The sequence below is a fragment of the Corynebacterium nasorum genome (assembly GCF_032821635.1).
In the GTDB taxonomy this organism is placed as follows: Bacteria; Actinomycetota; Actinomycetes; order Mycobacteriales; family Mycobacteriaceae; genus Corynebacterium; species Corynebacterium kefirresidentii.
Window position 1 is genome coordinate 1 of record NZ_JAVBIE010000002.1, and the last position, 56806, is coordinate 56806.

52 protein-coding genes and 1 pseudogene (1 of these 53 cut by a window edge) are annotated in these 56806 nt (G+C 58.4%); 33 read left to right on the plus strand and 20 right to left on the minus strand.

Going from position 1 to position 56806, the window contains the following annotated elements:
- The 7 genes and pseudogenes from RAE07_RS01825 to RAE07_RS01855 form a co-directional block, all read left to right on the plus strand.
- A pseudogene (locus RAE07_RS01825) lies at positions 1 to 746 on the plus strand (IS30-like element IS1513 family transposase); the annotation flags it as partial.
- Between the two features lie 36 nt (positions 747 to 782).
- The gene (locus RAE07_RS01830; protein WP_239208495.1) at positions 783 to 1424 is read left to right on the plus strand and encodes an ABC transporter permease; all 642 of its coding nucleotides are present in this window, start codon (positions 783 to 785) and stop codon (positions 1422 to 1424) included.
- Positions 1421 to 2623 (plus strand): ABC transporter ATP-binding protein, encoded by a 1203-nt coding sequence (locus tag RAE07_RS01835; RefSeq protein WP_317001212.1) that lies wholly within the window; start codon positions 1421 to 1423, stop codon positions 2621 to 2623. Before RAE07_RS01830 ends, RAE07_RS01835 begins: the two co-directional genes overlap by 4 nt.
- Positions 2610 to 3362, plus strand: coding sequence for an ABC transporter permease (locus RAE07_RS01840; protein WP_200288104.1), 753 nt, complete (start codon positions 2610 to 2612; stop codon positions 3360 to 3362). Before RAE07_RS01835 ends, RAE07_RS01840 begins: the two co-directional genes overlap by 14 nt.
- Positions 3359 to 4315 (plus strand): glycine betaine ABC transporter substrate-binding protein, encoded by a 957-nt coding sequence (locus RAE07_RS01845; protein ID WP_200288106.1) that lies wholly within the window; start codon positions 3359 to 3361, stop codon positions 4313 to 4315. Before RAE07_RS01840 ends, RAE07_RS01845 begins: the two co-directional genes overlap by 4 nt.
- Before the next feature lie 161 nt (positions 4316 to 4476).
- On the plus strand, positions 4477 to 5796 hold the full coding sequence (locus RAE07_RS01850; RefSeq protein WP_200288108.1) for an amino acid permease: 1320 nt from the start codon (positions 4477 to 4479) through the stop codon (positions 5794 to 5796).
- A gap of 57 nt (positions 5797 to 5853) precedes the next feature.
- Positions 5854 to 6144 (plus strand): YrhK family protein, encoded by a 291-nt coding sequence (locus tag RAE07_RS01855; protein WP_234288124.1) that lies wholly within the window; start codon positions 5854 to 5856, stop codon positions 6142 to 6144.
- 260 nt (positions 6145 to 6404) lie between these two features.
- Here RAE07_RS01855 and RAE07_RS01860 read toward each other — a convergent pair whose 3' ends face one another.
- From RAE07_RS01860 to RAE07_RS01870, 3 genes are all read right to left on the minus strand, one after another.
- On the minus strand, positions 6405 to 7724 hold the full coding sequence (locus tag RAE07_RS01860; protein ID WP_284835957.1) for an MFS transporter: 1320 nt from the start codon (positions 7722 to 7724) through the stop codon (positions 6405 to 6407).
- 398 nt (positions 7725 to 8122) lie between these two features.
- Positions 8123 to 9397: a threonine/serine exporter family protein gene (locus tag RAE07_RS01865; RefSeq protein WP_284835983.1), complete on the minus strand. Its 1275-nt coding sequence runs from the start codon at positions 9395 to 9397 to the stop codon at positions 8123 to 8125.
- Positions 9398 to 9945: 548 nt separating this feature from the next.
- Complete coding sequence (locus RAE07_RS01870; RefSeq protein ID WP_200288114.1) at positions 9946 to 11163, minus strand: amidohydrolase; 1218 nt, start codon at positions 11161 to 11163, stop codon at positions 9946 to 9948.
- A gap of 307 nt (positions 11164 to 11470) precedes the next feature.
- On the opposite strand from RAE07_RS01870, the gene RAE07_RS01875 reads away from it, so the two are divergent.
- The 5 genes from RAE07_RS01875 to RAE07_RS01895 all read left to right on the plus strand — a co-directional run bounded on the left by RAE07_RS01875 (position 11471) and on the right by RAE07_RS01895 (position 17468).
- Positions 11471 to 12403 (plus strand): carbohydrate ABC transporter permease, encoded by a 933-nt coding sequence (locus tag RAE07_RS01875; RefSeq protein WP_200289061.1) that lies wholly within the window; start codon positions 11471 to 11473, stop codon positions 12401 to 12403.
- 27 nt (positions 12404 to 12430) lie between these two features.
- Positions 12431 to 13276: a carbohydrate ABC transporter permease gene (locus RAE07_RS01880; RefSeq protein WP_200289062.1), complete on the plus strand. Its 846-nt coding sequence runs from the start codon at positions 12431 to 12433 to the stop codon at positions 13274 to 13276.
- An 80-nt stretch (positions 13277 to 13356) separates the two neighbouring features.
- Positions 13357 to 14679: an ABC transporter substrate-binding protein gene (locus tag RAE07_RS01885; protein WP_049359450.1), complete on the plus strand. Its 1323-nt coding sequence runs from the start codon at positions 13357 to 13359 to the stop codon at positions 14677 to 14679.
- A 47-nt stretch (positions 14680 to 14726) separates the two neighbouring features.
- Positions 14727 to 15848, plus strand: coding sequence for an ABC transporter ATP-binding protein (locus RAE07_RS01890; protein ID WP_259824909.1), 1122 nt, complete (start codon positions 14727 to 14729; stop codon positions 15846 to 15848).
- Between the two features lie 225 nt (positions 15849 to 16073).
- Positions 16074 to 17468 carry a GntP family permease gene (locus RAE07_RS01895; protein ID WP_259824910.1) on the plus strand — a complete coding sequence of 465 codons (1395 nt, stop codon included), beginning with the start codon at positions 16074 to 16076 and terminating at the stop codon, positions 17466 to 17468.
- Between the two features lie 8 nt (positions 17469 to 17476).
- On the opposite strand, the gene RAE07_RS01900 is transcribed toward RAE07_RS01895, so the two are convergent.
- The 3 genes from RAE07_RS01900 to uriT all read right to left on the minus strand — a co-directional run bounded on the left by RAE07_RS01900 (position 17477) and on the right by uriT (position 20713).
- Complete coding sequence (locus RAE07_RS01900) at positions 17477 to 17986, minus strand: gluconokinase (protein ID WP_259824911.1); 510 nt, start codon at positions 17984 to 17986, stop codon at positions 17477 to 17479.
- A 351-nt stretch (positions 17987 to 18337) separates the two neighbouring features.
- A complete protein-coding gene (uriH, locus tag RAE07_RS01905) occupies positions 18338 to 19279 on the minus strand; it encodes a uridine-preferring nucleoside hydrolase UriH (protein WP_317001214.1) in 942 nt (313 codons plus the stop codon).
- Between the two features lie 9 nt (positions 19280 to 19288).
- Positions 19289 to 20713, minus strand: a complete 1425-nt coding sequence (gene uriT / locus RAE07_RS01910; protein ID WP_259824913.1) for a uridine transporter UriT — start codon at positions 20711 to 20713, stop codon at positions 19289 to 19291.
- A gap of 66 nt (positions 20714 to 20779) precedes the next feature.
- On the opposite strand from uriT, the gene RAE07_RS01915 reads away from it, so the two are divergent.
- The 4 genes from RAE07_RS01915 to RAE07_RS01930 all read left to right on the plus strand — a co-directional run bounded on the left by RAE07_RS01915 (position 20780) and on the right by RAE07_RS01930 (position 25276).
- Complete coding sequence (locus RAE07_RS01915) at positions 20780 to 21388, plus strand: hypothetical protein (RefSeq protein ID WP_259824914.1); 609 nt, start codon at positions 20780 to 20782, stop codon at positions 21386 to 21388.
- 81 nt (positions 21389 to 21469) lie between these two features.
- Entirely contained in the window at positions 21470 to 23020 is a 1551-nt protein-coding gene (locus RAE07_RS01920) for an alkaline phosphatase D family protein (protein WP_259824916.1), read from the plus strand.
- Positions 23021 to 23041: 21 nt separating this feature from the next.
- Positions 23042 to 23947 (plus strand): polysaccharide lyase family protein, encoded by a 906-nt coding sequence (locus tag RAE07_RS01925; protein ID WP_200288127.1) that lies wholly within the window; start codon positions 23042 to 23044, stop codon positions 23945 to 23947.
- A 135-nt stretch (positions 23948 to 24082) separates the two neighbouring features.
- Positions 24083 to 25276, plus strand: a complete 1194-nt coding sequence (locus RAE07_RS01930; RefSeq protein WP_200288128.1) for an amidase — start codon at positions 24083 to 24085, stop codon at positions 25274 to 25276.
- Here RAE07_RS01930 and RAE07_RS01935 read toward each other — a convergent pair.
- The gene (locus RAE07_RS01935) at positions 25273 to 25782 is read right to left on the minus strand and encodes a 2'-5' RNA ligase family protein (protein WP_200288129.1); all 510 of its coding nucleotides are present in this window, start codon (positions 25780 to 25782) and stop codon (positions 25273 to 25275) included. The two genes, RAE07_RS01930 and RAE07_RS01935, sit on opposite strands and share 4 nt — an antisense overlap.
- 103 nt (positions 25783 to 25885) lie before the next feature.
- Between RAE07_RS01935 and RAE07_RS01940 the strand changes: the two genes are divergently transcribed.
- The 6 genes from RAE07_RS01940 (at position 25886) to RAE07_RS01965 (ending at position 33915) form a co-directional block, all read left to right on the plus strand.
- Complete coding sequence (locus tag RAE07_RS01940; protein WP_200288130.1) at positions 25886 to 27784, plus strand: fructose-specific PTS transporter subunit EIIC; 1899 nt, start codon at positions 25886 to 25888, stop codon at positions 27782 to 27784.
- Positions 27785 to 28345: 561 nt separating this feature from the next.
- Positions 28346 to 28909, plus strand: a complete 564-nt coding sequence (locus tag RAE07_RS01945) for a CAP domain-containing protein (protein ID WP_259824920.1) — start codon at positions 28346 to 28348, stop codon at positions 28907 to 28909.
- A gap of 211 nt (positions 28910 to 29120) precedes the next feature.
- On the plus strand, positions 29121 to 29882 hold the full coding sequence (locus RAE07_RS01950) for a LamB/YcsF family protein (RefSeq protein ID WP_259824921.1): 762 nt from the start codon (positions 29121 to 29123) through the stop codon (positions 29880 to 29882).
- Positions 29882 to 31456: a 5-oxoprolinase subunit B/C family protein gene (locus RAE07_RS01955; RefSeq protein WP_248099722.1), complete on the plus strand. Its 1575-nt coding sequence runs from the start codon at positions 29882 to 29884 to the stop codon at positions 31454 to 31456. The genes RAE07_RS01950 and RAE07_RS01955 overlap by 1 nt, the downstream gene beginning before the upstream one ends.
- A complete protein-coding gene (locus RAE07_RS01960) occupies positions 31446 to 33227 on the plus strand; it encodes an acetyl/propionyl/methylcrotonyl-CoA carboxylase subunit alpha (protein ID WP_317001215.1) in 1782 nt (593 codons plus the stop codon). Before RAE07_RS01955 ends, RAE07_RS01960 begins: the two co-directional genes overlap by 11 nt.
- Before the next feature lie 67 nt (positions 33228 to 33294).
- The gene (locus RAE07_RS01965) at positions 33295 to 33915 is read left to right on the plus strand and encodes a GntR family transcriptional regulator (RefSeq protein ID WP_317001216.1); all 621 of its coding nucleotides are present in this window, start codon (positions 33295 to 33297) and stop codon (positions 33913 to 33915) included.
- On the opposite strand, the gene RAE07_RS01970 is transcribed toward RAE07_RS01965, so the two are convergent.
- The 3 genes from RAE07_RS01970 to RAE07_RS01980 all read right to left on the minus strand — a co-directional run bounded on the left by RAE07_RS01970 (position 33912) and on the right by RAE07_RS01980 (position 36935).
- The gene (locus RAE07_RS01970) at positions 33912 to 34691 is read right to left on the minus strand and encodes a putative hydro-lyase (protein ID WP_198010446.1); all 780 of its coding nucleotides are present in this window, start codon (positions 34689 to 34691) and stop codon (positions 33912 to 33914) included. The two genes, RAE07_RS01965 and RAE07_RS01970, sit on opposite strands and share 4 nt — an antisense overlap.
- Complete coding sequence (locus tag RAE07_RS01975) at positions 34682 to 35845, minus strand: NRAMP family divalent metal transporter (RefSeq protein WP_034656254.1); 1164 nt, start codon at positions 35843 to 35845, stop codon at positions 34682 to 34684. Before RAE07_RS01975 ends, RAE07_RS01970 begins: the two co-directional genes overlap by 10 nt.
- A 187-nt stretch (positions 35846 to 36032) precedes the next feature.
- Complete coding sequence (locus tag RAE07_RS01980; protein ID WP_248099727.1) at positions 36033 to 36935, minus strand: endonuclease domain-containing protein; 903 nt, start codon at positions 36933 to 36935, stop codon at positions 36033 to 36035.
- Between the two features lie 252 nt (positions 36936 to 37187).
- Here RAE07_RS01980 and RAE07_RS01985 point away from each other — a divergent pair, with 252 nt between their 5' ends.
- Positions 37188 to 38231: an RNase H family protein gene (locus tag RAE07_RS01985; protein WP_023020726.1), complete on the plus strand. Its 1044-nt coding sequence runs from the start codon at positions 37188 to 37190 to the stop codon at positions 38229 to 38231.
- A gap of 160 nt (positions 38232 to 38391) precedes the next feature.
- On the opposite strand, the gene galK is transcribed toward RAE07_RS01985, so the two are convergent.
- From galK to RAE07_RS02015, 6 genes are all read right to left on the minus strand, one after another.
- Complete coding sequence (gene galK, locus RAE07_RS01990) at positions 38392 to 39591, minus strand: galactokinase (protein ID WP_317001217.1); 1200 nt, start codon at positions 39589 to 39591, stop codon at positions 38392 to 38394.
- Positions 39584 to 40678 (minus strand): galactose-1-phosphate uridylyltransferase, encoded by a 1095-nt coding sequence (gene galT / locus RAE07_RS01995; protein ID WP_259824926.1) that lies wholly within the window; start codon positions 40676 to 40678, stop codon positions 39584 to 39586. The genes galK and galT overlap by 8 nt, the downstream gene beginning before the upstream one ends.
- On the minus strand, positions 40678 to 40920 hold the full coding sequence (locus RAE07_RS02000) for a hypothetical protein (protein ID WP_023020723.1): 243 nt from the start codon (positions 40918 to 40920) through the stop codon (positions 40678 to 40680). The genes galT and RAE07_RS02000 overlap by 1 nt, the downstream gene beginning before the upstream one ends.
- Positions 40921 to 40930: 10 nt before the next feature.
- Complete coding sequence (locus RAE07_RS02005) at positions 40931 to 42580, minus strand: sodium:solute symporter family protein (protein ID WP_200288142.1); 1650 nt, start codon at positions 42578 to 42580, stop codon at positions 40931 to 40933.
- An 11-nt stretch (positions 42581 to 42591) separates the two neighbouring features.
- Positions 42592 to 43491: an aldose 1-epimerase family protein gene (locus RAE07_RS02010; RefSeq protein ID WP_317001218.1), complete on the minus strand. Its 900-nt coding sequence runs from the start codon at positions 43489 to 43491 to the stop codon at positions 42592 to 42594.
- Between the two features lie 200 nt (positions 43492 to 43691).
- A complete protein-coding gene (locus tag RAE07_RS02015; RefSeq protein ID WP_198010445.1) occupies positions 43692 to 44135 on the minus strand; it encodes a YdcF family protein in 444 nt (147 codons plus the stop codon).
- Positions 44136 to 44268: 133 nt separating this feature from the next.
- Between RAE07_RS02015 and RAE07_RS02020 the strand changes: the two genes are divergently transcribed.
- Genes RAE07_RS02020 through rbsD form a run of 6 tightly spaced genes read left to right on the plus strand, consistent with a single transcriptional unit; the run spans position 44269 to position 49936 of the window.
- Complete coding sequence (locus RAE07_RS02020; protein WP_200288146.1) at positions 44269 to 45258, plus strand: LacI family DNA-binding transcriptional regulator; 990 nt, start codon at positions 44269 to 44271, stop codon at positions 45256 to 45258.
- On the plus strand, positions 45255 to 46799 hold the full coding sequence (locus tag RAE07_RS02025; protein ID WP_317001219.1) for a sugar ABC transporter ATP-binding protein: 1545 nt from the start codon (positions 45255 to 45257) through the stop codon (positions 46797 to 46799). Before RAE07_RS02020 ends, RAE07_RS02025 begins: the two co-directional genes overlap by 4 nt.
- On the plus strand, positions 46796 to 47737 hold the full coding sequence (locus tag RAE07_RS02030) for an ABC transporter permease (protein ID WP_317001220.1): 942 nt from the start codon (positions 46796 to 46798) through the stop codon (positions 47735 to 47737). Before RAE07_RS02025 ends, RAE07_RS02030 begins: the two co-directional genes overlap by 4 nt.
- Before the next feature lie 12 nt (positions 47738 to 47749).
- On the plus strand, positions 47750 to 48664 hold the full coding sequence (locus tag RAE07_RS02035; protein ID WP_259824932.1) for a substrate-binding domain-containing protein: 915 nt from the start codon (positions 47750 to 47752) through the stop codon (positions 48662 to 48664).
- A complete protein-coding gene (locus RAE07_RS02040) occupies positions 48661 to 49569 on the plus strand; it encodes a ribokinase (RefSeq protein ID WP_239206247.1) in 909 nt (302 codons plus the stop codon). Before RAE07_RS02035 ends, RAE07_RS02040 begins: the two co-directional genes overlap by 4 nt.
- Complete coding sequence (gene rbsD / locus RAE07_RS02045) at positions 49562 to 49936, plus strand: D-ribose pyranase (protein ID WP_239206245.1); 375 nt, start codon at positions 49562 to 49564, stop codon at positions 49934 to 49936. The genes RAE07_RS02040 and rbsD overlap by 8 nt, the downstream gene beginning before the upstream one ends.
- Before the next feature lie 99 nt (positions 49937 to 50035).
- Here the strand turns inward: rbsD and purE are convergent, their stop codons facing one another.
- Positions 50036 to 50536, minus strand: a complete 501-nt coding sequence (gene purE / locus RAE07_RS02050) for a 5-(carboxyamino)imidazole ribonucleotide mutase (protein ID WP_317001221.1) — start codon at positions 50534 to 50536, stop codon at positions 50036 to 50038.
- Positions 50537 to 50560: 24 nt separating this feature from the next.
- On the minus strand, positions 50561 to 51676 hold the full coding sequence (locus tag RAE07_RS02055) for a 5-(carboxyamino)imidazole ribonucleotide synthase (protein WP_317001340.1): 1116 nt from the start codon (positions 51674 to 51676) through the stop codon (positions 50561 to 50563).
- A 79-nt stretch (positions 51677 to 51755) separates the two neighbouring features.
- On the opposite strand from RAE07_RS02055, the gene budA reads away from it, so the two are divergent.
- Positions 51756 to 52487 carry an acetolactate decarboxylase gene (budA, locus tag RAE07_RS02060; RefSeq protein WP_023020711.1) on the plus strand — a complete coding sequence of 244 codons (732 nt, stop codon included), beginning with the start codon at positions 51756 to 51758 and terminating at the stop codon, positions 52485 to 52487.
- On the opposite strand, the gene RAE07_RS02065 is transcribed toward budA, so the two are convergent.
- The gene (locus RAE07_RS02065; protein ID WP_023020710.1) at positions 52465 to 52905 is read right to left on the minus strand and encodes a hypothetical protein; all 441 of its coding nucleotides are present in this window, start codon (positions 52903 to 52905) and stop codon (positions 52465 to 52467) included. The genes budA and RAE07_RS02065 overlap by 23 nt on opposite strands.
- Positions 52906 to 52941: 36 nt before the next feature.
- Entirely contained in the window at positions 52942 to 53826 is an 885-nt protein-coding gene (locus tag RAE07_RS02070; protein WP_317001223.1) for a biotin--[acetyl-CoA-carboxylase] ligase, read from the minus strand.
- Between the two features lie 44 nt (positions 53827 to 53870).
- On the opposite strand from RAE07_RS02070, the gene RAE07_RS02075 reads away from it, so the two are divergent.
- From RAE07_RS02075 to RAE07_RS02085, 3 genes are all read left to right on the plus strand, one after another.
- Positions 53871 to 54863 carry an ABC transporter ATP-binding protein gene (locus RAE07_RS02075; protein ID WP_200288156.1) on the plus strand — a complete coding sequence of 331 codons (993 nt, stop codon included), beginning with the start codon at positions 53871 to 53873 and terminating at the stop codon, positions 54861 to 54863.
- 161 nt (positions 54864 to 55024) lie between these two features.
- Positions 55025 to 56275: an ABC transporter substrate-binding protein gene (locus tag RAE07_RS02080; RefSeq protein WP_248099741.1), complete on the plus strand. Its 1251-nt coding sequence runs from the start codon at positions 55025 to 55027 to the stop codon at positions 56273 to 56275.
- 122 nt (positions 56276 to 56397) lie between these two features.
- A protein-coding gene (locus tag RAE07_RS02085; protein ID WP_023020706.1) for a carbohydrate ABC transporter permease crosses the window boundary here: on the plus strand, positions 56398 to 56806 show its 5' portion. The gene runs 596 nt beyond the window's last position; 409 of the gene's 1005 nt are visible here — the first part of the coding sequence; its start codon is at positions 56398 to 56400; its stop codon lies beyond the right edge, outside the window.

Genomic DNA, 56806 nt, shown 5'->3' on the forward strand with positions numbered 1-56806 from the left:
GCATTAGTGCATGGCTTGAGCATGCTTTCAGCGATGATGAAAGCATGCGTATTTCCCACGAAGCGATCTACAGTGCCTTATACATTCAAGGCAAAGGCAGCCTGCGAGCCGAGCTTGAAGAAGTCATGAAGACTAAAGACGTACTTATCCGCGGCGGCTCAACACGCAAGCGTCGTGCCCGAAACGCTGGCGTGTTAACCGGTCGCCCTTGGATCAAAGGTGCTGAGATCACCCACCGCAGCCCGGAAGCTGATGACAGGGCTATTCCCGGGCACTGGGAGGGCGACCTTGTTATTGGTAAAGGTGGCAAAAGCGCGCTGATTACCCTAGTAGAGCGCACCAGCCGTTACACCCTGCTTGGACACCTTCCCGATGAGCACAGTTCACACACCGTGGTCGCAACCCTGCAGGACATGGTCAAAGACCTCAACACCGAGCAGCTAAAGACCATCACATGGGACCAAGGCGCAGAAATGGCTGTCACAGCACAAGTCCAGATTAAAGACGGCTGCCAGGTGTTTTTCTGTGAACCGCACTCACCGTGGCAGAGACCAACCAACGAGAACACCAACGGCGAGATCAGGCGCAGGTTCTACAAAAAGGGCACCGACTTTGCCACCGTCACACCCGAACATGTCGCGTGGGTGCAAAATGAGCTCAACGAAACACCCCGACAAATCCTCGGCGGCGCAACCCCACGTGAAATACTTAACGAACTATTCAAGCGTGGCGCATCCACCGCTTGATTCCGCCCCCTCTCCTTCTTTCTTTAAGGTGATGAAATGACAGATTTTATTGCTGCGCGTTGGCAGGACATCCTCTTCCGCAGCTATCAGCACACCAGCTTGGTCATCCAATCCGTGGCCGTAGCACTAATAATCGCTCTCGTGATAGCTATTTTTGCGGCTCAACGCCCACGCGGAGCGGCCCTAGCCAATGCCCTATCCTCCATTGGCCTAACGCTTCCCTCACTCGCCCTTCTCGGCCTCGCCATTCCCCTCTTTGGAATCGGCACAGTGCCCTCCGTAGTTCTCGTAGTCTTTTATGCAGTTTTGCCAATTCTGCGCAATGCAATTGTCGGACTACATACGGTGGACCCCAGCATTATTGAATCTGCTCGCGGACAAGGCATGAGCAAAGCGGCGATTCTTTTTCGCATCCGCTTGCCACTGGCATGGCCCATCATCATGACTGGCATCCGAGTGGCAACCCAGATGTCTATGGGCGTGGCCGCCATCGCGGCCTATGCACTTGGACCAGGCCTCGGCGGCTATATCTATTCCGGCCTTAGCCAAATTGGCGGCACCAACGCGCTGAATTACACGCTAGTCGGCACACTCGGCGTCGTGGTAATCGCTCTCATCGTGGATGCAATTCTTGCCGGCATCCAGAAACTGACCACCCCGAAAGGCATTTCCGCATGACACAAAACAAGCAATCAAGTCCGGTTTCAGCTAGCGAGACCAGCGGTGCTGAAATCGTCTTTGACCACGTGACCAAGTCTTACCCAGGACAGAAATCACCTGCGGTAAAAGAGTTGTCTTTCCGCATCCCCGCCGGAGAGCTCGTGGCATTTGTGGGACCTTCCGGCTGTGGTAAGACCACTTCGCTTAAAATGATTAACCGCCTGGTCGAACCCACCAGCGGCGAAATCCGGATTAACGGTGAAGACGTAACCAAGAAGAATTCCACCCAGCTGCGCCGAGACATCGGATATGTTATTCAAGGCGGCGGCCTCATTCCCCACATGTCCGTCGCAGACAATATTGCACTCGTGCCAAAGCTCAAGAAATGGAATAACAACAAAATCTCACAGCGCACCGATGAGCTCTTGGACATGGTGGGCTTGGATCCCTCGATCTACCGGGACCGCTTCCCCCGAGAACTTTCGGGCGGACAACAGCAGCGTGTGGGTGTAGCGCGTGGTCTCGCGGCCGATCCCCCAGTGGTGCTTATGGATGAGCCTTTCGGCGCAGTGGACCCGATTACGCGCACGCACCTGCAGGATGAACTGGTAAACATCCAATCGGAGCTAAAGAAGACCGTTGTGTGCGTAACGCACGATATCGATGAGGCGATCAAGCTGGGCCACCGTATCCTCATTTTTGAACCCGGCGCGCAGATTAGCCAGTACGATACGCCGGAAAATATTCTGGCCGCACCAGCGAATGATTTTGTGGAAGACTTCATCGGTTCGGTCTCTGCCCTCAAGCAGCTAAATTTGCGGCGCGCGGATGAACTTGAGCTTTGGTCGCCACCCATAGGGCGCATCGGCGAGAAGACTGCAGACGTTCTCGAGCGTTTAGATACCGCCGGAGAAGGGACTGTCGTTATCCTGGACGAGCACGATCACCCGCGCGAATGGATCACCAAACGCCAGCTCAGCCGCTTTGAGTTCATTCCTGATCCGACTATAGAGTTGTCCTCTGTGGTGGAAGCTCGTTCTACGCTTAGCGACGCCATGTCGGCCATGCTTGCTTCCTCCCACGGCGGCGCCATGGTTACCCGCCGCGGAAAATTCCAAGGCGTGCTCCTTTATGACACGGTCAATGACTACATCCGTCAGATCAACTCCGATGCCCACTCTCCTCGCGGTGAAGGAGGTAGCAGTGGAAAAGCTTAAACGCCTCGGAGGAGAGAACCGGCTCCTCATTTTCGGTATTCCAGTTCTAGTCATCGCGGCAGTTGTCGGATGGCTCATTTGGCACGCCACCGCGGATCTTGATGAAATTGAGGCTCGCACCTTGGAGCTCAATTCCGTCGCGGCTTTGGCGTGGGAGCACCTCGTGCTCGTGCTTATTTCCGCACTCTTGGTTATCGCTGCCGCAATCCCCTTAGGGATTCTGCTCACGAGACAGTCCACGCAATTTCTTGCCCCCGTGGTCACGGGTATCGCCAATATTGGTCAGGCAGCTCCGGTCGTTGGCGTCATTGTACTCCTGGCCATTTGGCTCGGCTTCGGCACTCCGGTTGCCATCCTCGGGTTGTGGTTTTATGCCTTCTTGCCGGTGCTGGCCAATGTCATTGCGGGTTTAAGGGGCGTCGACAAGCAGCTCATTGAGGCAGCGCACGGGCTAAGCATGTCCCCCATGCAGGTTCTCGCCAAGGTAGAGCTTCCGCTTGCGCTGCCGGTCATCATGACCGGTGTCCGCACGTCTTTGGTGCTTCTCGTAGGCGCAGGTGCGTTTGCCACGTTTATCGATGCCGGTGGGCTTGGCGGACTCATCACCTCTGGAATCAACCTTTATCGCACGCCGATCCTTGTTTCGGGCGCGGTACTTATCGCAGCCTTAGCGCTCACCGTGGAATGGGTGGGCCGACTATTGGAACTCGCTTTTACGCCGAAGGGGATGATCAAATGAAACGCCTGATGGCAACACTCACCGCGGTAGGCACCCTTTTTCTGGCGGGCTGTGGCCTTGGTACTGCAGGTGGTTTGATTCCCCGCGGCGAACTGCAAGGCGATCTCGCCGGCATTGATCTGAGAGGCGAGACCATTTCCATCGGGTCAAAGAACTTCACCGAGCAGATCATTTTGGGAAAAATTGGAGCCATTTTGCTGCAGTCAGCGGGTGCCAACGTCAAGGATCTCACCAATATTCCGGGATCTACTTCGGCCCGCCAAGCCCTCCAAGTAGGCGATATGGACACGATGTTTGAGTACACCGGTACCGCATGGATTACCTATTTGGGCCATGATGATCCCGTTCCTGGTTCACGGGAACAATACGCAGCCGTGGAAAAGGCTGATAAGGAAAATGGCTTAACGTGGCTGCCGCCAGCGCCAATGAACAATACCTACGCCTTGGCTACAAGTGAGAAGACGCACCAAGAATCGGACGTAGAGACGCTCGCGGATATTAAGGAGCTTCCTCCCGAGCAGCAAACCTTCTGCACCGATGCCGAATTCCTCGCCCGCAATGATGGACTCCTTCCCATGCTCAAGAGTTATGGGGTGAAAGAGCCTCCACGCAGCCGCATTAAGGAAATGGATTCCGGCGCGGTCTATGCCGCCTTAGACAAGGGAGAATGCACCTTTGGCTCCGTTTTCGCCACCGATGGCCGCATTAAAGCCCTCCAACTGCAGGTGTTGACGGACCCTGATCTGTTCTTCCCTAAGTACAACCTTGCCCCGGTTATCCGCACCGAGGTTTTAGATGAACACCCAGAAATTAAAGAGCTCTTCGCTCCCCTGTCACAGCTGCTTACCGACGAAAAGATGCAGGAACTCAATGCCCGCGTCGACGTCGACGGTGAGGACTACACCACCGTGGCACTCGATTTTTTGAAGGAAGAAAACCTGATCGCGGACTAGCTGCCAAGCCTTAGCAAGATTCCCAAAGACCGTTGCACCACCCTCGGTGCGGCGGTCTTTAGCTTTTATTTAATCTAGATCACACATTTGCTTTCGTTTGCCAAAACCTTCATATAGATTGTTTATGTTAGCTCATTCACACGTACTGAAGGATAAATTCTATGTCTCACACGACTGCGAATGCGCCTGCTTCACCGGCTAGTTCACCCACTACCGGCGGCGCAGACACCCCAAGCGGCAGCCAGGTAGCTACCAATAAGGCCGTCAATAGCCAGTGGACCATCACGCTCTTCGGCACTGCCGTGGGCGCAGGTATCCTCTTCTTGCCGATTTCCGCCGGCAGTTTCGGCTTCGTCCCGCTACTGGTAGCCACCCTGCTCATCTTCCCGATGACCTACCTGGCCCACCGTGCTTTCTCCTGGATCATTAGCTATTCGCCGCTGCATGGCGAAGACGTCCTTGCAGTACTCACTCACTTCTTTGGCCGGGGCAACGGCATCATCCTCGCGATTATCTACTGGTTCACCATCTTCCCGGTGGTGCTCATTTACGGCGTATCTATTACCAATACAGTCGATAGTTTCATCGTCAACCAGCTAGGCGGGCCGGAAATTTCCCGCTACATCTTGGCACCGCTGTGCGTAGGTCTGATGACGCTGGCACTTGCCTTTGGCAATGCCATCATGTTGAAGATTGCTCAGTTCGTGGTTTACCCGCTCATCGTGGCGCTGGCAGCAGTATCGCTCTACCTCATTCCACAATGGGACCTCGGGTCCTTCATGGAGGCCGGCGATCACACCGCTGGCGGCGTTATCAAGGCCATTATCCTTATCCTTCCCGTCTTGGTGTTCTCCTTCTCCTTCGTTGCTGCGATCTCCCAATTCTCGCTGGGCATGGAAAAGGAATACGGCGCGGACCACCACGCACAATCCGATAAGGTTATCCGCAATTCCGCCATCTTGCTAACCGTCTTCACCATGTTCTTTGTCTGGTCCTGCGCGCTGGCCATGGGTGCAGACGGCATGCAGGAGGCAAATGACAAGAACCTGCCGGTACTTTCCTACTTCGCCAACGAGACCGGCACCCCATTTATGGCCTACATGGCACCCATCGTGGTTATTTGTGCAGTGGCTTCTTCCTATTTCGGCCATGCCCTTGGCACCATCGAGGGCACCCAGTACCTCTTCAACCTGGCCGCCCCGAAAGCCACAAAGAAGATGTCTGCCCGCACGCTCGACCTATGGACCTACCTCTTCATCTTCATCGCCACGTCACTGGTAGGAATTTTCAACCCCTCCATCCTGGACATGATTTCTGTCGTGGGCGGCGTCTTCTTCGCCTTCATGACCTACCTGCTTCCCATCTGGGTCATTTACCGAGTGGACGCCCTAGCCCGCTTCCGCGGCAAAAAGACCAACTATTTCGTGGCGGTCATGGGCTTTATCGTGCTCTTTGCCACTATCTGGGGAATGTTCCAATAATCCCACAAAAACGTGGTTCGACAAGCACTTTTCCTGTCTGGCAAGGTGGGAGGCATCATGTCAGAACAGGAAAAGGACCCCGACCTAAAAATCAAGCTCGGGCAGAATAACGAAATCAAAATTAAAAACAAATACGAGACGTTTTCCATCGCCAATGATATCGCCATCTCCGTGGTGTTTATCCTCGGCTCGGTGCTAACGCTTGCCGGCTTGTCGATGGTCGCTACCGTCTTCTACCTCCTGGGCAGCCTCGGCATGGCAGCCCGCCCGGCCATCCGCTTAAAGCGCCGCACACACCTGCAACGCATTGGCGCGGATGCAAATACTGCCGAAAGTTATGACTACTAAGTCACAAATGGGCTAGCAGTAAACTTTCAGCAACTAGCAGGGACCTATCAGGCACAATCCATTGTGGTAGCAGCCCCGTGCCCCATACTTTAATCATGCGTTTGAGAGAGCGCATACGAGAGAGATAGAGAGAACCCCTCAGTTTCCAGAGGGCGGCTTAGGCCGATACATGGAAACACCTTGTAGAGAGAGACGCCTGCGGCCCTCGGTTCCTTCCGGTTCCGAGGGCCGCAGGCGTTTTATCCTGTTATAGCGAAACGCTACTGGTGCAGCTTATTCTTTTTCGACGCGAATAGCACCGCGGTTCCAGTCACCAGCGCCGCAGCCACCAAATAAAAAGCAGGGGCAAGCTGCAGTCCTGTGACATCAATAAGCCAGGTGGCAATCATCGGAGCGGTACCGCCAAAGACAGCATTGGCCGTATTAAATGTCAGCGCGAAGCCGGATAGACGCACGTGCGTGGGGAACTGCTCGGAAAGGAAGGAGGGCAGGACGCCGTCGTTAAGCGCCAGCACGCCACCCAAGCAAACCTGAATGATAATGACGAGGAGGATTCCGGCGCCGTTGAGAAGCATAAAGGCTGGAATGATAGTCACGCCCATAAAAGCTGCCGCGCACAGCATGGTTGTGCGGCGGCCCAGGCGGTCCGAAAGCATGCCGGTGAGCAAGGCAAAGCCCACATAAAATGCGGAGGCAACAGAGGACGCTATAAACGCCGGGGTTGCGGCCATACCCAACTCTTCTGAGAGGTAGGTGGGCAGGTAGGTCAAGATGACGTAGAAACCAATGGCGTTGAGCACCGCACCAGCAAAAGCAATGGCTAAGGACTTGGGGTATTTGAGCACCTCACGCAGTGGGGATTCTTCCGGTTCATCCTGATCCTCAAAGTGGGAGGACTCCTCCGTATGACGGCGAATCCACAGGCCATACATGCCCAAAGGCAGCGCAATCAAGAAAGGCACACGCCAGCCCCAGGAATCCAAGGCAGCATCGTCGAGCACGCCCGTCAGCAACGCCGCAATGAGCGAGCCCAGCAACAAGCCGGAAGCCGTAGCGGACGGTACCACCGCGGAATATATGCCGCGCTTGCCGGCCGGAGCGATCTCGGCCAAGTGCGTGGCCGCGCCTGCATACTCACCGGCTGCCGAAAAGCCCTGCACCATGCGGCACAGCAGCAGCAAAAGGGACGCGGCGAAGCCGATGGTGGCATAGCCAGGAAGGAAACCGATGCACGCGGTAGCCAGGGACATCATCACAATGGAGACCGTTAGGGTCTGGATGCGTCCGTGTTTATCACCGAAGTGACCCCATACGATGCCACCCAAAGGCCGCACCAAGAATGACAGCGCAAAGAGCGCAAACGTCATAATCAGGGCACGGCGGCCTTCCATCTCCGGGAAAAAGACTCGGGAGATAATCGCGGACATATAGATATAGGCTGCGTAATCGAACCACTCAATGAAGGTGCCTATAAACGCTGCCTTTATGGCCGAGCGATGCTGGCGTTTTGTTTCTTCTGTATCTTCCACCTGTGCCGGCACGGCATCATTGGCTGGGGGTTGGGAAGTGAGAGGAGACATGCTCCTCACCTCAATTCTGTAGCTATACAAGCAGTTGAAAACGGCGCAGGCCCGGTGCGCGCATGCCCTCAACCCTACAGAAACAACTTATGGTGTACGTCACTTTTATGCGCCAATATTGCACTCCCCCACAATTGTTACGCTTGTCAGTGCCTTATCCATCCCCTCCCAGCCATTAACAGCCACCCAACAGCCGAGCCTCATGGACACTACAGCACAGTGCCCCATACTGAGATCGTGCGTTTGAGAGAGCGCATACGAGAGAGATAGAGAGAACCCCCTGCAGTTTCCACAGGGCGGCACATGCCGATATATGGAAACAGTGAGAGAGACGCCTGTGGCCCCCAGTTCCGAAAGGAAGTGGGGCCACAGGCGTTTTCCCAGCTAAAACCCTAACTTCATGCTGTAGAGGGCTTCTGCGGAATCTTTTTATCAAAATCAATAAGTCGGCCCAATGCCCAATCCTTATCAGTTAGCAGGCGAGAAAACACCAATCCGGCACCAATGGAGCCAACCACCATCATTCCTGTCGCAACGTTTGCCAAAGCTTGATCCATTTGACCGTCATTCAAATAAAACACTGCTCGGAACATTGTCACCCCCGGAATCATGATTACTGCAGCCGGAACGGTCGTTGTAATACGAGGAAGGCGCGCCTTTTTAGAAGCGACCGCACCTAGCAGCCCAATCAATAGTCCTCCCACGAATGCCGCAAAGAAAATAGTTGTACCTGCGTGAATGAGGATCAAACGGAGCTCGTTTGCCACCGTTCCGACACACGCTGCGACCAAAACCATGCGGCGGGAAGAGTTGAATAGAAAGGCAAAGCCAGCAATTCCCAGAAAACTTGCGACCGGCGCCAACAAAAACCACTTCATATCCTGTGCAGGGGCGGGTGGATCAGGGGTAAGTTGTGTCAACCAGCTAACCATCGAGACAGTGAAAGTCGCTGTAAATATAACAGTGAAGGCGTACCCTAACCTGACTATTCCTGCATCCAAATCAAAACGCGCAATGTCGATCAAAGCAGAGAAAAGAGGAAACCCGGGGATCAAGAATAAAACCGCTGCTACCACGCCCGAGGACAATTCACTCGGATCCACTGAGCCTATCGCACCAAAAAATTCCGTTAAAAGGAAGAAAACGATACTTGCCGTTGCCCCGCCAGCAATTACTCCCCCGATTTGATGGACGTGCCGGTGGAGAACCGTGTACCGCACAAACTGGCCTGCAAACGCCGCTAGAGCCACCAACCCCACCGCTTCTAGCGGGAAAAAGTTAAGATACGCAAACGCCGCGCACGCGATCGCGGCGGCAAAAGAAAGAACTAAACCGCTCCAGCGTTTTTTGACTCCAAACTCAATAACATCCAGCTTTGCCGCCAATTCTTGGGCAGTAATCCCCGCATAGAGCCGATTATGGGTCAGGTCTTCTAAGGCTTCTATCCGCGAAGCATCAACCGCAGGAGAATGTTGCCGGGCAATCACTGTCCTGAAATATTCCCCGCGGTGGAACGTACAAGTAATCTGCGTCAAACCCACTGTGGCATCTAAGTGGTCAAACCCCAAAGCACGCGCACTGCGTTTCATCCCCCTTAAAACACGGTAACCAGAAGTGCCGGCACCCATTAGGAGCATTCCCACCCGCAAGACAACATCCGCTTCCACGCCCATTTGCCGGTGCAATTCTGGATCAAATTGTTGCGACACATCTCCTCCTCTGACACGGTTTTAGCGCCTATTTAAAGGCTTCTCGACCCCAACCGAAGCCCGAGAACACACTTTTAGTTTTACCTAGAATCCTACGCAGAACCGCACCCCTATGAATAGTTCTTCATCGGCCTAGAGGTCGCCGCCCTTTACACCGTGGGCAGGTTTGCGCGTCTATTAGCCGATTTCCACCCCATTACCACAATACTCACAGGTAAAACGCAGGCCTGTAGCAGGCTAGAAAGTTATCTTAAGTTCATGCGTTTGAGAGAACGCAAGAGAGATAGAGAGAACCAGTTCCAGCGCCCTGCGGCCCCAAGTGAGGCCCGGGCGTTGGAGCTGTTTTAGGGGTCTGCCGGTTAAATGCACTAAGAAACGGTGGACGCAGGAAAACCTTGCATAGAGAAAACTCACCAGACCTGGCGGCTATGAACTACTCCCCCACAGCCCGGATGCCAGCAGCAATGGCCACACACCTTTTAAAAGCCGTGCGGCCATGTACAGTTTCCCGCTTAGTCGTTGCCCAGATAGCTCAATGCAGCGGCAGCAAGTGCTTCGGTGCCAGTGCGCAATGTGGGTTGGAGCAGTGGGGCGAAGTGCGGGCTGTGGTTGGGAACATCTTTTCCTTCTTCGCGGCCGGAAAATACCCAGAAGCAATAGGGAACCCCAAAGGCACGCGCAATGGTGGAGAAATCCTCACTGGCTGTGAGGGGTTCTGCGGTAAGAACGCGGTCGGCGCCGAAGTAGGATGTGAAGGCTTTCTGGAGCCGCGCCGTGGTCTCGTCATCATTGCTGGTAAGCGGGTAGGCATCGTGATAGTTAAATTCAGCAGGCTGAGGGCTACCGGCAGCCTGGCACTCAGCGTTGACGATGCGCTCGATGGCGCCGGAGATTTTATCGCGTACTTGCTCGCTATAGGCACGCACGTTGATCTTCAGGTTAGCCTCAAAAGGAATGATATTTGCCTTCGAACCGGCATTGATAGCACCCACGGTCAACACGCCAAACTCGGAAGGGCTTAGTTCGCGGGAAATGACTGTCTGAAGGCGCGTCACAATGGAGCTGGCCAGCACCACTGGATCGACGCTGAGGTGTGGCATGGAACCGTGCGAGCCTTGGCCATAAACCTTGACATCCAGACTTACCGCGGTGGACATAAAGGGTCCTGCGGCAAGAGCAACGGTGCCAGCAGGAAATTGGCTAGCAAAAACATGTTGGCCTAGGACAACATCGGGAGTTGCTACCTTATCTACCAGACCGTCATCCACCATGGACTGGGCACCGGCAGCGATTTCCTCGCCCGGTTGGAAAATTAGTTGCAGGGTGCCGGACCACTGGTCGGTGGCCTGCGCCATGAGCGCACCCATGCCCAGCAGGCTGGCCACGTGCGAATCGTGACCGCAGGCGTGCATGACGGAAATGGGGTTTCCATCCGAGTCAAGGGCGGTATCGGTGGAGGCATAATCCAGGCCAGTGTCCTCCTTGACTGGTAGGCCATCAAAATCCGCGCGCAGCAAGACAGTTGGCCCGGCACCATTTTCTAAGATGCCAACCACGCCACCGCCTACATCCACTTGTTCAAACCCGAGGTCAGCAAGCTTGCCCTTGATGATGCCAAGCGTGCGCTCCTCCTGCATTGATAACTCCGGGTGCTGATGCAGGTCCTTATAAAGTGGCTCCTGCCAAACTTTGACGGAGTCATAGTTGCTGCAGACAGTGCGGACAGACATTGCTTCCTCCTTGTGGAATCGCGGTGGAATATGGGTGCCAGTGTAGAAGGGCGGGAGAAAGGTGGGCGTCGGCAAGCAAGGCATTTTTGTAATGCCAGCCATAGTTTTATGGCAAAGAGACAGGCGCCATGGCACTCTGAGCTGGAGTTTTCAGAAAGTTCGATGACGTATCCACCTTTAACCCATCGGACATTTATAATTCACCGATTATTTGTTTTCCATGTATCTGGGCTTCACCCATCCGCCCTAGATTGACCGAGTGACCTTTCAGGAAGACTCTCTCAGTGGCGGCAACTCAGGCACTACCATCGCCCGTCCCGCCCACACGGAAAACCCCAGTGATTCTGCGGCGCTGCTACGCAAAGCAGCGCGCAATCGCCACAAGGAATGGCTGCTGGCCGCAGCGCTTTTAGCGCCGAACCTGATCCTGCTGGCTGTATTTACTTACCGGCCGCTGCTAGATAATATCCGGCTATCCTTTTTCAATTGGAATATTTCCAGCCCTACCTCCACCTTTGTAGGCTTGGACAATTATGTGGAGTGGTTTAGCCGCGAGGATACGAAGACCATCGTGCTCAACACTGTGGTATTTACATTCTTTGCGGTCATTGGCTCAATGGTCATTGGTCTAGCGCTGGCATTACTGCTCAACCAGAACATTAAGGGCCGCAACTTTGCACGCTCGGTGGTCTTCGCGCCCTATGCCATCTCTGGCGCGGCCATTGGTATCGCCTTCCAATTCGTCTTTGACCCGAACTTTGGCCTCATCCAGGACATGCTGGGCTGGTTCGGCATCGACTCCCCGAATTTCTATGCCGTGCCAGGCTGGGCGATGTTTATGGTGACGTTCACCTTCGTGTGGAAAAACTTGGGCTATACCTTCGTCATCTACTTGGCAGCACTACAGGGCCTAGACAAGGAACTGGATGAAGCCGCCGCTATCGACGGCACCGGACGCTGGCGCAAATTCTGGCGTGTGACCATGCCGCAGCTGCGCAATACGACCTTCTTCCTTTCCATCACGGTGCTTCTTAACTCCGTGCAGGTCTTCGACATCATCAACGTCATGACCCGTGGCGGCCCACAGGGCAATGGCACGCAGACGTTGGTCTTCCAGATTTATAACGAGACCTTCGTCAACTTCCGCGCCGGCTACGGTGCGACTGCCGCCACCATCTTGTTCCTGATCCTGCTCATCATCACCCTGATCCAGGTACGCATCATGGATAAGCGAGGTTAACCCACTATGGCTACTTCAACCCTTCACATGGTCACGGATGAATCCCCCACCACCCGTCGCGCCAAGCTCGTAGGCGGCTATTTGGGCATCCTCGCGGTACTGCTCCTTATTGGTCTCCCGCTCTTTTGGATCCTCATGACCTCTTTCAAGGCCAAGGGCGATATTTATACAGATCCGATCAACTGGCTGCCGCCGGTATGGGAGACTGAGAATTACTCCGATGCCACCACTCGCGTGCCTTTCTGGACCTACCTGCGCAACTCGGTAGTAATTACCGCGGTGCTGTCCATCATCAAGATTGTGCTTGGTGTCATCTCTGCCTATGCGCTGGCCATCCTGCGCTTCCCAGGCCGCCATCTGGTGTTCTTGTTGGTCATTTCCTCACTCATGGTGCCCAGCGAAATCACCGTCATTTCTAACTACGCCTTGGTCAATTCCTTGGGCTGGCGCAATACCTTCGTGGGCATCATCGTGCCGCTGGCCGGCGTGGCTTTCGGCACCTTCCTCATGCGCAACCACTTTTTATCCCTGCCCTATGAGCTGGTGGAAGCCGCCCGTATGGACGGCGCCGGCCCCATCCGCCTGCTTACCAAGGTGCTCCTGCCGGTCTCTTGGCCAACGCTGACCGCGTTTTCCGTCATCACCATGGTCAATGAATGGAATACCTACCTGTGGCCATTCCTCATGGCCGATACTGAGGACGTTGCCCCACTGCAGGTGGGTCTGACCATGCTGCAAAACAACGATGGCGTGACCAACTGGGGTCCGGTTATGGCCGCCACCATCCTCACCATCATCCCGATGGTGATCATCTTCCTAGCCTTGCAAAAGTACATGATTCAAGGCCTGACCACTGGCGCCGTCAAGGGATAGAAGGACTTCTACCCCACCCACGCTCGCCGTTTCCACATACTTTATTTCCCCCCTTAACCAGGATTTTTCAGGAGAACTACATGCTACGCCGCACATTCCTCGCCCTTGCTACCACAGCCGCATCTGCCACCACTCTCGCCGCTTGCGCCGGCACCTCTTCTACTAACCCACAAGGCGGTAAAGACAAAGGCGGCGATGGTGAAGTCACCGAACTGACCTGGTGGTCCAACCACCCGGGCACGTCTAAGGACATTGAGAAGGAAATCATCTCCCGCTTTGAAAAGGAGAATCCTGATATCAAGGTCAACCTCGTTGATGCCGGCAAGAACTACGAAGAGGCTGCACAGAAATTCAACGCCGCGCTCACCGGCCAAGATCTACCGGACATCGTGGTGCTTTCCGACGTCTGGTGGTACAACTTTGCCATCAACGGCCAGATCGCCAACGTGGATGACCTGGCGAAAGAAGCCGGCATCGACCTGTCTACCTATGTGCAGCCACTCTACGAGGATTACAACTACGACGGCGGCCACTTTGCGCTTCCTTTCGCTCGTTCCACGCCGTTGTTCTACTACAACAAGGACGCGTGGAAGAAGGCCGGTCTGCCAGACCGCGGTCCGAAATCCTGGGATGAGATGGACGAGTGGTCCAAGAAGCTCGCCGCGGCCGATTCCAAGATGAAGCCATTTGGCTGGGGCGATGCCGTGGACTACCTGGGCTGGATCTTCCAAGGCCCACTGTGGTCCAAGGGCGGTGCCTACTCCGATGAGTGGGACTTGAAGTTCACCGATGACAAGACCATCAAGGCCGTCGAGTGGCTCAAAGACATCACCGATGAAAAGAAGGGCTACTCCTACGTGGGCAATGACATGGCCATGGAGTTCGGCACCGGCCGCGCAGCCGCGACTGTGCTGTCCACCGGTGACCTGGCAGGCCTGACCGATACCGCTAAATTCGAGCTCGGTACTGCATTCCTGCCTAACCCTACTGGCGATGGCGCCTGCCCTACCGGTGGTGCTGGCCTTGCCATCCCAGCTGGCATCAGCAAGAACCGCCAGTTGGCTGCAATTAAGCTCATCGACTTCATCACCAATGAGGAAAACACCTGCTACTGGTCCCAGAACGTGGGCTATATGCCGGTGCGCTCCACCGCGGTAGACAACAAGGACCAGAAGAAGTTCATGGAAGAAAACCCGAACTTCGAAACCGCCATCAAGCAACTTCCGGAGACTCGCCCGCAGGATAATGCCCGTGTCTTCCTGCCCGGCGCGGACCAGGAGATTGGTGGTGCTTTCGAAAAGATTGTCACCAACCGCGATGACGTCACCAAGGTGCTTACAGACCTGCAAAAGACCCTGCAGTCCATTTATGACAACCAGGTCAAGACCGTCATCAATAAGTAGGCTCCCCCAGGCGCCCTCCTCCCCTCACTACATTCTGAAAGGTAACCATGGCTACTGTCACCTTCGATGGCGCAAGCCGCATCTACTCCAAGGATGCTAAACGCCCCGCCGTTGACCGCCTCAACCTCGATATTGCTGATGGCGAATTCTTGGTCCTTGTCGGCCCCTCCGGCTGCGGTAAGTCCACCAGCCTGCGCATGCTCGCCGGCCTCGAACCCACCGACCGCGGCTCCATTCGCATCGGCGGTAAGGACGTCACCGGCGTGAGCCCCTCGGACCGCGACGTAGCCATGGTCTTTCAAAACTATGCGCTCTACCCCAATATGTCCGTAGCGCAGAATATGTCTTTCGCACTGGAAAACCGCAAGGTCCCTAAAAGCGAGATTAAGTCTCGCGTGCAAGAGGCCGCGAAAATCCTGCAGATGGAAGATCTGCTGGACCGCAAGCCCGCCAATCTTTCCGGCGGCCAGCGCCAGCGCGTGGCCATGGGACGCGCCATCGTGCGTGAGCCGGCCGTATTCTGCATGGACGAGCCCTTGTCCAACTTGGATGCCAAACTGCGCGTATCCACCCGCGCGCAGATCTCTAACCTGCAGCGCCGTCTTGGCACCACCACCGTCTACGTCACCCATGACCAGACGGAGGCGATGACCATGGGTGACCGCGTCGCAGTTCTCAACGCCGGCGTCCTACAGCAGGTGGATACCACCCGTACCATTTATGACCGCCCGCAGAACGTCTTTGTCGCCGGTTTCATTGGCTCCCCGGCGATGAATATCTACGACCTATCCCATAACTCCTCGGAGCTGCGTATCGGCTCTACCCGCATCAACTTGGCCAATTACAACTTCGATGGCGTTGAGACTGTCACCGTGGGCATCCGCCCTGAAGACTGGCAGTTAAGCGATACCGGCAACGGTGGGGCAAAGTTTACTGTCGCGCATATCGAGGAACTGGGTAACCAGACCTACGTTTATGGCGACCTTAACGGCGCCGCGGGCAGCCGCTCCGCCGATGGCATCCTTAAGTCCTCTACCCGCATGGGCGGTCAGACAGGAATCCTAGTCAATGCCCGCAGCCGCTATGCGGTGGGCGATACTTTCTATGTTTCTCCCAGCCCAGACCATGTGCATCTGTTCAGCACCACCACTGGTGAACGTCTAAACTAAATGCCGCCGTCAGTTAAAATCCGTTTTCCTGCCACGTAAACCCGCAGGATGCAGTATCCAACACTAAACCCTGGGGCCAGTTCATTGGCTCCCAGGGAATTTTTATATGCCAACCCCAGCAGGGGTGTCGGGTTGGTCGCATTTAGGGGAAGGGGGCGTCGGTAAGCAGAGCTGCTGCTAACGTTGCTGTTATTCAAAGGTTTGCATTAGAAAAGGAGTCCGCCCATGGATACGTGGGAACCCACCCTGTCGACCGGCCCGCTGCTGGGCATTGCGGTGGCCGCCATCGCCGTAATTTTGGTGTTGGTCATCTATTTCAAGCTTCACGCCTTCCTCACACTATTGGTGGTCTCGGCACTCACGGCGCTGGCTGCGGGCATTCCCCTCGACGGAATCGTGCCCACCATGACAGAGAGCTTTAGCTCCACCCTAGGTTCGGTGGCACTGCTCGTAGGCTTGGGCGCCATGATCGGCCGACTGGTGGAGGCTTCCGGTGGCGCTAAATCGCTTGCCGACGCCATGGTCCGCCGCTTCGGCGAATCCAAAGCACCCCTTGCGCTCGGCCTCGCTTCACTCATTATGGGCTTTCCCATTTTCTTCGATGCCGGCCTGATTGTGATGCTGCCAGTCATCTTCGCCGTCGCTCGCCGCTTGAATGGCCCTGTCCTTGCCTTCGGTCTGCCGGCAGCTGGCGCATTCTCCGTTATGCACGTCTACCTGCCGCCGCACCCGGGCCCTGTTGCAGCCAGCGAATTCTACGGCGCCGATATGGGTCTCGTTCTTTTAGTCGGCCTCATCCTTGCCCTGCCCACCTGGTATATCTCCGGCTACCGCTTTGGCCTGCTCTCCGGTAAGAAATTCCCCATCAAGGTAACCGATGCCATCGCCGGTCCCCTCCTCGCGGAGGACGAGCAACCTCACAAACCCGCCTCTGCCGCCACGGTAATCTCCATCCTGCTTATCCCCATGGTGCTCATCTTCTTTAACACCGGTCTCAATGCTTTGGCGTCCTACGGCACCATCGACGCCGACGCCGCGTGGGGACGGTTCTTTGTCATGCTGGGCCAGACCCCCATTGCCCTGCTGATTACCGTCCTCGTCGCGCTCGTGGTCTTGGGCCTGCGCCGTGGCGTAGAAAAGACCGCGTTGGAAAAGCTTGTCGATTCCTCCCTCGGCCCCATCTGCTCGGTCGTGCTTATCACCGGTGCCGGCGGTATGTTCGGTGGCGTGTTGCGTACCTCCGGGATTGGCGATGCGCTTGCTGATTCCCTTTCCGGCCTCGGCATCCCCGTCATCCTGGCGTGCTACCTCATCGCCGTGGCACTGCGCCTGGCCCAGGGCTCGGCGACCGTTGCGCTAACTACGGCCGCCGCCCTCATGGTCCCAGCCGTGGAAGCTGGTGGCTTCAACGAACTACAGCTCGCTCTTATCGTTGTTGCAACCGCTGCCGGTTCCGTCTTTGGCTCCCATGTCAATGACTCCGGATTCTGGCTCGTCGGCCGCCTCATGGGCATGGACACCATGACCACGCTTAAGACCTGGACTGTCAACCAGGTGCTCATCTCTGTTATCGGCTTCGCCCTAGTACTGGTCATGTACGGCGCCGCAGCTGCTTTCTAGCGCCGACTTTAAGCTCCCGTCTTAATCCATGCTGCGGCATCGCCCGCAATTTCCGACGCCGGCCGTGTCACATCAAAGACCCGGCCGGTTTCGTCATCTTCCAGCGGCTCCAAGGTATCGAATTGCGATTGCAAAAGCGATGCCGGCATGAAATGCCCCGGCCGATGCTGCATGCGTTCATACAGCACATCAAAATCCCCGTGCACGTGGACAAACACCACGCCCGGGCAATACTCGCGAATCAGATCCCGGTATTTCCGCTTCAACGCACTACACCCCACCATCGCACCATCCGGCCTATCCGCCAACCACTGACCAATCTGCTTCAGCCACGGTTCCCGGTCCGCATCATCGAGCGGTATCCCCGCCGCCATCTTGTCGATATTGGCCTGCGGGTGCATATCATCGCCATCGCGATACTCCAGCCCAACCAGCGGCGAGAGCGCCTCCCCCACCGTTGTCTTGCCCGAGCCTGATACTCCCATGACAACGACGTGGCGGAAAGCGTGCTGCTTCATGGTGGCTCCTAGGGTTGGGGTTTTACCTTCGAGTTTAGGCTGAACCCCAGCGCTGACCTATTTTGCGCCGTTCTCATCCCTGGCACAACCGGTGCGATCTGTGTCATTGCGACCAAGGCCTAGATGTTTGGACGAAGCACATCAAGGTAACCACGAATCTCGGCAGAAATAACTTCCACCAGAAAATTAAGGATGGCTCAATAGCTGAATTGGTTCAGCGACTACATGATTTCGCATAAATCATCCGTTGGGAGCCTCTGCCAAGGAAAGCAGCCACGCTATGCCCCCCAATTGAGGGTTAAGGGGCGATAACGTGGCTGAAAGTTGGCTGGCTCGCGGGGTGAAGGTGGCCTAGGCGAGGTTTTTGAGGGCGTCGGTAACCAGCCGCCAGAAGCCGGCGTGGTCGAGGGTGGTGGCGACTTGGGTGTGGCAGGAGGCGTCGGCAGGCTCGCGGAGATCGGTGACGGTCATGCCAGTGGTAAGGGCGCCGGCAAGCTCGACGTGGACAGGTGCCTTGCGGGTCTGGACGATATCCGGATCGATGAGATAGGCGATAGTGCACGGATCATGGACCGGTGGGTTATCAAAGCCTTGGTTGGCCTGGTAAGCCTTGCGGAAGAAGCCGAAAAGGCCGACGACGAACTCCGAGACTGGGGTCTCCAAAGCCTTGATTTCGGCTTCCACCTCCGGGGTGGCCAGTGCTTGGTGCGTGAGGTCGAGGCCCACCATGGTCACAGGCCAAGGCTCTTCAAAGACGATGTGGGCGGCCTCGGGGTCGATCTTGATATTGAACTCGGCGACTGGGGACCAATTGCCCTCGTGGTAGCCGCCGCCCATGAGGACTACTTCCTTGACGCGCTCGACTATGCGCGGCTCCTTGCGCGCGGCCATCGCGATATTGGTGAGCGGACCAGTGGGCACCAGGGTGATGGTGTCGGGCTCATGGGACATGATGGTGTCGATGATGAAGTCGATGGCGTGGGCGTCGGCAAGCGCGGCGCTTGGCTCCGGAAGTTGGACACCTTCCACGTCCATGCCGGTGGAGCCGTGGATGGCCTCGGCAACCTCGACGGGGCGCACGAGTGGGCGGTCGCAGCCGGCATAAACGGGAATCTCCGGGTGACCAGCGATTTCCTTGACCACCAGGGCATTATGGGAGACCTTATCCAAGGTCTGGTTGCCGCCCACGGTGGTAATTCCCAGCAGCTCGATGGTGGGGTTGCCCATGGCTAGAAGCAGGGCCACCGCGTCATCGTGGCCGGGGTCGCAGTCCAGAATGATTTTTCGCGTCATGCCACGAGCCTACTTTCGGGCGTTGACGGCCGCCACGGTGTCACCGATGGACTCCGGTCGTGGAATGCGGAAGGACAAAGCTAGGGCTGCAAGCAGAATGATGACGCCGGCAATCATGCCCGCGCGGTAACCATGCTCGAAAGACCCGGAAACCGCGAACAGCACTGCAAAGGACAGGCCCGCGCCCAGGTTGAAGGCGCCGGCGTTCATACCGGGCAGATAGCCCTGGTTATCGGCCGGCGAGAGCACAATTCCTAAGCCATTGAGCATGATATTGGCAATGCCCGCGTAGGTCACGCCCAGGAAAATAGAGACGAGAAGCAGGGCCCACGCGTTCGGAGCACCCACTACGAAAATAGAGATAATCAGGCCGACGACGGTGCCTACGAGGCCGGTTTGCAGGACGTACTTATAGCCCAACTTGGAGGCCATCCAGCCGGCAATCGGGCCGAAGACTAAGCCGGCGAGGGCGTACGGGGTAAGTGTGACCCAAGAAATGGTGCTGGCAGAAATTCCGGCGCCGGCGTCTGCATCCTGGCCAAGGTTAGGGATAAGGCCATTCATCACGGCAAAGACACCGGTCATGGTGAGCAGCGTGGTAGAAAGCAGTGCCCACGTGCGGCGTTGTTTGAGGTAGGCCACCGGTACGAGCGGATCGGCGACCTTCTTCTCCACATTCCAGAAGGCCCAGAAGCCGGCGGCACCGATGAGGAGAAGGATGATGACGAGGAACCAATTGGCCTCAGCAAGCTTGCCGGCTTCGTTGAACGCAGTGAGAACGCAACCCAGCGCCACCGCCAGAGGTAGAACTCCTGCCCAATCCATGCGCGGGGTTTCGGCGGCCGTGGACTCCTTGGTAAATACCTGCACCGCTACTACTGCAATGGCGCACAGAACTGCCATGGTCCAAAAGACCGAGCGGTAGCCAAAGTTGCCTGCCAGCCAGCCGCCGGCCAGCGCATCCACGCCGGCAATACCACCGTTTACCGAGGTCACAATTCCCAGCAACAGGGCGTACTGCTGTTCATTGAGTACCTGCTGGCGCAGCATAATCAGGCACAGTGGGACCGTAGGACCTGCCACGCCTTGAATGATGCGGCCAATAAGCAACACAGCGACGTTCGGCGCAATAGCTGATACCACGCACCCCAGCGCAGCTACCGCCATCATGCCAACGAGGATCTTCCTGCGTCCGATGAGGTCACCCCAGCGCGGCAGAAACAACGAAAATAGTGCCGCGGCCGTAAAGAATGCCGTTTGTGTCAGGCCGATCTGCGCGGTGGTGGCGCCTAGCTCGTCTTCCATCGTCGCCAAGGCTGGCGAAAGCATCGATGCATTGAGCTGGAAGGCAAACACCGCCGTAAGCAGTGCGAACATCAACGGGATATAGGAGCTGGGCTGGAGCTTTGGGGGCTCGGAGGTGATGGAAGTCATGGCTTTAAATGTAGTTGATGAATCCTGCGCTCCAGATATTTTCTCATTGTCTACTATCCATAGATTATGAAAACTCTCTCCTACTTCGTCGCTTTCATAACGGTGATGCTTTCTTTGGCTTCCTGTTCCTCTCCGGATTCGCAGCCGGCAGGAGCAACCGCAACTAGTTCCTCCAGCACGGCCAATAGTTCAACTATCAACTCTAGTTCCACAAGCTCTGCGCCCGAGCCGTCCTCTTCGGAGCCGCAACCGACAGCGGAAGCTGAGCCTTCGCTTGCCGACGCTCCCCTAGCGAACACCACCGAATCCACCTCAGAACCCACCCTGACCGAGTGCGTTTATGGCGGCGGTAGTTGGACCACCAACGGTTTGTACAGCGATGGAACTATCCGCTGGGCGCAAGAATGCCAAAACCTCCGCGACGAGCAAATGGCAAAATACCCCTACCGGTGCCCACAAACAGATCATTACGTCTCCGATCCGTCTCAGTGCTCCTCCCCGGTAGGCAACGGGACTGGCGGCTCAGATTCGGATTATGATCCCAGCATCCCGGCTTATATGACACGTTCCGCTGAGGTTGAGCAGATGCGCGCTGAAAACCAGAAGTGGTGGTTTAACTGCCAGGCAGAACATTCGGCTGAGTACTGCCGCGAGAACGATCCTTGGAGTCCATAGATTTCATGCTGATTTAACCAGCGATTCACCACGGCTACTTAGGCTCGAAAAGTTCCTTTTAAACCTTTTGTGGAGCTTTGTATGCCTTATTCAAATAGTCGTTCTTCTTTCAATCGTCGCAACTTCCTGCAGATTGCAGGCGTGTCGGCCGTGGCGGTGGCTGCGGGTATTAGTGCACCGGCAAAGGCGGGTGCGCAGTCGAGCCTGAGCTCATGGGGATCGTCACGAGGTGGTGATCTGCCGCAGGATTCGGAGCTTTTTGGCCTAGGCGTAGCGGCGGGTACGCCGCGGCACGATTCGATGATCTTGTGGACCCGCCTAGCCCCAGAACCGCTGGCCGAGGATGGTCACGGCGGCATGACCGGTGGCGATGTCCGCGTGGGTTGGGAAGTTGCGAAGGATGAGGGGTTTGGGGACGTCGTCAAGCAGGGCGAGGCCTTAGCCCAACGCGAGCTGGCACACTCGGTACATCCGCAGGTCACTGGACTGGAGCCGGCAACTGAGTATTTTTATCGCTTCCGCGTGGATGGCAAGGTAAGCCCAGTAGGTCGGTTTAAAACTCTGCCCGCACCCGGCGCGAAGGTGGATGATTTCACCTTCACCGTAGCTTCGTGTCAAGCGTGGTATCACGGCTATTTCACCCCGTGGAAGCATATTGCGCAGGAGCCGGATCTGGATATGACCATTTTCGTGGGCGACTATATCTACGAATACGGCATTGTGGAAGGAGATAATTTGTGGCGCCAGGGCGCAAGCGTGCCCGATGTTTTCAAGGCAAAGGTGGAGACTCTGGAGCAATATCGCCTGCGCTACTCGCTCTTCAAATCTGATGAGCACCTGCAGGCCGCGCATGCGCGCGCCGCGATGGCGATTGTGTGGGATGACCATGAAGTAGAAAATAACTACGCCGGCAATTGGTCCGAGATTGGCACCAAGGCCGAGCACTTCCTCTACCAGCGCGCAGCTGCCTACCGTGCCTTTTATGAGAATCTTCCGGTCGCCCCGCCCGCGCTTCCCGAAGGCCCCAATAACCGCATTTATGATTCCTTCGACGTGGGCAGGCTAATGCGTTTCAACCTGGTCGATACCCGCCAATACCGCGAGGAATCCGCGGAGGATGCCAGCATCTTGGGCGCGGAACAGGAGCAGTGGCTCAACGATAAGCTCGCCACCTCCCCGGCACAGTGGAACGTGGTGGTCAATAGCGTGGTCGTCGTACCAATCGCCGATAGCACCGACCAATGGGACGGCTTCCCAACAGCGCGCCGCCGCCTTATCGAGTCCCTATCTAAGGTAAGCGATCCCGTTGTCTTTACCGGCGATATTCACCAACACTGCGCTGCCGAGATTCAATCCGAATCGGGCCAGCCCGTCGGCGTGGAATTGGTCGCCACCTCCATTGCTTCCGATGGCGATGGCTTTGCCGGTTCCAAGAGCACCGAGTGGTTGGAAAAGCCATATGTGAAGGCCATGGATAAGCGCCGTGGCTACATCAAAGTGCACGCTACCCGCGAGCACCTCGATTCCGAATTCGTCGTCGTGCCCTGGATTGAGCGCGATGATACCGCCCCGCGCGAGACTGCTTTCTCCTTCCGTACCAATGCCGGCGAGCACACGCTGCGCTCCCTCTAAACCCCGAAAGGACAATTCATCATGGGACTTTTTAGCTCGCTTTCCTCTTCTTCCTCTCGCCACGGTTCTTCCCGCAAACATTCCTCTGACCAAGGGTCCTCTACCCCAGCTCCTACCGCGAGTGCTGCTCCACCGGCCGTAGCTAACATTCAGGCAGAACCGCAGCTCATGGAAAATTACGTCACTTGGGAGCCTGTTTCCTGGGACGTCGTCTTGGATCACTACCGTGTCATCGGCACCGATCCCAATGGTGTAGACGTGCTGTTGGGCAAGACCATCTTCCCCTTTTTCCACCACTCCCGGCGCGACGTCGCCGGTGAAAAGTGGTCCTACTACGTCAAGGTAGTAGATGCTTCCGGTACCGAGTCCGCTCCTTCTGGCAAGGCAACGTCTACCTCCCTGCCTTCGGTTACTGCTGGCCAAGCGCTAGCCACGATTGGTTCCTTTGATCGAAAAGGCACAGAGTTCCAGTACTCGCCAAAGGACTACAAGAAGATCGTCACTGCGCACCCAGACCAGACGATCACCGTTGGACCGGATGCTACGCCTGCCGACGTCCCTTATCTCCTCCCCGGTCCCGGCGATAAATGGGCCGGCAGCAAATCCTACACGCTGAAGTGGACGGTGAAATTGGATAAGCCTGCCTCAAAGGCGGCACTGGCACTGTGGCTCATTGATACCACCAAGCTCGGCGGTGTTCTCGACGTCACGATTAATGACTTTCATAAACAAATAGAGCTCCCGCAAGGCGCAACGCAAGGTTCGCGCCAAGGCGATGCCAGCGGGGAACCGACCCCGCTGCGACCGGCAGCAATCGAGTTTGCTCTCGCCGAAGATACCCTGAAGGAAGGAGAGAACCAGCTCGTCTTCACCCTCCGCGAAGGAGGCTGGCTGGTATGGGATGCACTGGGGATTTTTGCTGGGTAACACCATGCAAGCGGTGCTTTGCCTAGAAACGGGAGATTGTTCACCGATTCCTGATGTACGGTAGTAACATCTGCATTCTTCTAATACATAGTAAACAGCAGAGGACGCCGACGTTGAAAGGACTTAGCTTCCGTTATGGCTACACTTTCTGATCGCCTGCACCGAGCCCAGCAGGATTTTAACGCGGTGATTACCGTCATCCCGTTTGATGAGCACGCGGTGGATGAATCACCCACGCTCATGGGGCAACCGGTGGCGTTCAAGGACATCGTGGATGTGGCATGCGTAGCTACTACCTGCGGCACCAAGGTCAAAGTTGGGCGCGCACCGGTTAAGGATGCACCAGTGGTGCAGCGTTTGACGGCGAAGGGTGCGCTGCCGGTAGCGAAGGCGAACCTGCAGGAGTTTTCCTATGGCATTTTGGGCGATGCCTCGGCCTACGGTCGCGTTATCAACCCACGCGATCCCGAAATCTGCGGCGGCGGTTCGAGCTCTGGTTCTGCCGCTTTGGTGGCTTGCGGCGCGCTGCAGCTTACGGTGGGCTCTGATAGCGCCGGCTCGGTGCGAGTGCCTGCTGCTTGCCAGGGCGTGCTGGGGTTCAAACCCACCTTCGGGCTCATTCCAGTAGAAGGTGTCTTCCCCTTCGCCCCGAGCTTTGATTGCATTGGATTCTTTGCCAGCTCAATTGACCTCATTGAGCAGGCCTTTATTGCTACCGCAGATGAGAAACCGGCCGCGGCGCAGGATGTTTCTGCTCTTGATGTCACGGCACTCAAGGCCAAGGGAGAGCGCTTCGCAGATCTTTTGGCGGCGCTAGAGCACTCGGACTTTAAGCTCGCCGAGGGAGTGGACTTGGAAGACACCATCGCCGCCACGGCCGAGCTCTACGAGCCGATGCGCTTGAAAGAGGTCTATGATGTCCACCGGCCGTTGCTGGACCAGCGCGAAAGGTACCAGGATGTCATTTTGCAGCGAGTGCTGGGCGGAGAAAATATCAGCCAAGAAGATTATGACGCGGCCGCACAGGGCGTGAAAGAGCTGCGCGAAAAGGCTCTTGCCCTGCTTGGCGATGCCCCCATTATTCTTACCCCTACCCTCGATTCCGGCCCCCTCAAGTGGTCCGATATCACCCCGGAGAATACCGCGGAATCGGCCGCGAGCCTGCGACGCTGGACCGAGCCTTTCAATGTGCTTGGATGGCCGGCGATTACGGTGCCGCTGCGCGGCGAAGAGGAAAAAGGCGTGGGTGATGCGGTGCAGGTCGTCGGCAAGCCGGGCGAGGACCTGACCGTGCTGCGCGTTGCCCGTGCTCTACAAGCCCTGCTCTAGGCCTCGGCCAGTACTGTCTTTTCCTGCGTGCGCGGCCGCCAATAGGCGGCTTCTACAGCGCTAAGCTCCTTGAAATGCGCTGAGGTGAGCTCATCCATTGCGTGGATATAGCCAGGAACCTCCTCGCGCGGCAGGCGCAATCCCATGGTCAGATGCGGGGTCCACCGCGGCCCGCGGCCGTCCGGATTGGCGGCACTGATTTTTCGCGCGGCAATTTCTAGCTCGTCGGTCGTTTCTAGTAGCCAAGCCACCGTCTGCTTGCGCTTGGTGCCGAAAATGACGTTTCCTACCCGCCGGAAATCTGCCGGTATGACAGGCGGCAGCAGCTGCGCCGCTAAATCCACGACCTCTGGCTGCATGTGCGGTGAAAAGGTCACAGTAATGTGCGGGCGTTGATGTTGGACGGGAAAGCCGCGCTGGGCAAGGCCGGCAAAGATTTCGCGTACTTGGTCTTCCTGCTTTTGCGGCAGGTAGAGCAAGATATTATCCGGCGATGCTTTACTCACGGCGTGGCGTCCTTTTCTGCGGTCGGGTGCTTCCAGCGTACCGGCGCATTAGATGACAATCCCCTATTGTGCCAACGCAAACGTTTGCCGTTTAATAAGACTCATGAGCACTTCAGAATCATCGCCCCTCATCCTCGCCATCACGGCGTGTCCGACGGGCATCGCGCATACCTATATGGCGGCCGAGAACCTTGAGGCCGCAGCCCAAGAACTGGGCTACCGCATCAAGATTGAAACTCACGGTTCTATCGGCGTCGAAGGAACCTTTAGCAAGCAAGATATCGAAGACGCCGATGCCATTGTCATTGGTGCCGATACTGTAATTTCCAAAGACCGCTTCCATGGCAAACGCCTCGAGGCCACCGGCGTGGACGAGGCCATCAAACACCCAAAGGAACTATTAAGCAGGTCCTTAAGTGCTGCGCGCTGGGAAGGCTCCGCAGACAACAAGGAAGAAGAAGCGCCCCGCAAAAAGAGTATTGGCCAGACCTTGTACAAAGCGCTGATGAACGGCGTCTCGCACATGATCCCGTTCGTGGTTACCGGCGGTTTGCTCATTGCGGTAGCCCTCTCTATCGGTGGCACCCCAACGCCTGAGGGCATGGCGATTCCAGAAGATAGCTTCTGGAACACGGTCAATGAACTCGGCTCTCTGGCGTTTTCACTGATGGTTCCAGTTCTCTCCGGTTACATCGCTGTGGGCATCGCGGACCGACCGGGCCTTGCGCCTGGCCTAATCACTGGCCTCATCGCCACCACCGGATCACTATATGGGTCTGAAACGGGTGCCGGCTTCTTGGGCGGCATTGTCACCGGTATCTTGTCGGGTTATGTGGCCCTGGCCATTAAGAAGATTCCAGTGCACAAATTCATTGCACCGATCTGGCCCATCATTGTCATCCCGATTTTCACCACCCTCATCGTGGGGCTTATCTTTATCTTGCTCATTGGCGCACCGGTCTCGGCTGCGTTCGAAACAATGACTGAGTACCTCGCCGGCATGCAGGGATCCTCCGTCATCGTGTTGGGCCTCATCCTTGGCGCCATGATTGCCTTCGACATGGGTGGTCCCTTCAATAAGACAGCCTTCCTCTTTGGCGGCGGCATGATCGCGGCTGGCAACGCGGCGCCGATGGGCATGGCGGCCTGCGCCATTGCTGTGCCACCTCTTGCCGTGGGCGTAGCGACGCTTCTGCGTCGCCGCTGGTTTAACAAAGCGGAAAATGATGCCGGCATCGCGGCATTGTTCATGGGATTCTTCGGCATTACTGAGGGCGCTATTCCGCTCGCTGCCGCACGCCCATTGCAAGTTATTCCCGCCAATGTTGCTGGTGGTGCCGTAGCCGGTGCACTTGCCGGAGCATTTGGCGCGCAAGACCACGTAATGCACGGCGGGCCAATCGTCGCGGTGCTCGGCGCCGTAGACAATGTCGTAGGTTTCTTTATCGCCATGCTCGCCGGCATCGCGGTCTGCGCGGGCCTTATCCTTCTGCTAGTGGGGTTGACGCAGCGCAAGGATAAACCGCTGGTAGCCGTGGACACGATCAGTCTGGATAAGGACTTGGGCTCTTCCAGCGAAGAGGTCATTCGTTCCCTAGTGAAGCTCACCTCTCCGCGAATGTCCGATGCGGAAGCGGTCGCTAGCGCCGCATTGCAGCGCGAATCTACCCGTTCCACCGGTGTGGGACACGGCGTAGCCATTCCTCACGCGCGGTCTGCCGGGGTAAAGGTACCCACCCTTGCCTTCGCCCGCCTACCCCAAGGTGTCACGTGGGCCGAGGGCGAGGACCCAACCACCCTCGCCTTCCTTATCGCCGTTCCCGACGATGCCGGAAAGCAGCATCTCAAGCTATTATCCAAGCTCGCACGCAACATCATGAAGGAAGACTTCCGCGCCCAACTCCACGGAGCACGGAACCGGAAGGAAGCCGCCGACATCATTTCCTCGGCCCTTTCGCCCGCCCCCTCTACTAACAAGGCGGCCGCGACCAGCCAGGCTTAAAAAGCCTTACTTTTGCGAGCGCTCAGCGATTTCTCCGCTGAGCGCTCTTTTTATGCCTAAACAGCGCGAAGATACCGCGATTCTGCTGCCCCCTACGGACGGGGCAATGCGCCTAAAAGGCTCCGGCGAGACTATGTGCCGACATGGTGGAATCTCATAACTCTTATGACAACCAGAAACCACAAGGTTCTTCATAGGCTCTAGCAAGAAACCGGCCAGTTTCGCCGGTGGCTGGCTTAAAACTAGGCCCATATACCTTAAATCAACCTCATTTCTCCGGGAACCTGAGATATGGATTGGAAATTACCCCCGTGGGGCGAGGCGTTCAACGCCGTCACTGAGGGAATTTAGGGGTTTCCTAGCTCAAATCGAGAAATAACTAAGAAGTAATTAGTTTTCCGGCAAATCACCTTTAGGAATCCTAATAATTGCTGGTCAGCTGGCTTTTACCCCGTGGTAATTGATTAAATTTTAAGTGAGGAGGAACGGAAATTCGCCGTGAACACCCCGCGATTCCCACCCTTGTGATACCCGCTAGGTTCCAGCAGAAAGGCACCGCTTATGTTTACCCCCAAAGTTCACTTCTCTGCCAAGAAATTCGTCGCTCCTGCGCTTGCAGCAGCCGTCGCCCTCAGCGTTGGCGTAGCTCCTGCAGAGGCATCGAGCTCCTTGAGCAGCTTCGGTGGCGTGAACCTTCCGGTACCTTCCGCCAATCTGCCCGTTGCTCCGGCTGCCGCTGCAAAACCGGTCGCTCCAGCTTCCAGCCGCGTCCAGAACATCATCAACTACACCAACGACTACCGCAAGGCACACGGCTTGCGTCCGGTTCGCGCCAATGGTGCGCTCAATGGCCTGGCTCAGGATTGGGCCAATCAGCTGGTTCGCGCCGATAAGCTCAGCCACCGCCCGCAGCACTGGAATTACTACCCGGCCAATATCCCGGCCGGCGGTGAAAACGTGCTGCAGGCATGGGGCGACTACTCCGATGCGCTGCTAGTAAAGCTCTGGTACGAGTCCCCGGGCCACCGCAAGATCATGCTGGACCCACGTGCCAAGACCATCGGCGTTGGCGTTGCCATCAACGCTGAAGGCAAGCTCTACGCCGTCCAGAACTACGGACGCTAAAGATTTATAAAGCTAGAGCCTAGGGACTCTTGGACTCTAGCGAGCTATGCCGCCCCGTCTCGGTTCCCTTCTCCGAGACGGGGCGGTTTCCCGTATACGGGTGGGGGTGTACACGCGGGTAACGCAAACGTAATCAGCTTCACAAATGGCAGTGTCGAGGGTTACACTTAAGCCCATTCGAATTGTTCAACAATCTTAAGGACGGTGTTGAATGTCCGCGCTCCATATCGATCTTAATGCGGATTTGGGAGAGACCACTGCAGGCAACCCAGTCGCAGATGACGCGGCGATGCTGGAGATGGTGTCCTCAGCAAACGTGGCCACCGGGTTCCATGCGGGTGACCCACACTCTATTGCCGGCACGCTTAAGGCAGCCGCAGAGGCCGGCGTGACCGTAGGCGCGCACGTGGGTTATAACGACGCCGCAGGCTTCGGTCGCCGCTTTATTGATTACAACCCGAACGAACTCGCCAATGAGGTGACTTACCAAATCGGCGCACTTGATGCTTTAGCGCGCGCTAATGGCACCACGGTCTCTTATGTGAAGCCGCACGGCGCAATGTATAACGCGATCGTGAAGGATAAGGCGCAGGCAGAGGGCGTCATCAAGGGCATTAAGGCCTTTGGTGACTTGCCGGTAATGTTGCTACCTGGGGGCGTAGCAGTGGACGTCGCCAAGCAGAGCGGGCTCACCGTTATCCGTGAGGCTTTTGCGGACCGCAATTACAACCCCGATGGCACGCTCGTCTCACGCAAGGAAGCCAATGCGGTGCTGGGTAGCGCCGATGAGGTGGTACAGCGAGTGCTCGAGGTAGCACAAACCGGTTCGATTACCGCCGTGGATGGCACGAAGCTCGAGGTAGATGCGCAATCCGTATGTACCCACGGTGATTCCTCCGGCGCGGTGAAGCTGCTACGCGGCGTAGTGGAGCGCTTGCGGGCTGAGGGTATCGAGATTCGGAGCTTCATCTAATGAACATTAATTTTGTGGGCACTCGCGCATTGCTCATTGACTTGGAGGGATTAAACCAAGTCATGGACTGGCATGCTGCGCTGTCTGCCAAGCCTTTGAAGAATCAGGTGGACTGCATCGCGGCCGCCACTACCCTGCTGCTGACCTTTGAGGCACCCGATTCGGCGCGCGATGCGGCGGAATTTTTGCAACACTTTTCCCCTGCCACAGCCGCGACCGCAGAGGCGCGCACGGTAGAAATCGATGTGCTCTATGACGGAGAGGATGTCGATGAGGCCGCAGACCTACTTGGCCTCTCGCGCGAGGCACTCATCAACTGGCATACCTCCACCGAGTGGACTGCCGCCTTCGGCGGCTTTGCCCCAGGGTTTACGTACTGCGCGCCTTCGGATCCGTCCTTGGCCCGCGCCGTGCCACGCCGCTCCAACCCCCGTACCGCAGTACCGGCCGGTGCCGTAGGCATTGCAGGCGAGTTTTCCGCGGTTTACCCACGCGTCTCCCCAGGTGGCTGGCAGCTGCTGGGCACCACCAATACGCCAATGTGGGATTCCAATGCCAACCCACCAGCCTTGGTGCAGCCGGGCGACCGCGTGCGCTACCGCAGCGTGGAGAAGCTACCGGAGCTAGTCGATCACTCTGCGCGCTCTAAACGCGCTCCTGCCCGCCTGCCGCGCATGGAGGTAATCGATGCCGGCCTACTCACTCTCTACCAAGACTTGGGGCGCCCAGGCGTGGGCGACCTCGGCGTGACCCCATCGGGTGCCGCGGACCGCGCCGCCGCCGCGACCGCCAATGTGGCCGTGGGCAACCCGCGCGGAGCAACCGTGCTGGAAAATATTGGCGGCATCAAGCTCCACGCGCTTACCGATACCGTCATTTGCGTCACCGGCGCGACCGCCCGTGTGCGCCTCGGTGAGATGCCGGTTCACCTCGCCCGCCCCGTGCTGGTCACGGCCGGGCAAACCGTCACGGTGGATCCCGCAACGGTAGGCATGCGCAATTACGTGGCTATCCGCGGCGGCATCATCGCCGAATCCGAGCTTGGCTCCGCAGCCACCGACGTCCTGTCGGGCCTCGGCCCAGACCCAGTGACCACCGGCGATGTCATCGGCGTGCTGCCTCGCTCTACCGGCATGACCGATGCCCAGCTTTCTAACCCATTGCGGGTGCGTGAAAGCTCCGATGGCAAGACCCGCGCTACCTTGCGCTGCGTGCTCGGTCCCCGCGATGACTGGTTTGGCGATAATGTCTCCGCCTTCCTCGCAGCCGAATGGACCGTTACCTCGGATTCCAACCGCGTGGGCCTGCGCCTCGATGGCGATGAGCCGATTGAGCGCGTTAAAGACGGCGAACTTCCGTCCGAGGGCATGGTCGCCGGATCCATCCAAATCCCGCCCAATGGCAAACCCGTAGTCTTCCTGCGCGATCACGCTGTGACCGGCGGTTACCCCGTCATCGCCACCGTTTTGGAAGAAGATATTGATATTGCCGCGCAGCTGCCGCCCGGCGCACGCGTGAACTTTGAACTCGTAGCACCTCAAGCCTTGAACACTGGAGATAAAAATGCAGATTAAAACCGTCCTCATCGCTAACCGCGGCGAAATTGCCGTGCGTATCGCCCGCGTCGCCCGCGACCTAGGCATTAAGTCCATCGCCATTTACTCCGAAGCAGATGCGGGTGCTTTGCATACCCAGGTAGCAGATGAAGCTTATGCGCTGCCGGGCAATACGGCTGCCGATACCTACATGAACGTACCCGCGCTGCTTGATATCGCGGTGCGTGCCGGTGCAGATGCTATTCACCCAGGCTATGGCTTTTTGTCCGAAAACGCCGACTTTGCCCGCACGGTGACTGAAGCCGGAATGATTTGGATTGGCCCTTCGCCCGAGCATATTGAGTTACTCGGTGACAAGATTGCTGCCCGCCGCGTGGCCGAAGAGGTCGGCGCACCACTGGCACCTGGTACTTCTGATCCCATCGATGATTGGCAAGAAGCCCGCACCTTTGCCGAAGAGCACGGTCTGCCCATTGCCATCAAGGCCGCTTATGGCGGCGGCGGACGCGGCTTGAAGGTCGTAGACAATATGGAAGAAATCGAGGGCGCGTTCAACTCCGCTGGCCGCGAGGCCATGGAGGCTTTCGGCCGCGCGGAGTGCTACGTAGAAAAGTTCCTCACCCACCCGCGCCACGTCGAGGCCCAGGTAGTGGCCGATACGCACGGCAATGTGCGCGTGCTCGGCACCCGCGATTGCTCCACCCAGCGCCGCTTCCAAAAACTCGTTGAGGAAGCCCCAGCACCCGCGCTTTCCGACGCCCAACGCAACGGCATCATCGAAGGCGCCCGCTCCATTTGCGCCAAGGTGGGCTATGTCGGTGCCGGCACTGTCGAGTACATCGTCTCCGAAGACGGCACCATATCCTTCCTCGAGGTCAATACCCGTGTGCAGGTCGAGCACCCCGTTACCGAGGCGGTCACCGGTACCGATATCATCGCTGAGCAATTCCGCATCGCGGCCGGCGAGCCGCTGTCCTTCGATGAGGATCCACAATCCCACGGCCATGCTTTTGAGTTCCGCATCAACGCCGAAGACATCCTCAATGGCTTCGCTCCGTGCCCTGGCACCATTGTCTCCTTCGAGCCGCCGACCGGCCCGGGCATCCGCGTTGATTCCGCGGTACGCTCTGGCTCCATCATCCCGCCCTACTATGATTCGCTGATTGCCAAGCTGGTGGTATGGGGCCCGACCCGCGAGATCGCCTTGGCCCGCGCCCGCTTTGCCCTGCGCGAATTCACCGTCACCGGCGTGCGCACCGTGCTGCCGTTCCACCGCGACATGATGGATGAGCCCGCGCTCATCGGTACCGCTGCTCCGGCAGAGGATGCCGCTGCCGCGGGGGCTTCCGAGATTGGTGTCTTTACTGACTGGGTTGACCACAACTACCGCCCATCTGCCGCCAACCAGGTGGAAAAGGTCGAAGCCATCTACACCCAGCGTCGCAATGTTGCCGTGGAGATCGATGGCAAGCTGGTCAACGTTGGCGTTCCAGTAGATTTCCTTGCCGCACCGGGCGCCGCCTCGGCCGGCGGCTCTGCATCCACGGCACCATCTTCGGCTGGTGCGCAGTCCACCGATGACAACGCAGTCACCTCCCCATTCGAGGCCAACCTTGTGGCGTGGAACGTCGCGGACGGCGATACCGTAGCCGAAGGCGATGGCATCGCCACCGTAGAGGCCATGAAGATGGAATCTGCTATTAAGGCGCCGCGCGGCGGCACCATCAAGCTCTTGGCTGCTGAGGGAGACCGTCTGGATTCCTCGAAGGTTATTGCGACCATCGATTAATGCTCGTGTAGGGTTGTACACCTCATATTCAATGTGAGGTGCACAACTTTTTAGTACAGTTGTGAGCATGCTTTCCCAGTCTGTCGCCTCCGCGTTGCGCGAAGCCATTTCCGCAGGCGAATTCCAGCCCGGCGAGCGCCTCAGCGAGGTCAAGGCAGCCGAACGCTTCAACTGCTCGCGCAATACCCTGCGTGAGTCCTTCACGAGGCTCGCCGCGGAGCGCATTGTCGAGCGCATCCCCAACCGGGGTGTCTTCCTCGCAATGCCAGATGCAGACTATATCCGTGATCTCTTCGCCGCCCGCGCAGCCATCGAACCGGCGGCGGTGCGTTGGGGCGCTTTTGCCGACGCCCCCTCACTCGTCACCCTCACTTCCTCTGCCTTCGACTACGCGGCGCGCGGCGAGCACCAGGAAGTCTCCGCCATCAATCAGCGCTTCCACCGCACGCTGGTGGCCGCGCTAGGCTCCCCCACCCTGAATGAGCAGATGGATAATCTACTCGCCCGCATGCGGCTTACCTTCCTCTTGGCCATCCCGCGCTACCCGCAACTACATGCGGACCATATTCAAGGAAATATCACCTTGGCCACGCTCATCGCAGATGGAAAACGGGATGAGGCTGCCACGCTTGCACATGACAGCCTTATGAATACGTGCGACAAGATCCTCGCCGTGCTCGAGGATTAAGGAATGAGAAAATCTTGATCGCGGGCATTTGTCACCAACATTTGCCCCGGCGCGTGCGTGATAGCAAGGCGCGGCTTGGATTCCATCACGATGGCTTGTGGGGTGACACCACAGGCCCAAAAGACCGGTAGGCAGCCGTCTGGTACTTCTACCGGCTCGCCAAAGTCTGGACACGAGAGATCCGCAATGCCGATGGCCGCTGGGTCACCTACGTGCACTGGGGCGCCATGAACCGAGGGGTAGCGTGAGGTAATGCGCACGGCATCAGAGACTTGTGCAGCCGGGATAGGCCGCATGGACACCACCATGGGACCGGAAAAGACCCCGGCCGGGGTGGTAGGAATCGAGGTCTTGAACATCGGAACATTGCGCTGCTGGGCAATGTGCGCGACCTCTATGCCGTTATCCTGCAGGGCAGTTTCAAAGGTAAAGGAGCAGCCGATAAGGAAGCTGACCATGTCTGGGGTGTAGTACGAGGTGGCGTCGCCAAGCGTGGCACTGTGCTCACCGTTTTCAAAGACACGGTAGGCGGGGATATCGGTGCGGATATCTCCACCTGGAAGTAGCTCGGAGGTGTACTGCCCCGCCTCTAGCACGCCCACAATTGGGCACGGCTTGGGGTTGCGCTGGGCAAAAAGCAAGAAATCGAAGGCGTATTCCTGCGGCACCGCCAGCAGATTAGCCTGCATAAAGCCACGGGCATGGCCAGCGGTGGTGGCCATTTCATGGGTGCGCGCATACTCGCGCACCTGCTCCGGGGTCCGCATTAAGCCCATAGTTCGGTGATGCCGGAAAAGGCCTTGAAACCAATAAAGATGGTCAGTACCCACGCCAAGGCGCCAATGACCAGAAGCCACTTGGGGTACTTATAACCATGCAAAAGGTCGCGGCGGCGCCAGGCCACCCACATCACGAGGGCAAAGCCAATGGGCAGGATAAGGCCGTTGATGGCACCAGCGAAGATGAGCAGCTTCTGCGGAGCGGAGTTAATGGCCACGAAGACCACCGTGCACACCACAATGAAGACGATGGTGAGGATATTACGGGTGCGCGTCGAGGTCTCCTGGGAGGTCACAAAGGACACCGAGGTATAGGCCGCACCGATAACGGAGGACAAACCGGCAGCGAAGAGGACTACGCCGAAGGCACGCAGGCCGAACTCGCCAGCGGCATGGTAGAACGCATCGGCCGCGGTGTTGTCATCGGAAAGCGCCACCCCAGTGGCTACCACGCCGAGCACCGCCAAGAAGAGGAGCATGCGCATGATGCCGGTTACCACGATGCCGCTGACCGAGGTATAGGTAATGTTCTTGACGTTTTCCACGCCGGTGTGGCCAGAATCAATGAGTCGGTGCGCGCCGGCAAAAGTGATATAGCCGCCCACGGTGCCACCGATGATGGTGGTAATGACGAAGAAGTCAATCTCGCCTGGCGCGACGGTATTCTTTAGTGCCTCGCCCACCGGTGGTTGGCTGACCACCGCGACGTAGAGCATGAGCAGGATCATGACCGCACCGAGGACGGCAACAAGGCGGTCAAGTGCCATGCCGGCTTTGCGGGAGAGGAAGATAAAGACGGCGATAGCTGCGGCGATGACGCCGCCGATGCGCGCATCGATGCCCAGCATCGCGTTGATACCGAGGCCCGAACCGGCGATATTGCCAATATTGAAGACCGCGCCGCCGATAAAAACGAATACGGCGAGGACCCAGCCCAGGCCGGGGAGAACGGTATTACCCAAGGTATTTGCGCGCATGCCGCTTACACACAGCACTCGCCACACATTGAGCTGGATGGCAATGTCAACGAGGATGGACAGCATAATCGCAAACGCGAAAGAAGCCCCCATCTGCACGGTAAAGACCGAGGTCTGGGTCAAAAATCCCGGACCGATGGCGGAGGTGGCCATGAGGAACATGGCACCGGCCATGGCGCCGAGGCCCTTTGGCGGGGTCTTGTCCTCCGCCCGCGCCGGAGTGGCGTGTGATGTCTCAGCACTCACTAGATTTTACCTTTCGTGATGCAGGTCGCATTAAATTTGTGATGCGCATCATCTTAAGGGTTGCTATGCCTTTTGTTCAACAACTTTATGCTTTGTGGGGTGGCGCGGGGGTGATCTAGGCTACTTTCCTGCCGCGTTTTCCCAAGTGGCTAGCGATTATCCGCAATGCCTCGTCCGACGCTTTCACCTCGCTGGAACCAAAGCGCAGCACCACGTATCCGCGGTTTTCTAGCGCTCGCTGCCTTTTTATCTGCTGCTTGACCACGTGGACGGGCTCCTTGCCGTAGGTACCGTCATATTTGGCATCGCCATCGACCTCGACCACCAGCCAGCCATCGAGACAGAGATCCGCCCGATACTTCCCGAGCAGCGGTTTCTGCGGCTCAATTTTCACCTGCGGAAAACGCTCGATAATGAGGGCTCGCAGATAGGACTCATAGGGCGATTCCGATCCGCCATACGCGTGCTCGATAACCTTACGCATGGCTGCTTGTCCCCTAGTGCGCTGCATTCTTGCCAGTTCTTCGCGCAAGTCATAGGTGGTGACGCCGTGTTGCCTGAGAGCAGAATCGGTAGCTACCAGGCCATCTGGGAAGCCGTGTAGCCGGGCGACTTCGAGGCAGGTGCGGGCGGGATGCGTGGTGCGCACACCTGCTACCGTCACCGTGGATTCCTGGAGGGACTTTACCCGGCGGTACCGATAGCCCTTCGCGGTGAGCCTGCGTGGGGGAACGCTTCCCGAAGGCACCGCTAACTCCACCTCCTCCCCTTTCCTGGAAATTACCCACATTCCCCACAGCCGCGCGGCCGATTTACTGATGAGGACGGCGCGGTGGGTGCTCCACCCGGCAGCGACTACTTTGGCGAATTGTTGTTTATGGCGCACCCATTGCCTCCAGGTGGCCGTGGGAACGGCGACCCAGGGCGCTATCTGGGTGAGCTCACCGCACTGGAGGGCTAAGTGGTGCGGACTTTCGGCTCCGGCGTAACGAAGGTTGATGAAGTGATCTGTAATCATGGTTTCATCTTCACTACTGGAGGGGCGGAGCACGCATCATGGGGCTCAGGAAGGTGAACTTCCGAGAACCTTCAGTGAGAGGCGGAACTTTAGGTCCAAGGTAATCGGGCCGAATTGAGAGCGTTGAGGCTGAGTTGAGGGCGGGTTGTGCTCAGATCGGCTCGATCACATTCGACCTAAGGGGAAGTAGTTCAATGCGGTGGTGTGCGGGGATAATTCAGCAGCGCGGTTAACCGTGCTTTACTAGAGATAATGGAACCCATCGAGCTCTCAGAACTTACCGGTACGCAATCGCGCACCTACGGTACCCGCAAGATCACCTCGGGCATGGTCTCGGCACCAATCCATGTTGCGGTCGCGCTCTGGGACGAGCGTTGGGATTCCGCCCCCAACGGCACCATCGAAGGCTGGGTCATCGCGGTCAATACTAAGCAGACGCGTTTTGTGCGCCGCGGCCAGACTAAGAAGGGCGATATCGTCGATATCGCCGTACGGGAGGTCAAACGCGCACTCAAGGGACTCGACGGACGGGTGTGGATTGTCACTGGTCGCAGGCAGAATGCGTTGCGAGCGGCACTCACGGCAGACGGTTTCACGGTGACGGGAAGCTTTGCGGAAGAAAATAGGGCTTCGAAGAGCGCGAGCTCCGTGCGCCGAAAACAAGCCGGCCTTACTGCACGGAAGGCGCGCAAGATGGGTGAAGCACCGAAAAAGAAGCAAGCGGCACAGGTAGAGACGCCGAAAGCACACTGGTGGCCGAACTTCTCGCGCGCCTCCTCATGGTCCAAGGGCGACGTGGTTCGCATAGCCACCGACGCTTCCTCGGATACCGTATTCAAGGGGTCGATGTGCTTCGTTGCGGGCAACGGCGACTACCGGTTACGAACTCGAGAAACCAAGGCGAGCACGGATGAGCTCGAGCTCGAAGCACTGACGCTCGCGCTGAAATACCTGCTCAAGGTGGGTGCGCGCAAGGCGGTTATTGAGTCCGATTCCGTAGCCGCTTTGGAGGCGGTCGAGCAGATTGTGCATAAGCGCGGCTCTAAAGCGTCGCGGCCGGGGCGCACGTGGCGAGGGGTGTCTTCGGGTGCGCGGTCCCGATTCCAGCAAGCTTGGGGCGATATCCAAGGCCAATGCGAGGTCGACATTCGCCGTGTACTTGGGCATGCGGGTGATCCGCTGAATCGGGCGGCCGACCAGATTGCGTACATGGGGTTGCGCGCGATTGCGCATCCGATGAAGCAGTCTCGCGAGACTCTGCGCGAGGGGATCCAGAAAGCTCTCTTGGCGTTGTGACCCGAACGCTTAGGGCTTTGGGGCTGATCTGATCAAGCCGAATTGAGGGAATTAAGGCCGATCTGAGGCGGCCCGGCCTTCAGATCAGCCTGATCAGTATGGACCCAACGACAAGAGGCGCGCTGGGAGGGTCGCGGCTAAGCCGAGCCGGGCCGCGGAGTCAGACCAAGCGCCTGGCGCCTTCACCCGGACGCGCAACCAAGAAGGTAGGTTCCGGAAAGCCGCGCGAAACCGCAGCATCATAAATGGCTTGGGCGGTGGACTCGACGGAGGAGTGCGGGATGAGCGCGATAACCGCGCCGCCGAAACCACCACCGGTCATGCGAGCGCCCAGCTCGCCGGCCGCGGTAAAAGCGGAGTCGAGCTCCGGAGTGGTGACCTCATAAAGGTCGCGCAGAGAGATGTGGCTCTCGCGCATAAGACGCCGGAATGTATCTAGATCGGAAGATGCCAGCGCGGTAGCGGCATCTAGGGTCCGGTTGGTTTCTTCCACCACGTGGTGCACGCGGCGGCGATAGAGTTCCGCCTCGGCGGGATTGACGGTGGCGGCAAAGTCCACGGCATTCGAGATCTCGCGGATGGAGCAACCGGCGGCAGATTGGACGGCGTCGATGATGCCGCGGCGGGAGGCGTATTGGCCGTCGGAAAGCGTGTGCGGGGCATTGGTGTCCGCGATGAGCAGCACCATGTCTTGGGCCTCGATATTGAAAGGCACGCGCTCGACGGCGCCAGTGGAAAAGTCCAAAAAGAGGGCCTTGCCGCGCTGGCCAAAGAGACTGGCGTTTTGGTCCAATCCACCGGTAGAGGCGCCGACCACCTCGTTTTCGGCGCGAATGCAGGCTTGCGCCAGCTGGCTGCGGGCAGCGTCATCGGGAGAATGCCCGTGCGCGAGCTCATACGCGGCCACGGCCGTGGAGCACTCGAGGGCGGCAGAGCTAGACAGGCCAGAGCCGACGGGGACGTCGGAGACAATAGTGATATCAAGGCCCGTGCATGACAGCGTGCCCGCCGCGGTAGCGGCCCACACGGTGCCAGCAACGTAGCCGGACCAATCGGCGGGGTGGCCCGGACGAACATCGGCGAGCGGCACCTCCGCATGGGCGATGGAGCCGTCGAACTCGGAAGCTATGCGGATAAGCCCATCGCTGCGAGGCGCGACAGCAACGGCGGTATTTTGCTCCAGCGCGAAAGGAATGGAGGCGCCGCCAGCGTAATCGATATGCTCGCCGATGAGGTTCACGCGGCCGGGAGCGGCCCACACGCCGGCGGGCTCGGGCGAATCCGGGAAGGCAGAGGCGAAGAGGGCGCGCGCAGCGGCAGCGAGCTCCTCATCGGTACGGGTCTCAATCCAGTTAAGCATCCCAGATCTCCTTGAACCGGGCGGCAATGCGCTCCGGGGTGGTGTCATTAATCCACACCGCCTGCGAAGACTCGGAGCCAGCGAGATACTTCATGCGGCCGGGCGAACGCATGAGGGAGAAAAGCTGCAGGTGCATGCGGATGCCTGGGCGCAGTGCCTTGTCCACCGGTGCTTGGGTCCAGCCGGCGATATAGGGGGTCTTGTCCACGCCATCAAAGAAGCGGTCCACCGCGGAGTACAGCTTCTTAAGCAAGAGTGCGAGGTCGGCACGTTGGGCGTCGCTAAGCGCGGCGAAGTCAGGGACTTGTTCATTGGGCAAGACCATAGCTTCCAACGGCCATTTGGCGGCGGCGGGAACGAAGACGGTGAAGTGCTCGGTCTCAGCAATGATGCGGGTGCCGGCGGCGCGCTCACGATCGAGGAGATCCTGAAAGAGGTCGCCGTCGTAGGCCCGGGCGGAATCCACGATGGAGCGCAGGCGCGGCGAGAGGAATGGATAGGAATAAATCTGGCCGTGCGGGTGCTGGAGGGTCACGCCGATTTCTTCACCACGGTTTTCGAAGGGGAAAACCTGCTGCACACCGTCAATCTGGGACAACGCGGCGGTGCGGTGAGCCCAAGCCTCAATTACGGTGCGAATGCGGGATTCGGGCAAATCCTTAAAAGAAAGGGCGGGATCCTCGGTAAAACAGACCACCTCACAGCGGGCGCGCGCAGGAAGGCGCGGCACCATGCCAAGCAGGTTATCCTCCTCGGGGTGCTCGATGTCGGCCGCGGTAGCAAAAGACGGGAAGCGGTTTTCAAAGACCACCACGTCATAGCTAGGGCTGGGGATCTCCGTGGGCAGCTGGCCTTCGCGCGTGGGCGCTAGCGGGTTCTCATTGGCCGGTGGCAGGAAGGTTCGGTTCATTCGGTGGGCGGCAAAGGCCACCCAGTCTCCTGTCAGGGGATCCCGGCGCATCTCGGAAGCAGGGGCGACGGTAGGGATATCGCGGGAATCAACGAGCACGCGATCAGGGTGGGGTTGATCGTCGAAGTAGAGGATCTCGCGGCCGTCGGCAAGCGTGGCGGAGGTAATCTCAACCATTAGTCTTCTCCTGGGATGGTGATGGGCTTCAGGCGTGCCCACAGCACAAAGGCGGCGGCCACGGCCAGCAAAGCAAGGCTTGCCCATAGGTTATCGCTGACGTTTTTGGCCTGCCCGGTATCTGGGTTAATGCCTGGGTCAAGGAAGAAATAGCAGCCGAGCAAGATGAGGCCGTAGAGGCCGAGGAGTGCGGCGATGACGTTGCGCAGGTCGAATGCGCCCGCGCGCTTTTTCTCAGACATGTTGGGCTCCTTAGGCAAAGATGACGTTGAGTGCTACGGCCATAACTAGGCAGATAATGCCCAGCGGGACGGTCTGTTGGTACCACGGCAAGGACTTTTCGGTGTAGTCCTCAAAGTGGTCCTTGGGGGTTACGGAGGAAACGAAGCCGACCAGCTCGGCATCCGGCTTGGGCTGGGTAAACAAGGTAACCACGATGGAGACCACGATATCCACGGCGAAGGCCACGCCGGCCGCGACGAAGGCGGTGCCCTGGCCTGGAAGATTAATCATGTCCGTGAAAGAAGCGACGTACCAGAAAACGATGGCGGAACCAGTACCGGCCACCAGTCCGGACCAACCAGCGTGCGGGGTCATGCGCTTCCAGAACATACCCAAGATGAAGGTGGCAAAGAGCGGCGCATTAAAGAAGCCAAACAGGGTCTGCAGGTAGTCCATGATATTGCCAAAGTTCTGTGCCAAAAGCGCGGTGAAGATGGCAATAGCGGTGGCGATAACCGTAGCGATGCGGCCGAACTTCAAGTAGTAGTCATCCTCGCGGTCCTTGACCACGTAGGTCTGCCAGATGTCATAGGAAATGACGGTATTAAAAGCCGAGATATTTGCCGCCATGCCGGCCATGAACGACGCCAAGAGACCGGCAATTGCCACACCCAATAGGCCATTGGGTAGCAGGTCGCGCATGAGCAGCAGGATGGCGTCGTTCGGCTCGGCGCGCTCCTCCATCAAGTCAGCCACGGACACGGAAGCAACCATGCCCGGAATAACCACCAGGAAAGGTACGAACATCTTGGGGAAGGCACCGATAATCGGGGTCTTGCGGGCCGCGGAAATAGAATCCGAGGCCATGGCGCGCTGGACTTCTACGAAGTTGGTGGTCCAGTAGCCGAAGGAGAGCACGAAGCCTAGGCCTAGGACGATGCCGATGACAGACCACACCGGGTTTTCGAAGCCGGAGATGTCCGTGCCCGGCCAGGTGTGGAAGTGAGAGTCATTGGCCACGGCGTCTTTTAACCCGCTCCAGCCGCCCACGCGGTTCAACCCAATAATGGTTAGTGGGGCAAGCGCGGCGATGATAACGAAGAACTGCAGCACCTCGTTATAGATGGCGGCCGAAAGGCCCCCCAAGGTGATATAGGACAGCACAATAAACCCGGCGACCAAGAGCGATACCCACATCTGCCAGCCCAATAGGGCCTCTACGATGGTGGCCAGCAGGTACAGGTTCACACCTGCAATGAGCAGCTGGGCTACGGCAAAGGAAATCGCGTTGACCAAGTGCGCGGCATTGCCAAAACGTTTGCGCATAAATTCCGGCACCGAGCGGACCTTGGAGCCGTAGTAGAACGGCATCATCACAATGCCCAAAAAGACCATGGCGGGGATGGCACCGATCCAGAAGTAGTGCATGGTTTGGAAGCCATACTCCACACCATTGGCGGACATACCGATGATTTCTACCGCGCCTAGGTTGGCCGAGACGAAGGCCAGTCCGGTCACCCAGGCGGGCAATCCTCGACCGGAGAGGAAGAAGTCGATGGAACTAGACACCCTGGCCTTGGCGGCCCAGCCGATACCTAGAACGAAGAGGAAGTAGATGGCTACCAATAAGTAATCCACCCAAGAGGCATCGAGCCTCAATACGGATTCAGCAGTCTCCATGGCTGACCTTTCTAGTTATTATTTTCTGCTGCCAGCAGCAGCGTATAAGTCTGCGAATTTTGAGCACTCAAGCGCGCGAGGTCTTCCCCGCTACGCAGCGCATTCGGCGGCGCGCTCATGGGCTCTACCGCAAGCGCCTTGCCTGGGCCTTGTTCCCGCGGGAAGTCGGCCGGGGTAAACATCTGCACCCAATTCAGGCCCTCGCCCATCTCCAGCCGCACGCCTTTTCCACCGGCTGTATATATGGCCGTCAGCGGCCCTTCACCGTGGAAGCAATCGTCCCAATCCACCTCGGCGATGGTTTGGTCTACAATGCGCACCTGCTCCGTCTTACCCGTGGGCAGGTTGCGCGCGTCTAGCACGTGGCGCTTGCCGACGTCCACGCTCAGCACCGCTTCCTCCGCCCCAGCTCCCTGAGGGGAGAGGTAGAGGTGGAGCCCATAGGCGAAAGGAACCTCGCCGGGGTCCGCGGTGCGGGCGGTGAGCTGGTGGTGCAATCCTTGCTCATCGAGAGCATAGGTAGCCTCCAGCTGAATGGCCCATGGCCAACCGTGCCGCGGCTCAATGTCAAAAGCGAGGATCACTCGGCTTTCTGTGCGTTCTTTTACCCGCCACCAGTCCACCGCGAAGCCGTGGATGGCGTTATTGCGCTCCGGCTCCGTAATTTCTAGCTGGTGGGCGCTCCCCTGCCATTCAAACCAGCCATCTTCGGTGCGATTGGGCCACGGCGCCAGCACCACCCCGGCCATGAGCGGTGGTTTACCGTCGTAGCTTTCCACCAAAGGCGCACCGCGATAGGTCAGCGCCTTGATTGCACCGCCGAACAGAGCAATCTCGGCCGCGTAATCGCCATGAGAAATGGCGACGCTGGGGTATTCAGCGTCAGAGCCAGCCGCTCCTCCACTGGTCATAACAAAGACCTTTCTGGCTATAACTTTCGTTGGATTTAGCCTAGGAGCACGGCAAAGCGCCGGTCAATCGTTTGCATAATAAGGAGCGTATATCTACCGTTTCACCAGCTCACCGCCATGGAGTTAACCTGCAGTTAACCTCTTTCGGGGGTTGAGGACACCTGGAAGGGACTCAACAGCCCCCCAACTAAGCAGCAGTGCTATCTACACACCCGCCGCCACGCTATTCGCGCTGCGGAGTGCGGGGTAGCTAGAACTTCACGCAGATAGTTACGCGGCATTAACCGCCACGGGGTGCGCGCGGGATGCACGCGCACAGCAATACCTAGGTGCCGGGCCCACAGCGTTGTGCGCAGGACATGAAAATCATTGGTCACCACCTGCAAAACGGCGTGCGGGGCCAAGCGGTGTGCATTTTCCAGGTTCTCATTGGTACTCGTGGCGTCTGGCTCCACCACTACTCGCTCAGCAGGTACGCCGCGCTCAATAAGATAAGTGGCCATCGGACCTGCCTCGCCGCGACCAGAGACAATAATCTGCTGGCCATGATAAAGGGCCAGCGCTTTATCCAGACGCGAACGCAACATAGCGCCGGGATAGCCGTGGGTTACGCGGGAACCCAACACGAGGAGCGGGTCAGACATGGATACCAGCATAGACTCGCCACACCTTGACAGAAAGATAGAAAAGGCCTTAGGTTTAACTCGAGCATGCAATCGATTGCACCCCGTAGGGCCAGACGATGGCTCATACGCCTTAAAACCCAAGGAGGTCAGCATGGCCGGAACCACCCTTAAAGACGTGGCCGCTGCTGCTGGAGTATCCATTTCTACCGCGTCCCGCTCACTCTCGGGCAACCCTGCTATCTCTGAATCCACGCGCCAACGTGTCAAGGACACGGCCATCAAGCTGAACTATAGGCCCAACGCCCAGGCCCGCGCCTTGCGTAGCTCCCGGTCGAATGCCATCGGTCTAGTCATCCCCAGCCTGGATAATGCCTATTTCGCCGCAATGGCGGCAGCCGTTGAAGAGGCCGCCGATAAACAGGGTCTAGCCACAATGATTACCAGTTGCGGCGAGGAACCACAGCGGCTAGTCAAGGCGCTCGATGCCCTCATGGAACGCCAGGTAGACGGCATTATCGCCGTGCCGCTCGAAGGCGCCGAAGAAGCACTCGAGCAGGCGCGCACCTACCGGCCACTGGTGCTCATTGACCGGACCCTGGGCCAGATTCCCGCAGTGCTATCAGATCCACACAAGGGAATCGAACAGGCCGTGGAACAGCTCAAGGAGAAGGGGCACACGCATATCGGCTACCTGTCCGGCCCGCAGGAAACCTCCACCGGCCGGCAGCGACTCGAAGCATTTAAGGCCGCCACGCGCGGGATGCCTACCCACATCCACCACGGCAGCTACCGCCACCGCGAAGGTTATAAGGGAGCCATCGCGCTCCTGCAGGAGGGCGTCACCGCGCTTATTGCCGGCGATTCCATGATGACTGCCGGCGCACTCGAGGCCTGCCATAATGCGGGCAAGCGCATCGGAGAAGAAATCGCACTTGTCGGCTTCGATGATTTTATCTACCTGCGCTTTCAGCCCTCTCCCATCTCGGTAGTGGACCAGGATGTTGCACGGATGGGCGAGACCGCCACGGCTAAGCTCATCGCGGCTATTAACGAAAAGCGCCAGCCAGAAGGCGAAGTGCTAGACACCCGCTACATCCCACGCATGTCCACCGCCCACCACCTCGATGAGGCCACGCCATGAGTGACCACGTATTGCGCTTAGAAAGCGTAACCAAATCCTTTGGCCAGGTAGAAGTCATTAAAGGCGTGGATCTCACCGTCCGCCGGGGTCAGGTCCAAGCCTTGCTGGGTGAAAACGGCGCCGGAAAATCCACGCTCATCAAGATGATTGCCGGTGTCCACCAACCAGATTCCGGCCGCATTGTGGTGGATGGCGCAGAGGTTAAAATCCCCGACACCAAGGCCTCCGAGGCGCTGGGCATCGCCACCATCCACCAAGAGCTCAACCTCGTTCCCACCATGTCGGTGGCCGAGAACATCATGCTCGGGCGCACCCCGCGCCGCTTCGGGTTGGTCAAGCACAAACACCTCAAGGCACAGGCCCAAGCCGCGCTGCATCTCATCGGCTTGGACGTGGACCTGGATATGCCGGTGGGTGAGCTCGGCGTCGCCAAGCAGCAGCTCGTAGAAATCGCCAAGGCGCTGTCCATGAACGCACGAATTCTTATCCTGGATGAGCCCACGGCCGCGCTCACCGGTAAGGAGGTCGATGCCCTCTTTGCCGTGCTTGAGGAGCTCAAGGCCAAGGGCGTGGCCATGATTTTTATCAGCCATCACTTGGAGGAACTAGCGCGAATTGCAGAGACCACTAGCGTGCTGCGCGATGGTTCTTTCATTGCCGAAGTCCCTGCCGATACGGACGAAGACGAGCTGGTCCGGCTCATGGTCGGCCGCGAGATTGAAAATCAATACCCGCGCAAGGTTCCCCCTGAACACGGCGAGGCCCTACTAGAAGTCTCCGAGCTGACTTCCGACGGCGCCTTTCACGACGTCACCTTCTCCGTCCATGCCGGCGAAGTCGTCGGCCTAGCCGGACTCGTGGGTGCTGGCCGTACCGAGCTCATTCGCGCCATCGCAGGCGCCGATCCTTACGATTCCGGCTCCATCCGCGTTGGCGGCACGCAGCTGCGCAGAGGCGATATACGTGCGGCCATCCGCGCCGGCGTGGGCCATATCCCGGAAGACCGCAAGTCCCAGGCGCTCGTCCTTGACGCCTCCGTGGGCGATAACCTGGGGTTTGCTACCCTCTACCCCACTGCCAAGGCAGGGCTTGCAGACCGCAGCGGCCAACGCCGCCGCGCCGGTGCGGTAGCGGAAAAACTGCGCATCCGCATGGCCGATCTCTCGCAGCCCATCCGGAACTTATCCGGTGGCAACCAACAAAAGGCCGTCTTCGGCCGCTGGGTGCTCGCCGGCTCCAAAGTCCTCCTGCTCGATGAGCCCACCCGCGGCGTCGACGTCGGCGCCAAGGTGGAGATCTACAACATTATTAATGAGGTCACCGCAGACGGTGGCGCCGTGCTCATGGCCTCCTCCGATTTACCCGAGGTGCTCGGCATGTCCGATCGCATCCTCGTCATGTCCGGTGGTCAACTCGCCGGCCAACTCCCCAAGGACTCCACCCAAGACGAGGTCATGGCCTTCGCCGTATCCAATGTGACCTCCGCTACTTCCGCCGCTGCTGCCGCACCTGCCGGAACTGACCCCAAGGATGAAGCATGACCAAAAATAGAGTAGTTAACTGGGCCATGAATAATGGCGCTCTCGTTGGCCTCATTGCCCTGTGCATCGCGCTTTTTATCGCTACCCCGTACTTCCTTACCGTGGCGAACCTGCTCAATATCGGCATCCAGGCCGCCACGGTGGCGATCTTGGCCTTCGGAATGACCTTTGTCATCGTCACCGCTGGCATCGACCTTTCGGTGGGTTCGGTCGCCGCGCTCGGTGCCATGGTCTCGGCCTATATGTTCTCCACCGCTGGTCTACCTGGCTGGCTCACGTTGCTCATCGGCCTTATCGTAGGAGCGCTGGCCGGCGCCATCTGCGGCATGGCCACCGCGTGGGGCAAGATTCCGTCCTTCATCGCAACGCTGGCCATGATGTCCATCGCCCGCGGACTTACCCTGGTCATCTCCCAAGGCTCGCCCATTGAAACCGCCCCAGCCGTCAACGCCTTTGGCGGCGATATCGCGGGCTTTCCAGTTCCAATCATCATGATGGTCATCGCCGGGCTCATGTGCTGGTTCATCCTAGAGCGCACGGTACTCGGCCGTTCCATGTACGCCATCGGCGGCAACCTCGAGGCCGCCCGTCTCTCGGGCCTGCCGGTCAAGCGCATCCAGATCGCCGTCTTCGCGCTCTCCGGTTTCTTTGCCGCCTGGGCCGGCATGGTTATGGCCGGCCGCCTGGAATCTGCGCAGCCGCAGGCCGGCACCGGCTACGAGCTGGATGCCATCGCGGCCGTCGTCATCGGCGGGGCCTCGCTTTCCGGCGGTCAGGGCAAGGCCACCGGCACACTGATCGGCGCGATTCTTTTGGCCGTTATCCGCAACGGTCTGAATCTGCTCAATGTCTCCTCGTTCTGGCAGCAGATCGTCATTGGTTTGGTCATCGCACTGGCCGTCGGCTTCGACGTTATCCGTAATAAGACGGCCAACTAAGGAGCACCCACCATGAAAAAGCTCATCGCCACCCTTCTCGTTCCTGCGCTTGCGCTTGGCCTTGCCTCCTGCAATCGTTCGGAAGAAGACCGCAACCGCATCACGCTAGCGCTGTCGACACAGACCAACCCCTTCTTCGTTGAGCTGCGCCACGGCGCACAAGATAAGGCCAAGGAGCTCGGCGTTCCGCTGGATATCCAGGACGCCTCCGATGACCCCGCCCAGCAGGTCAATCAATTAGGAAACGCCACCTCGATGGGAGCCAAGGTCGTCGTGGTCAATCCCACCGATTCCGATGCCGTCGCCCCGGCCGTGCGCGGCATCAAGGATGACGGCGTGCCGGTTATCGGCGTGGACCGCGACGTCAACGGCGTGGAACTGGACTCCATGGTGGCCTCCGATAATGTTGCCGGCGGCGCACAGGCGGCAGATACCCTCGCCCACTCCATCGGGGAAAAGGGAGACATCCTCATTTTGCAGGGCACCGCCGGTACCTCCGCCTCGCGCGAGCGCGGCAAAGGCTTTGCAGAGCAGATTGCGAAGTACGGGGATATTCGGGTCGTCGGCAAGCAATCGGCGAATTTCGACCGCACAGAGGGCCTCAACGTTGCCACCAACCTATTGCAGGCCAATCCGAATATTAAGGCTATCTTTGCCGAGAACGATGAAATGGCACTCGGCGCGGTCGAAGCCCTGGGCTCGCGCGCCGGTACTGAGGTCAAGGTGGTGGCGTTTGACGGCACCTTCGATGGCCTCAAGGCAGTCAAAGATGGCAAGCTGGAAGCTACCATCGCCCAGCAGCCCGCAGAGCTCGGTGCCCGCGCCATCGAACAAGCCGCAGCGCTCCTGCACGGTGGCACGGCGGAGAAGAACGTCCCCGTCGAGGTCATCACCGTCACCCGCGACAATGTAGAGGATTTCCAATGAGCAAGCTAACCGTCGTCGGATCCATCAATGCCGATCTCATCGTCCACGCCGAGCGCCACCCGCAGCCCGGCGAAACCCTGCTGGGCTCCGGCGGCGAGATTTTAGCTGGAGGCAAGGGCGCCAATCAGGCAGTTGCGGCGGCGCAGCTGGGCGCCAACGTGGCCTTTGTGGGCGCGGTGGGCTCCGATCCTTATGCCGAGCCCGCCATGCACTATATGCACACCTCCGGCATCGATCTGAGCGCTGTAGAGCAGGCCGATACCAATACCGGCCTCGCCGTCATTACCGTCTCGGCCGATGGCGAGAACACCATCGTCATCTCCCCCGGCGCCAATGCGCTTGTCGACGCCCCCTTTGTCACCGCCCGCGCCTCCACCATCGCCGATGCCGACGTGGTGCTCCTCCAAGGCGAGATCCCAGCCTCTGGTTTCCAAGCCGCCGTGGAAGCGGCCCAGGGCCGTGTGGTGGTTAACCTTGCTCCGGTAGTAAAGGTCGACCGCGACTCGCTTCTGCAGGCCGATCCCCTACTCGCCAACGAACACGAAGCCGGGCTTATCTTGGACCAGCTCGGCCTGCCAGCTGAAGGCGCCCCACGCGAGCTCGCCCACCGCCTGGTAGAGGCAGGCTTCCGTTCCGTTGTGCTGACCCTTGGCGCCCACGGCGCCTACGTTGCTACCCCGGATGGCGGCGCGGATATCCCCACCCCGCGCGTGACTGCCGTGGATACCACCGGCGCCGGCGATGCCTTTGCTGGTGCTTTCTGCGCCCAGCTCCTCGCTGGAGCCTCGCTTGTCGATGCCGCTACATTCGCCGCCCGCGTCGGCGCCTTCGCCGCCACCGGTAACGGCGCGCAGCCCTCCTACCCCACGACCGCATCCACTTTGCCGGAGGTCACCAATGCGTAAGTCCGGTCTCCTTAATCCCGCGCTCGCCGGTGCCGTTGCGCGCCTTGGCCACACTGATACCTTTGTCATCGCTGATTGCGGCCTGCCCATTCCTCACGATGTTCCAGTCATCGACCTCACGCTTACCTTCGGCATCCCCACCTTTGCCGATACGCTGGCCGCCCTCCTCGACGAAGTCGTAGTCGAAGCCGCCACCATCGCCGATTCCACCCCGACCGAGGTGCGTTCCTTGCTTCCCGCAGTACCCCTCACCGAGGTCTCCCATGACGACCTCAAACGCGAAGTTGCCCGCGCCTCCTTTGTCGTGCGCACCGGTTCCACCACGCCGTTTGCCAATGTCATCTTGCGCTCCGGCGTGCCCTTCTAGCGTTCGTCGACGTCACCGCGCAGAAGACAAGCACGCTTTGCCGAAACCTCCGCGGTTGTGGCTAAACGTGCTTGCTTTATTTACTTCTTTTCCTAAGAGCTACTCTCCCAGCAGCTTGTCGCGCAGGTTCTTATCCTTCTGCTCGACCTCTTCTGCCATGCGCTTTTGGTAATCCATCATCTTGTCCTGGATGGCGGGGTCACCTGCCCCGAGGATGCGCGCAGCAAGCAGGCCGGCGTTTTTTGCACCGCCGATGGAAACGGTGGCGACCGGCACGCCACTAGGCATCTGCACGATGGAAAGAAGGGAATCGAGACCATCGAGATCCTTCAAAGCGCGCGGGATGCCGATGACTGGCAGCGGCGTGCCCGCTGCAACCATGCCGGGCAAGTGCGCGGCGCCACCGGCGCAGGCGATAATCGCTTTCAGGCCGCGGGTATGGGCTTCTTTTGCGTATGCGAGCATCTTTTCTGGGGTGCGGTGAGCGCTGACCACGCCAACTTCGAAGGGGATGCCAAAGTCTGCGAGGACCTGGGCGGCGGGTTCAACGGTGGGCCAATCAGAATCAGAACCCATGATGATGCCTACGTGTGGTTGCATGCTGTCCTTTCTACAAGCAGAGTTTTATGCCCATTCGGCGTGCACGAGAAAGTGCGCTGCCTGACGGACGATGGTCAGGGTCTCGTCGGTGTCCTCACCGGTAACGTTGACGTGGCCAATCTTGCGGCCGGGACGGTGATCCTTGCCGTAGAGGTGAATCTTGGCCTGCGGGTAACGCTTCATTACTTCACGAACGCGCTCCGGCATGGGCATGGCAGGATCTTCGTCGGCTCCCAAGACATTGGCCATCACGGTAACGGGGGCAAGCGTGTCGACTGCACCCAACGGGAGGTCGAGCACCGCGCGCAAGTGCTGCTCAAACTGGGAGGTAACGCTGCCATCCTGGGTCCAGTGGCCGGTGTTATGCGGGCGCATGGCCAGTTCGTTGACGGAGATATCCTCGCCTTCGGGGCCGTCGAAAGCAAAGAGTTCGACGGCCAGCACGCCGGTCACGCCGAGGGACTCGGCGATGGTGAGACCCAATTCGGAAGCGCGCTGGGCGAGTTCCGGTGCGAGGCCAGGGGCTGGTGCAATTGCCTCGGCACAAATGCCGTTTTCCTGGCGGGACTGGGTAATCGGCCACACCTTGGCCTCACCGGAGGGGCGGCGGGCAACGAGGATGGACAGCTCACGGGTCAGGTCCACCTTTTCCTCAGCCATGAGAGGGGTTCCGGCTTCGAGCAGCTCGGAAACCAGCTCAAAGCAATTATCAGCGGTGGGGAACCACACACCCTTGCCGTCGTAACCACCGCGGCGGGCCTTGAGGCACACGCGGCCATCGACGGCGTCGAAGAAGGCGCGGGCATCGGCCACCGAGTCGATCGCAGCAAAGCGTGGCACGGGGGCACCAAATGCGGCAAGCTTTTCGCGCATCTTTAACTTGTCCTGCGCGTAAATGAGGGCGGTGGGCTGAGGTTGGACGTTAAAACCGGCGTCGATAAGCGCGGCGGAGTGTTCATTGGGCACATGCTCGTGCTCGAAGGTAATGGCATCCGCGCCCTCGGCCACGCCGCGCAGCTCCTCCAGGGAGGTATAGTCCCCCAGCACCACGTCCGGGGTGACCTGCGCCGCGGAAGAATCCGGCTTGCTGGCTAGAATCCGCAGGTGAATATCGAGCTCCGCGGCGGCCGGCTGCATCATGCGGGCCAGCTGGCCGTCGCCACAAACAGTTACAATAGGCTTTAAGTCACTCACGTCCCCCAATACTAGCCTGGATACTATGTTCACTCGTCATACCATCTTCCAAAATTCACTCATGACCGCTTTGCTTGATGGCATTTATGACGGCGAAATGACCATTTCAGAGCTGCTAGGTAAGGGAAACTTCGGCTTGGGCACCTTCGATGGCCTCGACGGTGAGATGATCATTTTGGACGGCACCTGCTACCAACTGCGGGGCGATGGTTCCGCACAGATTGCAGATTTGGATCAGCGCACCCCCTATGCGGTAGCCACCAATTTTGTTCCTCGCATTACTGCCGACGCCCCCGCGGGCCTGCGCCGCGATCAGCTCTCCGCCTTTATCGATAGGCTCGAGCCTTCCGCCAACTACATGTATGCGGTGCGCATCGTGGGCACTTTTAAGGAGGTCACCACCCGCACGGTGGTCAAGCAGGAAAAACCCTACCCACCGATGTCAGAGGCCGTCGGCGGAGATAAAGAGCTGCACTTTCAGAACGTCGAAGGAGTCATCGGCGGCTTCCGCACCCCCGTTTATGAAAAAGGAATTTCGGTGCCAGGCTGTCACGTGCACTTTATCGACGCCGCCCGCACCTCCGGTGGGCACGTTTTGGACTACGTAGTAGATAAGGCAACGGTTGAGCTTTGCCCCGCCTCTGATTTAGAGCTGCGCCTGCCGCTGACGCAGGAATTTAGCCGCGCCAACCTCTCGCCGGAAGACCTGGATAGCCAGCTGCACACCACTGAGGTTAAAACCAAGGGCGATCATTAATAATCTCAGCCACGCGCTTGGGCTTAGCAACATTAGGGAAATACATGGCGCGGTCCCAACCATGGATGGCTAGAGACACTCCGCCGCGTCGTTTTCGAGCACCGCGAATATCCTGCAGCGGAATCGAATCGATAGTGCGCCCCTCGCGCGCGATGACGCGCCTATTGGTCACTATGAAGCGCTTGCGACGGGCCTTATAAAGCGGGATGACAAAGCGCCAGATTCCCAACAGCGCCCACACCGCGACCAGTCCATTGCGCAGCATCGGGTCTACTGCTTGGACATCGCACCAACCGATGGCAATCCACAGTAGACCGGTAATGAGGATGAGCTCGAGAAAAGGGAAAATCAATGCGCGAAAAGGCGCGGAGACATCTGCGCGCTTGATCTCGCCTTGGCCCATCTTCATTAATCCCATAGCTATGGATGCTACCTCCCGTGTCTCTTGTGCGGTCTACTGCTGTGGGCGCAGATGCGTGACATCGCCCGCGGAATAGTACTCACCAGCGACCATGATGCGGCCGTCCTCGCCGATTTCATCCACGTGCCCAATAACATCGCCGGATGGAGTTTCTAGGCGCACCTGTTGTCCCAGTGAGGAACACACCGCACGGTAATCGCGCAGGAGCTGCGGATCGTGGTTCTCCCACTGCACAATACGACGGCGCAGGTTCTTCAGCACGTTAATGGCGAGCTCGGTGCGGTCGGTATCGCGGCCTTCGAGCGCGAGCGAGGTGGCCTTTTCAATCGGCAGGTCCTCGCGGGTCAAGGTGACATTGATGCCCATTCCTACGACGACGCGCGCAGAGGGCGCGGCACCGCCTACGGCTTTATTGAGCTCCGCCTTATTGACTTCGGTTTTATTTACTTCCGCCTTGTTGACCTCAGCCTTATTAAGTTCAGCCTCGCCCACTTCCACCTTGGTGAGCTCGGTCTTTGGCGCGGCTTTGAAAGCCTGGCCCACGGGTCCAGCCTCAGCGAGGATGCCGCACAGCTTATTGCCATCGATATGCACATCATTCGGCCACTTGAGCACGGTGCCCTCGATGGAATCGGTGACCGCCAAGCCCGCGGCCAGAGGTAGGGTGCCCAAGTGATCGAGAGATTCCGGCAGCAAAAGCACAGAGAAAATGACTTGCGAACCGGCCGGCGCGGTCCAAGAGCGGCCAAGACGTCCCTTGCCGGAAAGTTGTTCGTCGGCAAGCAGCACGGTGCCATCCGCAACGTTGGTGGCCTGCATCAAGTCGGTATTGGTGGAGCCGGTCTTTTCCACGAAATCGATGGTGGTGAAATCATCGGCCAATGCGGTGCGAATGCGTTCCAAATCAAGTGCAGTCATAAGTCTTAAGGATACCGGCCACCAATGGTGCTAGTGTGTTGCGCATGGCAAAGGTCACTTTTGAAAAGGTCAATATCACCTACCCTGGCGCGAGCGCGCCCACGGTAAAGGACTTGGACCTCGAAATCGCGGACGGCGAGTTTCTGGTGCTCGTTGGTCCTTCGGGCTGCGGTAAATCCACGACGCTGCGCGCACTGGCGGGATTAGAGCCGACATCGAGCGGCCGCATCACCATTGATGGCAAGGACGTGACCAACTTAGAGCCAGGCGATCGCGATATCGCCATGGTCTTCCAGAATTATGCGCTTTACCCACACCTGACAGTAGAACAAAACATGGGCTTTGCTTTGAAGCTGGCAAAGTTGCCCAAGGCCGACATCAAGTCCAAGGTACACGCAGCTGCGGAGACACTCGGTCTGACCGATTACCTCAAGCGCAAGCCCAAGGACCTTTCCGGTGGCCAGCGCCAGCGCGTGGCCATGGGCCGCGCCATTGTGCGCGAGCCGAAGGCCTTCCTCATGGATGAGCCACTATCCAACCTGGATGCCAAGCTGCGCGTCCAGACCCGCGCCGAGTTGGCCAGCCTGCAGCAGCGACTGGGTACGACGACGATATACGTCACCCACGACCAGGTAGAGGCGATGACCATGGGTGACCGTGTGGCGGTGCTCAAGGACGGCGAGCTGCAGCAAGTTGCCCCGCCGCGCGAGCTTTATGACGCCCCCGCAAACGAATTCGTCGCCGGTTTCATCGGATCGCCAGCCATGAATATCTTTGACTACAACGGCGGCCGCGTAGGTGTACGCCCAGAAAAGATGTTTATCAACAAGGGTCCAGTGGGTTTCCAAGGCGTGGTGGACATTGTGGAAGAGCTGGGCGCCGAGTCCTATGTCTACGTCACCGAGGGCGAAAACCGCTTTGTTGCTCGCGCCGAAGGTACCCCACCACAGCGCGGCGAAGATGTCGTACTGACATTCAACCCGCGCGAAGCACTCCGCTTTGACCCAGAAACGGGGCGCCGTATCTCACAGGATTAGCCCCACGGCGGACACTGGGCCACAGTGCCGCAGGTACGTAGTCCAACCTCCCGCCGCCCCTTTACTACCCCCATTTAGAGTTAAATAGGTCAAAATTATCCACCTTTCGATTTCCGTATTTTAGGTTTAAAGAACCGAAAGTTTTCCGAAAGGTGAATTCCATGAAGAGATTCCTGCTTCGCACCACCGTTGCGACTACTGCAGTTCTGGCTCTGGCCGGCTGCTCTTCGTCCTCCTCCGATTCCGCTGCGGGCGATTCCTCCGAAGGCGGGGCGGATGCGCACGGCCCCATCACTTTTGCCATGGGCAAAAATGACACGGACAAGGTGACCCCCATCATCGAAAAGTGGAACGAGCAGCACCCAGACGAGAAGGTCACGCTCAAGGAGCTGGCCGGCGAGGCTGACGCCCAGCGCGAGACCCTCGTGCAGTCCCTGCAGGCGGGCAGCGATGACTACGATGTCATGGCGCTGGACGTCGTGTGGACCGCGGAGTTCGCTGCCAACCAGTGGCTCCAGCCGCTCAATGGTGATTTTGAAACCAATACGGATGAGCTACTGCCGGCCACCGTAGAGTCCGCCACCTATAACGACGTCCTCTACGCGCTGCCGCAGAACACCAATGGTCAGCTGCTTTTCCGCAATACCAAGCTCGCGGATAAGGCTCCCGAGAAGTTCGCAGATCTCAAATCTGCATGTAAGGCGCTGGAAGACGGCAAGAACTGTCTGACCACCCAGCTCAAGCAGTATGAAGGCCTTGCGCTCAATACCGCTGACTTCATGGAAGGCTGGGGCGGCTCTGTCTTGGATAAGGACGGCAATGTCACCGTGGATTCCAAGGAAGCCAAAGACGGCCTGCAGGCCATGGTGGATGCGTACAAGGAGGAGACCATCTCCAAGGACTCCACCGCCGCCACCGAGGAAGAAACCAATATGGCCTTCACCGAAGGCAAGACCGCCTTCGCCGTGAACTGGCCATATATGTACTCCAATGCGGTTGATGCCGGCGTCGACGTCGAGGTCCAGGCCCCACTGGGCAAGGACGGCGTAGGCGTTTCCACGCTGGGTGGCTACAACAACGGTATCAATATCAACTCCAAGAATAAGGGCACTGCGCTCGACTTTATGAAGTTCATCATCAACGAAGACAACCAGAAGTCCTTCGCGGAGCAGTCCTTCCCACCGGTCTTGGCCTCCATCTACGATGACCCGCAGCTACAGCAGGAGTTCCCATACCTGCCGGCGCTCAAGGAGTCCTTGGAGAACGCGGCACCGCGCCCGATTTCCCCGTTCTACTCGGCGATTTCTAAGGCCATCCAGGACAATGCCTACGCTGCATTGACGGATGACAAGTCGGTCGATGATGCCACCGCCGATATGAAGGCGGCCATCGAATCGGCTTCCCAGGGTTAAATTCCCAATCCGGGTGAGGTAGGCGGGCATACCGCCGCCTCACCCTTTGTGGTTTTCACTCCCCTATTGGGGATAGAATCTAGCCAATAGACAGCATTTCTTTAACAGAAAGGCGGACCAGCGTGGCTATAGCTTCGCCGACTGCGTCCAAGGGGACGCCGAAAGGGGCGTCGGCAAGAGCGCCGAAACCCCAGCGCAAAAATTACGGGCGCGTGGCCGGGCTGATTGCTCCGGCGCTCATCGTGCTCGCCGTCATCATCGGCTACCCCATCATCCGCGCCATCTTCCTGTCCTTCCAAGGCAATAGGCACCTCAACCCGCAGACGGGGCTTTTTGAGGAAGGCGGTTTTGCCGGACTGGAAAATTACCTGTACTGGATCAATAACCGATGCGTTTCCGGTACCGGCCAGATTTCCACCTGCCCACCGGGGGTTATCGCCACAGATTTCTGGCCCGCAGTCAAGATTACGCTCTTTTTCACCGTCGTTACCGTGCTGCTGGAGACCATCCTGGGTATGCTGATGGCTCTCA

What these genes read in the sequence shown, in the direction of transcription:
- RAE07_RS01830 (WP_239208495.1), top strand. Translation starts at nt 783, where the DNA reads ATGACAGATTTTATTGCTGCGCGTTGGCAGGACATCCTCTTCCGCAGC.
- RAE07_RS01835 (WP_317001212.1), top strand. Translation starts at nt 1,421, where the DNA reads ATGACACAAAACAAGCAATCAAGTCCGGTTTCAGCTAGCGAGACCAGC.
- RAE07_RS01845 (WP_200288106.1), top strand. Translation starts at nt 3,359, where the DNA reads ATGAAACGCCTGATGGCAACACTCACCGCGGTAGGCACCCTTTTTCTG.
- RAE07_RS01850 (WP_200288108.1), top strand. Translation starts at nt 4,477, where the DNA reads ATGTCTCACACGACTGCGAATGCGCCTGCTTCACCGGCTAGTTCACCC.
- RAE07_RS01855 (WP_234288124.1), top strand. Translation starts at nt 5,854, where the DNA reads ATGTCAGAACAGGAAAAGGACCCCGACCTAAAAATCAAGCTCGGGCAG.
- RAE07_RS01860 (WP_284835957.1), bottom strand. Translation starts at nt 7,724, where the DNA reads ATGTCTCCTCTCACTTCCCAACCCCCAGCCAATGATGCCGTGCCGGCA.
- RAE07_RS01865 (WP_284835983.1), bottom strand. Translation starts at nt 9,397, where the DNA reads ATGGGCGTGGAAGCGGATGTTGTCTTGCGGGTGGGAATGCTCCTAATG.
- RAE07_RS01870 (WP_200288114.1), bottom strand. Translation starts at nt 11,163, where the DNA reads ATGTCTGTCCGCACTGTCTGCAGCAACTATGACTCCGTCAAAGTTTGG.
- RAE07_RS01880 (WP_200289062.1), top strand. Translation starts at nt 12,431, where the DNA reads ATGGTCACGGATGAATCCCCCACCACCCGTCGCGCCAAGCTCGTAGGC.
- RAE07_RS01885 (WP_049359450.1), top strand. Translation starts at nt 13,357, where the DNA reads ATGCTACGCCGCACATTCCTCGCCCTTGCTACCACAGCCGCATCTGCC.
- RAE07_RS01890 (WP_259824909.1), top strand. Translation starts at nt 14,727, where the DNA reads ATGGCTACTGTCACCTTCGATGGCGCAAGCCGCATCTACTCCAAGGAT.
- RAE07_RS01895 (WP_259824910.1), top strand. Translation starts at nt 16,074, where the DNA reads ATGGATACGTGGGAACCCACCCTGTCGACCGGCCCGCTGCTGGGCATT.
- RAE07_RS01900 (WP_259824911.1), bottom strand. Translation starts at nt 17,986, where the DNA reads ATGAAGCAGCACGCTTTCCGCCACGTCGTTGTCATGGGAGTATCAGGC.
- uriH (WP_317001214.1), bottom strand. Translation starts at nt 19,279, where the DNA reads ATGACGCGAAAAATCATTCTGGACTGCGACCCCGGCCACGATGACGCG.
- uriT (WP_259824913.1), bottom strand. Translation starts at nt 20,713, where the DNA reads ATGACTTCCATCACCTCCGAGCCCCCAAAGCTCCAGCCCAGCTCCTAT.
- RAE07_RS01915 (WP_259824914.1), top strand. Translation starts at nt 20,780, where the DNA reads ATGAAAACTCTCTCCTACTTCGTCGCTTTCATAACGGTGATGCTTTCT.
- RAE07_RS01920 (WP_259824916.1), top strand. Translation starts at nt 21,470, where the DNA reads ATGCCTTATTCAAATAGTCGTTCTTCTTTCAATCGTCGCAACTTCCTG.
- RAE07_RS01925 (WP_200288127.1), top strand. Translation starts at nt 23,042, where the DNA reads ATGGGACTTTTTAGCTCGCTTTCCTCTTCTTCCTCTCGCCACGGTTCT.
- RAE07_RS01930 (WP_200288128.1), top strand. Translation starts at nt 24,083, where the DNA reads ATGGCTACACTTTCTGATCGCCTGCACCGAGCCCAGCAGGATTTTAAC.
- RAE07_RS01940 (WP_200288130.1), top strand. Translation starts at nt 25,886, where the DNA reads ATGAGCACTTCAGAATCATCGCCCCTCATCCTCGCCATCACGGCGTGT.
- RAE07_RS01945 (WP_259824920.1), top strand. Translation starts at nt 28,346, where the DNA reads ATGTTTACCCCCAAAGTTCACTTCTCTGCCAAGAAATTCGTCGCTCCT.
- RAE07_RS01950 (WP_259824921.1), top strand. Translation starts at nt 29,121, where the DNA reads ATGTCCGCGCTCCATATCGATCTTAATGCGGATTTGGGAGAGACCACT.
- RAE07_RS01955 (WP_248099722.1), top strand. Translation starts at nt 29,882, where the DNA reads ATGAACATTAATTTTGTGGGCACTCGCGCATTGCTCATTGACTTGGAG.
- RAE07_RS01960 (WP_317001215.1), top strand. Translation starts at nt 31,446, where the DNA reads ATGCAGATTAAAACCGTCCTCATCGCTAACCGCGGCGAAATTGCCGTG.
- RAE07_RS01965 (WP_317001216.1), top strand. Translation starts at nt 33,295, where the DNA reads ATGCTTTCCCAGTCTGTCGCCTCCGCGTTGCGCGAAGCCATTTCCGCA.
- RAE07_RS01970 (WP_198010446.1), bottom strand. Translation starts at nt 34,691, where the DNA reads ATGGGCTTAATGCGGACCCCGGAGCAGGTGCGCGAGTATGCGCGCACC.
- RAE07_RS01975 (WP_034656254.1), bottom strand. Translation starts at nt 35,845, where the DNA reads ATGGCCGGTGCCATGTTCCTCATGGCCACCTCCGCCATCGGTCCGGGA.
- RAE07_RS01980 (WP_248099727.1), bottom strand. Translation starts at nt 36,935, where the DNA reads ATGATTACAGATCACTTCATCAACCTTCGTTACGCCGGAGCCGAAAGT.
- RAE07_RS01985 (WP_023020726.1), top strand. Translation starts at nt 37,188, where the DNA reads ATGGAACCCATCGAGCTCTCAGAACTTACCGGTACGCAATCGCGCACC.
- galK (WP_317001217.1), bottom strand. Translation starts at nt 39,591, where the DNA reads ATGCTTAACTGGATTGAGACCCGTACCGATGAGGAGCTCGCTGCCGCT.
- galT (WP_259824926.1), bottom strand. Translation starts at nt 40,678, where the DNA reads ATGGTTGAGATTACCTCCGCCACGCTTGCCGACGGCCGCGAGATCCTC.
- RAE07_RS02000 (WP_023020723.1), bottom strand. Translation starts at nt 40,920, where the DNA reads ATGTCTGAGAAAAAGCGCGCGGGCGCATTCGACCTGCGCAACGTCATC.
- RAE07_RS02005 (WP_200288142.1), bottom strand. Translation starts at nt 42,580, where the DNA reads ATGGAGACTGCTGAATCCGTATTGAGGCTCGATGCCTCTTGGGTGGAT.
- RAE07_RS02010 (WP_317001218.1), bottom strand. Translation starts at nt 43,491, where the DNA reads ATGACCAGTGGAGGAGCGGCTGGCTCTGACGCTGAATACCCCAGCGTC.
- RAE07_RS02015 (WP_198010445.1), bottom strand. Translation starts at nt 44,135, where the DNA reads ATGTCTGACCCGCTCCTCGTGTTGGGTTCCCGCGTAACCCACGGCTAT.
- RAE07_RS02020 (WP_200288146.1), top strand. Translation starts at nt 44,269, where the DNA reads ATGGCCGGAACCACCCTTAAAGACGTGGCCGCTGCTGCTGGAGTATCC.
- RAE07_RS02025 (WP_317001219.1), top strand. Translation starts at nt 45,255, where the DNA reads ATGAGTGACCACGTATTGCGCTTAGAAAGCGTAACCAAATCCTTTGGC.
- RAE07_RS02030 (WP_317001220.1), top strand. Translation starts at nt 46,796, where the DNA reads ATGACCAAAAATAGAGTAGTTAACTGGGCCATGAATAATGGCGCTCTC.
- RAE07_RS02035 (WP_259824932.1), top strand. Translation starts at nt 47,750, where the DNA reads ATGAAAAAGCTCATCGCCACCCTTCTCGTTCCTGCGCTTGCGCTTGGC.
- RAE07_RS02040 (WP_239206247.1), top strand. Translation starts at nt 48,661, where the DNA reads ATGAGCAAGCTAACCGTCGTCGGATCCATCAATGCCGATCTCATCGTC.
- rbsD (WP_239206245.1), top strand. Translation starts at nt 49,562, where the DNA reads ATGCGTAAGTCCGGTCTCCTTAATCCCGCGCTCGCCGGTGCCGTTGCG.
- purE (WP_317001221.1), bottom strand. Translation starts at nt 50,536, where the DNA reads ATGCAACCACACGTAGGCATCATCATGGGTTCTGATTCTGATTGGCCC.
- RAE07_RS02055 (WP_317001340.1), bottom strand. Translation starts at nt 51,676, where the DNA reads ATGATGCAGCCGGCCGCCGCGGAGCTCGATATTCACCTGCGGATTCTA.
- budA (WP_023020711.1), top strand. Translation starts at nt 51,756, where the DNA reads ATGTTCACTCGTCATACCATCTTCCAAAATTCACTCATGACCGCTTTG.
- RAE07_RS02065 (WP_023020710.1), bottom strand. Translation starts at nt 52,905, where the DNA reads ATGGGATTAATGAAGATGGGCCAAGGCGAGATCAAGCGCGCAGATGTC.
- RAE07_RS02070 (WP_317001223.1), bottom strand. Translation starts at nt 53,826, where the DNA reads ATGACTGCACTTGATTTGGAACGCATTCGCACCGCATTGGCCGATGAT.
- RAE07_RS02075 (WP_200288156.1), top strand. Translation starts at nt 53,871, where the DNA reads ATGGCAAAGGTCACTTTTGAAAAGGTCAATATCACCTACCCTGGCGCG.
- RAE07_RS02080 (WP_248099741.1), top strand. Translation starts at nt 55,025, where the DNA reads ATGAAGAGATTCCTGCTTCGCACCACCGTTGCGACTACTGCAGTTCTG.